Here is a 55,120-nt window from a genome sequence, read left to right as displayed (position 1 = left end):
CGCACCGGTGCGAGGACCTGGGCGCGACCAAGGCGTGCACGGGCGCAGGCACCACGTGCGGCTCCTGCGTGCCGACGGTCAAGGGAATCATCGAGGACTACTTCACGGCCGTCGGCAAGGCGGTCGACACGAGCCTCTGCGAGCACTTCGCCCTGACCCGCCAGGAGCTCTTCGACGTGGTGGCCGTGCACGGCTACCGCTCCTTCACCGAGGTCGTCGAGGGCCACGGCACGGGTCGCGGCTGCGACATCTGCCGCCCGACGATCGCCTCGATCCTCGCCAGCCAGCTGGGCGGGCACGTGCTCGAGGGCGAGACCGGCGCGCTGCAGGACACCAACGACGCCTACCTGGCCAACATCCAGAAGAACGGCACCTACTCGGTCGTCCCCCGCATCCCCGGCGGCGAGATCACGCCGGAGAAGCTGATCGTGATCGGCGAGGTGGCGCGCGACTTCGGGCTCTACACGAAGATCACCGGCGGCCAGCGGATCGACCTCTTCGGCGCCCGGATGGAGGAGCTCCCGGCCATCTGGACGCGCCTGGTCGACGCCGGCTTCGAGTCGGGCCACGCCTACGGCAAGTCGCTGCGCACCGTGAAGTCGTGCGTCGGGTCGACGTGGTGCCGCTACGGCGTGCAGGACTCGGTGCAGCTCGCCATCGACCTCGAGCTCCGCTACCGCGGCCTCCGCAGCCCCCACAAGCTGAAGGGCGGGGTCTCCGGCTGCGCCCGCGAGTGCGCCGAGGCCCGCAGCAAGGACTTCGGCGTCATCGCCACCGAGAAGGGCTGGAACCTGTACGTCGCGGGCAACGGCGGCGCCACGCCCCGCCACGCCGAGCTGCTCGTGGGCGACGTCGACACCGCCACGCTGGTGCGCTACCTCGACCGGTTCCTCATGTACTACATCCGCACCGCCGACCGCCTCCAGCGCACGGCGCCCTGGGTGGAGTCACTCGACGGCGGGCTCGAGCGCGTGCGCGAGGTCGTCGTCGACGACGCCCTCGGCCTCGGCAGCGAGCTCGAGGCCGCGATGGCCCGCCACGTCGACTCCTACTTCGACGAGTGGAAGGCCACGCTGGACGACCCGGCCAAGCTCGCCCGCTTCGTCTCCTTCGTCAACGCCCCCGACGTGCCCGACCCGGCCATCACCTTCACCACCGAGCGCGGCCAGGTGCGCCCGGCGGAGCCGGATGCTCCCGTGGACCTCGGCGCGTCCATCCCGGTAGGAGCCCCGCGATGAGCTGGACCCCCGTCTGCACCGTCGACGACCTGCCCCGCGAGCGGGGCGTCGCCGCGCTCGTCGAGGGCCGTGCGGTCGCGCTGTTCCGCACGTACGACGACGCGTGGTTCGCCCTCGACAACCGGTGCCCGTTCGCGAACGCCTCCGTGCTGGCCCGTGGCATCGTGGGCACGCGCGGCGACGTACCCTTCGTCGCCTCGCCCATGCTCAAGCAGCCGTTCGGCCTGCGGGACGGCGTGTGCCTCGACGACCCGACGGTGCGGGTCCAGGCGTACGCCGTGCGCGTGACCGACGGCGTCGTGCACATCGGTCCGGCTCTCACGGACCAGCCCACGGACCAGGAGGCCCCATGACGTCCGGCCCGCTCTCCGGCTTCACCATCGGCGTGACCGCGGCCCGGAAGGTCGAGGAGCAGGTCGCGCTGCTGGAGCGGCGCGGGGCGGCCACCGTCTGGGCGCCCGCGCTCGCGCTCGACCCGCGCCGGGTCGACGACGCGACGCTGCGGGCGGTCACCGAGGAGGTGCTGGCGCGCCCGGTCGACCTCTTCCTGGCGACGACGGGCATCGGCATGAAGGCCTGGTTCGACGCCGCCGAGTCGTGGGGGCTGCTGGACGACCTCGTCGCGCACCTGGGCCGCGCGGAGATCCTCGCCCGCGGACCGAAGTCGGTGGGGGCGCTGCGCCGCCGGGGGCTCCGCGAGCTGTGGTCGCCCGAGTCGGAGCGCTTCGACGACGTGCTCGCCCACCTCCGCGGACGCGACCTGACGGACGCCCACATCGTGGTGCAGGAGCACGGCCAGTCGCTGTCGATGGTGGCCCACGCGCTGCGGCGCCTCGGCGCGGTCGTGACGTCGGTGGCGGTCTACCGCGTCGAAGCCGCCGAGGACCCGACGCCGATGTTCGGCCTCATCGACCACATCGCCGACCGCAGCGTCGACGCCGTCACCTTCACCTCCGCGCCCGCCGTGGCCGCCCTCATGGAGGCCGCGGCCTCCGTCGGGCGCCGCGACGAGGTGGTCGCCGCCTTCCAGGCCGACGTGCTCGCCGCCAGCGTCGGGCCGGTCACCACCGCCGCCTTCGAGCTGTGGGGCGTGCCGACCGTCGAGCCCGACCGGGCGCGCCTCGCCGCGATGGTCAAGCTGCTCGAGACCGAGCTGCCGCTGCGCTCCGCGGGCATCGCGATCGAGGCCGGCGGCCACACGCTGCGCCTCGTCGGCGACACCGTGCTCGTCGACGGCGTCGAGGCACCGCTCACGCCCGCGCCGCTGGCCGTGCTCCAGGCGCTGGCCGAGAACCCGGGGGCGGTCGTCCCGCGCCGTACCCTGCTCGCCGCGCTGCCCCGCGGCGCGGGGTCCGGGCACGCCAGCTCCGACCACGCCGTCGACATGGCCGTGGCGCGGTTGCGGGCCGCCGTCGGCACCAAGGTCGTGCAGACCGTCGTCAAGCGTGGCTACCGCCTCGCGGTGGAGTCCTGAGGAGATGCCCGTGCCGCCCCACCTCCTGCCCCACCTGCTCCCCCGGCTGGTCACCGTCGCCCACGGCACCCGCGACGGCTCCGGCAGCCCCGTCGCCCGGGCCCTGACGCAGGCGGCCGGTGAGCTGGTGGGCGTGCCGGCGACCGCGTCGTACGTCGAGCTCGCCGACCCGCTCCTCACCGACGTGCTGGCCGCGGCCGACCGCCCGGTGGTCGTCGTGCCGCTGCTGCTCTCCGCCGGCCTGCACGTGGACTCCGACGTGCCCGAGGCGGTCGCGGCCGCGCCGGTGCCGGCAGCCCTGACGGCCGCGCTCGGCCCCTCGCCGCTCCTGGCCGACGCGATGTGCGCCCGCTTGCGGGACGCCGGGGCACGCCCGGGGCAGCCGGTGACGATGGTGGCCGCCGGCTCCCGCCGCCCCGGCTCGCTCGACGACCTCGCCACCACCGCGCGGATGCTCGGCCTGCTGTGGGGCGGCCCGGTGCGGATCGCCACCCTGTCGGGCCTCGGCGAGCGTCCGGCCGACGTCGTGCGTGCGGGGGACGCGGTCGCGCCATACCTCCTGGCCCCCGGCTTCTTCGCCCGCCGCTGCGCGGAGGAGGCACGCGCCGCGGGCGCCACCGTGGTCGCCGACGTGCTGGGCGACCACCCCTGCGTCGTCGAGCTCGTCGCGCACCGCGCCCAGGTCGGCCTCGCGCTCGCCCGCCGGGCGGCCCTGGCGGCCTGACCTAGGCTCGACCCATGACGGGGTGGGTCGTGCTGCTGGTCCTGGTCGCTCTCGCTGCGGCGGCGGGGGTGGTCCTCGTGCGGCGCCGGCGGGCGGAGCAGCTCGCCGCCGCGGACGCGCTGCGCCGGGTGACCGCGGTCGCCGAGGAGGACGTGACCCGGTTCGGCGAGGAGCTGCAGGAGCTCCACGTCGAGACGCTCGTGACCGACCTCGACGTCCCGATGCGCCAGGACTACCAGCGCGCGCTGGACGCCTACGAGGCGGCGAAGGACCTGCTCCGCGACGTGGAGCAGCCCGCCGACGTCAAGGGCGTCACCCGGTCCCTGGAGGACGGCCGCCACGCCATGGCGTGCGTGCTCGCCCGCCAGGAGGGCGAGCCGCTGCCGGAGCGCCTGTCCCCCTGCTTCTTCAACCCGGCCCACGGACCCTCGACCACGGAGGCGGCGTGGGCCCCGCCGGGCGGCGTCGAGCGGGACGTCCCCGTCTGCCGCGCCGACGCCGACCGGCTCGCCGCCGGCGCGGAGCCCGACACGCGCATGGTGCGGCGTGACGGCGCGATGGTGCCCTGGTACGACGGCGGTGCGGCCTACCGCCCCTACGTGAGCGGCTACTACGGCCAGGCCGCCGCCAACGGTCTCTTCCCCGCGGTCTTCCTCGGCGCGGTGCTGGCCGGGCCAGCGCTGGGGACGTCCGGCTTCGACGGGACCGGCCTCGGCGGAGGCGACGGGGGCGGTTTCGACGGCGGAGGCTTCGACGGCGGAGGGTTCGACGGCGGAGGCGGTCTCGACGGGGGCGGAGGGTTCGACGGGGGCTTCTGAGCGCCGTACCGAACGAGCGCTCACGCTGGCCCGATCGGGTGAACTGGCAGGTCAGAAGTGGTCCAGGTCACTCCTACGACGCTCCGTCGTTGGTTTGACCCGCGCTTAGACCGATCCAATGGTGAACCCGCCGAGGCCCGTCTAGCCTCGCCTCAACCCGGGCTCGCACGAGCCCGGCATCGCCGTCGACGACGCCGCGCGATCACCGCACCCCGACCACACCGTCGACACGCTCGACGGCCGGCGGGGCCCGCCGAGCGGGCCCGCGTCGGAAGCGCGAGAGGTAACCATGACCGCCACCGCCCCCGCCCCCGAGTCCACGGACTCCACCCCGCCCACGACCCATGCCGGCATCCTCGCCTGGGTCGAGGAGGTCGCCGAGCTCACGCAGCCCGCGCGCATCCACTGGGTGACCGGCTCCGACGAGGAGTGGACGGAGCTGACCGACGCGCTCGTCGAGACGGGCACCTTCACCCGCCTCAACCCCGAGCTCAAGCCGAACTCGTTCTACGGCGCCTCCGACCCGATCGACGTGGCGCGTGTCGAGGACCGCACCTACATCTGCTCCGTCGACGAGCGCGACGCCGGCCCCACCAACAACTGGATGGCGCCGGACGAGATGAAGCAGCTCATGCGGGGGCTCTACGCGGGCTGCATGCGCGGGCGCACGATGTACGTCATCCCGTTCGTCATGGGCCACCTCGAGGCCGAGCAGCCGATGTTCGGCGTCGAGATCACCGACTCCGCCTACGTCACGGTCTCCATGCGCGTCATGGCGCGCCTCGGCACCAACGTGCTGCGCCGCATCGAGGAGCTCGACGCGGCCGGCCAGGACGTCAAGTGGGTGCCCGCGCTGCACTCCGTCGGCCACCCCCTCGCCGAGGGCGAGGCGGACGTCGCCTGGCCGTGCAACGAGACCAAGTACATCGTGCAGTTCCCCGAGGAGCGTGCGATCTGGTCGTTCGGCTCGGGCTACGGCGGCAACGCCCTGCTCGGCAAGAAGTGCTACGCGCTGCGCATCGCGAGCGTCATGGCCCGCGACGAGGGCTGGCTCGCCGAGCACATGCTCATCCTCAAGCTGACGAGCCCGCAGGGCGTCGTGAAGTACGTCGCGGCCGCGTTCCCCAGCGCCTGCGGCAAGACCAACCTCGCCATGCTCAAGCCCACCATCCCGGGCTGGAAGGTCGAGACGCTCGGCGACGACATCGCCTGGATGCGCATCGGCCCCGACGGTCGCCTGTGGGCCGTCAACCCGGAGTACGGCTTCTTCGGCGTCGCCCCGGGCACCAACGAGCACACCAACCCGCACGCCATGGCGACGATCAACAAGGGCAACTCGCTCTTCACGAACGTCGCGCTCACCGAGGACGGCGACGTCTGGTGGGAGGGCCTCGAGAACCCGCCGGCGCGCGCGACCGACTGGAAGGGCAACCCCTGGACGCCCGAGAGCGACGAGCTCTCCAGCCACCCGAACTCGCGCTACTGCACGCCCATCAAGCAGTGCGACATCCTCGCGGCGGAGTACGACGACCCGCGTGGCGTGCCGATCGACGCGATCCTGTTCGGCGGTCGCCGCAAGACGACCATCCCCCTCGTGTTCGAGGCCCGCGACTGGACCCACGGCACGTTCCTCGGCGCGACCCTGTCCAGCGAGACGACGGCCGCCGCGATCGGCGCGGTCGGCGTCGTGCGTCGCGACCCGATGGCGATGCTGCCGTTCATCGGCTACAACGCGGGCGACTACTTCAGCCACTGGATCAACATCGGCAAGGACAACGACGCCGCCAAGCTGCCGAAGATCTTCTACGTCAACTGGTTCCGCCGCGACGACGAGGGCGGCTTCCTGTGGCCCGGGTTCGGCGAGAACAGCCGCGTGCTCAAGTGGATCGTCGAGCGCATCGACGGCCAGGCCGCCGCGGTCGAGACCCCGATCGGCCACGTGCCGGCCGAGGGCTCGTTCGACATCGACGGCCTCGACCTGACGCCCGAGACCCTCGCCGCCGCCCTCGCGGTCGACGTCGAGGAGTGGAAGGCCGAGGTCCCGCAGATCACCGAGTGGTTCGAGAAGTTCGGCGACGACCTGCCGTCCGTGCTCTGGACCGAGCTCGACGGTCTCAAGGCGCGCCTCGGCCTCTGACCCACGCACGCGTCCCCGCGACGCCCCAGGACGCCCCCGGCCGACGGCCGGGGGCGTCGTGCGTTCCGTGGGATCATCGGGACCGAGGGCCCCCGAGCAGCGGGACCCGGGGCGGAGGTCGTGGATGGTCGAGGTGGGGCCGGAGCAGCGTGCGCTCTTCGAGGAGGCAGGCATCCCGCTCTACGAGGAGGTCCTCGCGGGGGGCGGCCTGGCCGACGACGACCCGCGGATCGCGCGCGGAGGGGCGCTGCACGCGCCGTACGCGCTCCTCGTCGAGCTCGGCCTGCTCGGGCTCGACCCCCGCACCAAGCGGTGGGTGGCGGTCGACCCCACCGCGGCCACCTCGCAGGTCGTCACGCCGCTCGGGCAGCGAGGCGCGGAGCTGCTCGCCGAGTCCTCGGCGTGGGCGCGCACCTTCGGTGCGCTCTCGCAGGCGTGGCGCCGGGCACCGCAGCCGGCCGCCGGTCCCATCACCGAGATCCGCGGCGACGCCATCGACCCGTTCATCGCCGCCGTCGTGGCGGACGCCGAGTCCGAGCTGCTCACCGCGCAGCCCCAGGTCGGCCGCAACTCCGGCTCGCTGGCGAAGGCGGCGGAGCGGGACGTGCAGGCGCTGGAGCGCGGCGTGCGGATGCGCACGCTCTACCAGCACGCGGCGCGGCGCAGCTCGATCACGCACAAGTACGTCGCGACGGTCACCGAGCGGGGCGCCGAGGTGCGCACCCTCGACGAGTTCTTCAACCGGATGATCGTGGTCGACCGGATGGTCGCCATCATCCCGGGCCGGGAGGGGCACTCGGTGGCGATCGCGATCCGCGAGCCGTCCCTCGTGGCGTACCTGGTCGACGTCTTCGAGCGGCACTGGGAGCGCGGCCGCGCCTTCTCCAACAACGAGAGCTCGATGCTGCGGGACATCGCGGCGGAGCAGCGCGCGATGACGATCCGGATGCTCATCGAGGGGCACGCCGACCCGGTCAGCGCGAAGCGGCTCGGCGTCAGCCCCCGCACCTACGCGGGGTACGTCGCGGACCTGAAGGAGGAGTTCGAGGCGCAGACGCGTTTCCAGCTCGGCTACACGATGGGGCAGCGCGGCGTCTCCGGCCACGAGCGGCCCGAGTCGTCCTGAGCCGTCCTGAATCGTTTCTGATCCAGGAAAGAACAAGGGCGGTGGCGCCGAGCGCCACCGCCCTCACACCTGAGGCGAGCCGGGGGGCAGGGACCGCACTGTGGGGGTTGGGTTGGTCCTCACCTCAGGAGTTCGTGGGGAGCTCGGGTCAGTCCTGACCCCAGCTCGTGTCGACCGGCTCGTCCTGCACGGGAGCGGTCTGGACGACGGCGATGCGCTTCTTCTGGCCCCAGCTGGTGTCGGCGTGGGCGGAACCGGCGGCGGCACCCACCAGCCCGATGCTGATCGCGGCAGCAGCGACCGCGAGTCCGGCGCGGCGGACGAACTTCATGGTGGCTCCCTCGTTGCGCTGACGGTGACGGACCCCCTCTGGCCCGCTCGTCCCATAGTGCGGCATACGGGGGCCTCCCGTCAGGCGAAGCCCGGGTCATGTCTGTGCAATGCGAGATCTTGCAGGAAGTTGCAGACCGGGGAACGACTGAGCCCCACGGGCGGACCCGTGGGGCTCAGGCACTGCGGAGGCGGAGGGATTTGAACCCTCGATGGGGTTGTAGCCCCAAACCCGCTTAGCAGGCGGGCGCCATAGACCGGACTAGGCGACGCCTCCTCGACAGCCGTCACAGGCTACACAGAGCAGCCGGGCCGCGCCCAATCAGGTGGTGCCCGGAGGTGGCGCCCGGAGGTGGCGCTCAGAGGCGGCGCAGCCCCCGGCCCCGCATCAGCCGCTCGTGGACGACCTCGACGAACCGCTCCTTGTCGCCCGCGAGGAACGTGACGGGGATGGTCGTGGACCCCCCGTCCTTGAGGCGCAGCACCACGCAGGGCTCGTCCGCGACGTACGTCGTCACCGCGTCCTCGACGTCCACCCACCGGGCGCGGGTCGCGCCGGCACCCCGCACGAAGCGCACCCGGTAGCCGTCCTCGGTGAGGCGCACGACGTAGGCGCGCGTCAGGAGGACGAGGCCCGCCGCGCCGAGCGCGAACAGCAGCATCGCGACGACGAGCAGGGGCAGCCCCGGGGAGACGTCGAGGAGCCACGCCCCCGCGAAGAGCACCACGGCGACCACGCCGAGGACGACGACGGCGGTGCCGAGGAGCCGGGCGGCGACGGCGGGGGCGAGGCGGATGTCCTGCTGCACCGGACCATTGTCCCCCACGCCCCCTGGTGACACGTGTCACACTCTCCCCGGGACCTTCCGTCCCGCCGGACCCGAACGTCGCCCGAGGAGATGAACGTGCGCAGCCCCCACCCCGCCCTCCACGCGCTGCACGTCGCCCTCGACGCCCTGCCGCCCCCGCACAGCCGCCAGGGCCCGGCCCTGGGCAACTGGCGCTGGACCGTGCGCCAGCGGCTCGCCGGCGTGCGCAGCCTGCTGCTCAACGAGACCGACACCTACGGCCCGGCCTGGCGCGCACCCGAGGGGGCCGGCCTGCTCGACGCACGCAACACGCTCCTCGAGCGGGTGCGGGTCTACGACACGCTCGTGCTGCAGAGCCCCGAGCCCGACGTCGTGCGGCGCGACCTCATGCGGTTGCTCATCGACGTGGACAACCACACCGTCCGCGTGCGCGACGCCCTCGCGGCGTCGCCCCCGGCCTGAGCGGTCCCCGGCACCCCTACACTCGGGACCCGACGCGCGGCTCCGGCCGCGCGTGGGGAGGGATGCCGGAGTGGCCGATCGGAACCGCCTTGAAAGCGGTCGTGGGGAGACCCACCGCGGGTTCGAATCCCGCTCCCTCTGCTGACGGCGCCGGGATCAGGCGGGGTCGAGCACCACGAGCACGTCACCCTCCTGGATGACGTCGCCCGGCGCGACCTTGATCTCGCGCACGCGGCCCGCCTTCTCGGGGTGGACCGGGATCTCCATCTTCATGGACTCCAGCAGCAGCACCGTGCTCTGCGGGGTGACGTCGTCACCGACCGCGCAGCCGACCTCGACCACCGACGCCACCATCTCGGCGACGACCTCCACGACCTGCTTGCGAGCCATGGGCACGACGCTAGCCGTTACCGCGGGGTAGCGCGGGGTCGACCCGGGCGGCCGGGCGCCCTCAGAGCAGCGGGCGCGTGCGGGACGGTTCGGGGCGCACGGCGCTGCGCTCCTCGTTGCGCCGCGCGCGCGAGCCGCGGGAGCCCGTCAGGGCGAGGTCGGCGCGGATCACGACGTAGGCGATGACGAAGCCGATGGCGAGCGAGTAGACGACCCCGAGCAGCGCCTGGAGCAGGGTCGCGGAGGGGTTCATGACGCCGTTCGCGACGGGCGCCGTCGCGGCCACGCCGAAGATGCAGAGCCACCAGCCCTGGCGGCGGCGGGCCCGCATGTAGGTGCCCCAGGCCAGCGCGGGCACGCCCAGTGCCGCCTGGATCGGGCGCGGCACGCCCCCGACGGTCTCGAGCATCCAGCTCGCCGAGTCGAGCACGGACCCGACGACCGACGTGGCGCCGTAGCGGCGCAGGGCCTCGGCGTACGCCAGGATCACCGCCAGCACGAGCGAGCCCACGACCACGGCGATGACGCCGCGGCGGCCGAGGCCGTGGAGGCCGGCGCCGAGGCGGTAGACCAGGCCCAGCACGACGACGAACGAGAGGGCGAGCACGGTGTACTCGAACCGCACCAGCGAGATCGTCGGGGCGTAGCCGACGGCGGCGACCGCGGCTCCGCCGGCGAGCACCACCGCGATGACGACCTCGCGCACCGCGATGAGGAACTGCCGGGCCGGCACCGTGGCCATCACGCCGAGCACGGCCCCGACCGTGCAGGTCATCACCGCCGCCCCCGTGCGCAGCTCCTGGGTGTCGAGGAGGAGCACGACGGCCCCCGCGACCGCGGCCAGCGCGGCGAAGACGATCGGGCGGCCGCCGGTGCGCGCGGCCAGCGCCCACGTGTAGGCGCTCGTCACCGCGACGGCACCGATGCCCTCGGTGACGTCGGGCAGCACGCCGGTCCCCCCGAGCACCAGCAGCGCCAGGCCACCGACGACCAGCACCCACCAGGCACCGAGGCGGCGTTCACGGGAGACGGTGGGGGTCGGCACGGCGGGCAAGGCTACAGCCGCCGGTTGGCGAGCGACGGATTCGTGCGGCGGGCCTCGTCCAGCACGGACCGCCGGACCTCCCCCACCAGCACCTCCGGGTCGACTCCCGCCTCGGCCAGCACGCTCCCGAGGGGGTCGAGCAGCACGGAGTGGCCGCTGTAGCGCGGAGCGGGCTGGCCGGTCGCCGCGACGTACGCCGTGTTCTCGATCGCGCGGGCCGCCGCGAGCGTGCTCCAGTGCCGCACCTTCCCCTCGCCGGCCACCCAGGCCGCGGGGCAGACGAGGACCTCGGCGCCGTGGTCGACCACGAGCGTGCGGGCGAGCTCGGGGAAGCGCAGGTCGTAGCAGGTCAGCAGACCCAGCCGGAACCCCGCGACGTCGACGGCCACGGGCGTCGTCGGGCCGGCGAGCAGCCGGTCGGACTCCCGGTAGCCGAACGAGTCGTAGAGGTGGATCTTGCGGTACGACGCGCGCACGCCCCCGCCGTCGACCACCACCAGCGTGTTGAACGGGCGGTCGGGGTCGTCCGAGCGCTCGAACATGCCGGCGACGACCGTGGTGCCCGCGGCGGCGGCAGCCGTGACGGCAGCCGTGACGAACGGCCCCTCCAGGGTCTCGGCGTGGGCGGAGACGTCCGACCCGGCCTTGCCGAAGTCGCGGGCGAACACCTCCGGGAGCACGACGAGGTCGACGTCGGGACCGACCTCGGCCACCCGGGCGGCGAGCCGGTCGCGGTTCACCGCCGGGTCGAGGTCGGAGGCCTCCTGCACGAGCGCGACACGCATGGCACCCAGGGTAGGCGGCCTACGCTCGGCCCCATGCGTGCTGTCATCGCCCCCGAGCCGGGAGGGCCCGAGGCCCTCGTCCTGACCGAGCGGCCCGACCCGGAGCCGGGTCCGGGCGAGGTGCTCGTCGAGGTCGCCGCCACCGCCGTCAACCGCGCCGACCTGCTGCAGCGGCGCGGGTTCTACCCGCCGCCGCCCGGCGCGAGCGACGTGCTCGGGCTCGAGTGCAGCGGCACCGTCGCGGCGCTCGGCGAGGGCGTGGCCGAGGCGGGCCGCTGGGCCGTCGGCGACGAGGTCTGCGCCCTCCTCGCGGGCGGCGGCTACGCCACCCACGTCGTCGTCCCGGCCGGGCAGCTCATGCCCCTGCCGCCGGGGGTCGACCTCGTCACCGCGGCCGCGCTGCCCGAGGTCGCCTGCACGGTGTGGTCGAACGTGGTGACCGTCGGCGGTCTCGCCTCCGGCGACACGTTCCTCGTGCACGGCGGTGCCGGCGGCATCGGCACCTTCGCCATCCAGCTCGCCAGCGCCCTCGGGGCGCGGGTCTTCACGACGGCCGGGTCGGCCGAGAAGCGGGCGTTCTGCGAGGAGCTCGGCGCGGAGCGGGCGATCGACTACCGCGAGGAGGACTTCGTCGCGGTGCTCCGGGAGGCCGGTGGCGCGGACGTCGTGCTCGACAACATGGGCGCGAAGTACCTGGCCCGCAACGTCGACGCCCTCGCCACCGAGGGCCGGCTCGTCGTCATCGGCATGCAGGGCGGCGCGAAGGGCGAGCTCGACCTGGGCCGCCTCCTCACCAAGCGCGCCTCCGTGCACGCGACCTCGCTCCGCGCGCGGCCGGTGGAGGAGAAGACCGCCATCTGCGCCGCGGTCGCCGACCACGTGTGGCCCCTCGTGGGCTCCGGGGCCGTGCGCCCGATCGTGCACGCGACGCTGCCGCTCGACCGGGCGGCGGAGGCACACGGCCTGCTCGAGGAGTCGTCCCACTCCGGCAAGGTCCTCCTGACGCCTCAGTAGGCTCGGGGGCATGAGCGACGAGGCGCAGGACGGGAAGCAGCAGGACCAGGTCGTCATCATCGGTCCCGACGGCCAGCCCGTGGGGACCGTGCCGGCCAGCGCCCTGGCGGGTCGCGTGGCGACCTCCGACGGCGGGGACGGCGGGGACGGCGCCGACGGCGCCGACGGCGCCACCCACCCGCGCGACCTCGTCGAGCAGCCCGCGAAGGTCATGCGCATCGGCAGCATGATCCGCCAGCTGCTCGAGGAGGTGAAGGCCGCACCGCTCGACGAAGCGAGCCGCAACCGCCTCAAGGAGGTGCACCAGTCGTCGATCAAGGAGCTCGAGGCCGGGCTCGCCCCGGAGCTCGTCGAGGAGCTCCGGCGTCTCTCGCTGCCGTTCGCGGAGGGAACCCCCAGCGACGCCGAGCTCCGCATCGCCCAGGCACAGCTCGTGGGCTGGCTCGAGGGTCTGTTCCAGGGGATCCAGACGGCGATCTACGCCCAGCAGATGGCGGCCCGCGCCCAGCTCGAGCAGATGCGGCGCGCGCTGCCCGGTGGTCAGGGGGCACCGGGCGTTCCCGCGGCTCCCGGCCCGGCGCGCAGCGACGACGGCGAGGCGCCGCGATCGGGCGGCATGTACCTCTGACCCCGAGGGCCAGCGTCAGCGGCGGCGGCCGGTGATGCGGGCCAGCAGCGCGGTGCCCGCGAGCCCGAAGACGCCGATGGCGGCCAGGAGCAGCCCCGGCAGGGCGAGCCCCGCGGCGCTCGGACCCGTGTCGCCGTCGGAGACGTCCGACCAGGTGACCTCCGCGGGGGCGGCCTCGTCCGGCTGCTCCTCCTGGGCGATGACCTCCTCGACCGCGGTCAGCTGACCGGTCGCGAGGAAGCTGCAGGTCTCCGCGCCCAGCACGCCGGTCTCGGCGTCCGTGGCGGCGCCGAGCAGCACGACGTACCGCACCCCGGCCTCCGGCGGCATCCCCTTGCCCGTGGCGTCCGCGCCGACCGCGACCTGCACCTCGCGGGGGGCGAGGTCGCCGGCGAGCACACGCTCGACGTCGAGCCGCACGTCGAGCGGCACGGAGTCGGCCACTCCGGACGTCCCGGGGGTGGTGGGGCCGCCCTCGGTCGTCGCCGCGGCCACGTCGGTGACCGTGCCGACCACGACGGAGTCCGCGGCGGCGACCTGGTCCTCGAGCGTGCCGTCGCAAGCGCTGGCGGGCGCCGCGGCGTACGTCGGGGTGGCGGTGACGCCGACGGCCGCGGGCGCGAGCAACAGACCGCCCGTCACGGCGACGACGGCCCGGGCGACGCGGCGGCGTCGGGCGGGTCGATCGTTCATCGGGGTCCTCCTGGGCTCTGATCGGCGGCGCCGGCCCATCCTGCCAGACCGAACAGCGCGGCCAAGGTCGCCGCGACCCCGTCCTCGTCGTGGCGACCGGCCACCGCGTCGGCCGCGGCCACGACGTCGGGGTGGGCGTCGGCCATCGCCCAGGAGCGTCCGACCCAGCTCAGCATCGGCACGTCGTTGGGCATGTCGCCGAAGGCGACGACGTCGGCGGCGTCCACTCCGAGCTCGGCGCACAGGGTCGCCAGGGTGGTCGCCTTCGTGACGCCGCGGGCGCTGATCTCCACGAGTGCCCCGGTCGAGGACCACGTCACGGTGGCGAGGTCGCCCACGACGGTGTCGAGGGTCCGCCAGTAGTCCTCGGGGTCGGCCTCGTCGTGCCGGGCGAGGAGCTTGACGCAGGCGGGGGCGTCGTCCGCGACGAGCGCGTCGAGCGGGGCGACCACGGGCTCGGGACCGCGGTGCGGCCGTCCCCCGCCGGGGCGCGGCAGCCAGTCCGGCTCGTGGGCGAAGCCCGTCAGGGTCTCGAGGGCGAACATGGAGCCCGGCACGGCGGAGCGGACCCGGGCGGCGACGTCGAGGAGGACCGGCGGCGTCAGGGGGAACGCGTCGCGGACCTCCCGGTTCGCCACGTCGAAGATGATGCCGCCGTTCGAGCAGATCGCGAGGCCGTGGCCGCCGACGTCCGTCCAGAGCTCGTCCATCCAGCGCACGGGGCGGCCCGTGACGAACACGACCGGCACGTCGTGCTCCTCCTCGAGCGCCACCAGCACCGCGCGGGTGCGGTCGCTGACCCGACCGTCGGCGCCGAGCAACGTGCCGTCGAGGTCGGTCGCGACGAGGCGGGGGCGGGACGTCACCGGTGGGACCTCAGCCGAACCAGCGGTCGATCTCGACCGCCGCGCCGTCGTCGTCGACGGTGCCGGTCACGGCATCGGCCGCGTCGCGCACGACCTGGACCGCCTGGCCCATGGCCACGCCGCGGCCCGCCCACGCCAGCATCTCGACGTCGTTGCGTCCGTCGCCGATCGCGAGCACGTCGGCGGCCTCGAGCCCGAGGTCGGCGCAGACGTGGGCGAGGCCCGAGGCCTTCGAGACCCCGACCGGCGTGAGGTCGAGCCACGCCGTCCAGCCCACCACGTAGTCGGTGCCCTGCAGGCCGAGCCGTCCGGCCATCTCGACGAAGTCGTCCGCGGTCGCGTCCGGGTCCCGCACGATCACGCGGCTGACCGGCTGCGCGACCATCTGCTCGAGGTCGGTGACCACCAGCTCGCCGTCGAGCTCGCCGTCGGGGAACGGTCGGCTCACGTGGTAGCCCCGCCCCCCGCGGTCCTCGACCGCGATGAGCGCCGTCGGGTGCTGCTCCAGCACGGAGCGCACCGCGTCGCGCGCGTCGAAGGTCTCCTCGTGCACCACCTCGAGCGGGGCGTACCGGCTGAGCACGGCGCCGTTCGACGCCACGATCCACAGGCGGTCGTCGCCGCTCGGCGTCTGCTGGCCGCGCAGCGTCAGCAGGTCCGCCACCGGCGTCATGGCGTGGACGGACCGGCCGCTCGACAGCACGACGTGGGCGCCGGCGTCCATCGCACGGCCGATGGCGGCGACGACCGCCGGGCTGACCTCCTCGTGGGGCGTGCCCGAGCCGTCGACCCAGCGCAGCAGGGTGCCGTCGATGTCGAGCGCGACGAGGCGGGGGCGCCAGCCCGGCCCCCCCACGACCTCAGCCACCGACGACCTCCAGGACCTCGCGCCCGCCCAGGTAGGGCCGGAGCGCGGCGGGCACGCGGACCGAGCCGTCCGGGAGCTGGTGGGTCTCGAGGATCGCCACGATGGTGCGCGTCATGGCGCACAGCGTGCCGTTGAGGGTGGCGATCGGCTTCGTCCCGTCCGCGAACCGTCCGCGCGTCTCCAGGCGGCGCGTCTGGAAGTCGGTGCAGTTCGACGTCGAGGTCAGCTCGCGGTACTTGCCCTGCGTCGGGATCCACGCCTCGCAGTCGAACTTGCGCTGGGCGCTGAGGCCGAGGTCGCCCGCGGCCACGTCGATGACCCGGTACGCCAGCTCGAGCTTGTCGAGGAACGCCTTCTCCCAGCCGAGCAGGCGCTGGTGCTCGGCCTCGGCGTCCTCGAGCGTCGTGTAGACGAACATCTCGACCTTGTCGAACCAGTGCACCCGGATGATGCCCCGGGTGTCGCGGCCGTGCGAGCCGGCCTCCTTGCGGTAGCAGGGGCTGAACGCGGCGTACCGCAGCGGCAGCGACCCCGCGTCGAGGATCTCGTCCGCGTGGTACGCCGCCATGGGCACCTCGGAGGTGCCGACGAGGTACATGTCCTGGCCCTCGATGCGGTAGACGTCGTCGGCCGCCTGGCCGAGGAACCCCGTGCCCGCCATCGCCTCCGGCTTCACGAGCGCGGGCGGGATGACCTCGGTGAAGCCCGACTCGTGCGCCTGGTCCATCGCCATGTTGACGAGGGCCCGCTCCAGCTGGGCGCCGACCCCGGTGAGGAAGTAGAACCGGCTGCCCGAGACCTTCGCGCCCCGCTCGATGTCGATCGCCCCGAGCAGCCGACCGAGCTCGACGTGGTCGCGCGGCTCGAAGCCCTCGGAGGCGAAGTCCCGCGGCGTACCGACCTCCTCGAGCACGACGAAGTCGTCCTCGCCGCCCGCGGGCGTGGCCTCGGCGGCGGGGTTGGGGATGGCGAGGAGCGCGTCGTTCCAGGCGACCTCCGCGGCCTTCTGCTGCTCCTCGGCCGCCTTCACCTCGGCGGCCAGCGCCTTGGTGCGCGCCAGCAGCTCCTGCTTCTCCTCCGGCGCGGCCTGCGGGATCAGCTTGCCGACCTGCTTCTGCTCCGCCCGCTTCGCCTCGAAGACCGCGATGGCGTCGCGGCGGGTGCGGTCGGCCGTCAGCGCGACGTCGACGACCTCGTCGGAGAGCCCCCGCTTGGCCTGGGCGGCGCGGATGCGGTCGGGGTCGTCACGGAGCAGGCGGGGGTCGATCATGGGCCGAGGTTATCGGTCAGGCTCAGAGCAGCTCGGTGCGGCGGTCCGCCTTGAGGCCCTCGACGATCTTCTTCACGTCCTGCGCGCGGGCCCGCGTCGTCACGAGGAGCGCGTCGCCGGTGTCGACCACCACCACGTCGTCGAGGCCCACCACCGCGATCTCCCGCCGGCCGTCGGCCACGACGATGCCCGAGGCGTCGATCGTGCGCACCCGTGCAGGGTCGCCCAGCACGGCGAGGCCGGTGCCCGGTGCCCCGTCCCCCGTGTCGGCGCCGAGCAGCCCGGCGAGGGCGTCGAAGTCGCCGACGTCGTCCCAGTCGAAGGTGCCGGGGACGGTCGCGACGACGCCCAGCTCGGCCGCGGGCTCCGCGACGGCGTGGTCGATGGCGATCTTCTCGAGGTCCGGCCAGAGCGCGTCGAGCCGCGTCGGGTCGGCGGCGATCTCCCGCAGGCCGGCGGCCAGCACGGGGTGGTTCGCGGCGAGCAGGTCGAGCAGCACGCGCGCGCGCACGACGAACATGCCGCCGTTCCAGCGGTACTGCCCCGTCGCCAGGTACGCCGCGGCGCGCTCCGCGTCGGGCTTCTCGACGAACTCCTCGACGATGCGGGCGGTGCCGCCGCCCGCGGGGTCCACGAGGTCGCCGGAGCGGATGTAGCCGAACGCCGTGGACGGGTGGGTGGGCTCGATGCCGATGGTGACGACGACCTCGCGGTCGGCGGCCAGCGCGACGGCCTCGGCGACGCAGGCCGTGAAGCCGTCGACGTCGTGGATCACCTGGTCGGCGGCGAACGAGCCGAGCACCGCCTCCGGGTCGCGGGCCTCGAGCACCGCGGCGGCGAGGCCGATCGCGGCCATCGAGTCGCGCGGCGTCGGCTCGGCGAGGAGCTGGTCGGCGGGCAGGTCGGGCAGCTGGGAGACGACGGCGTCCCGGTGGGCCGTCCCGGTGACGACGAGCACGCGGTCACCCGCCAGGGGCTGCACGCGGTCCCAGGTCTGCTGCAGGAGCGAACGGCCCGAGCGGGTGAGGTCGTGGAGGAACTTGGGACGACCCGCCCGCGACACCGGCCACAGCCGCGTGCCGGCGCCGCCCGCGGGGATGACCGCCCAGAACCGCTCGTTGCCCGTCATGGGGGGAGAATCTCACGGCGCCCGGGGCGTCGCCGGGGAAGGCCGGTGCCCGCGGTGTGACGTGCATACTCTCCCGGGTGCCCTGCCGGGCCCTGCGCGCCCGGCCCCACCCCCGTCGTACGCCGCTGCACCGCCGCGGAAGGAGACCGCATGCTCGACCGTTCCCGCACGCTGCTGCTCGGCTGGGCGGCCGTCTGCCTGGTGCTGCTCGCCGGGCTGGGGGCGGCCGTCACGGGCGGGTGGGGACCCCTGGCCGAGCTCGACCAGCGCGGGGAGGGCGTGCAGTCCTGGCGCACCGACGTCGACTGGCTGCGCCACCTGCTGGCCGGCGTGGAGGTGGTCTTCGGCACCGTCGGCGTGACGATCATGACCGTCGTGCTGGCGCTCGCGCTGGTGCGCACGCAGCGCCGGGCCGCGATCTACGTCGTCATCGTCATGGTGGCGACGGCCGTCGCGACGACCGCGATCAAGCTCGTCGTGGGTCGCCCGCGACCGGAGTGGCAGGACGTCGTCGGCACCCTGACCAGCAAGTCCTTCCCCTCGGGCCACGTGTCGTCGGTGACCGCCCTCGCGGGCGTCAGTCTCGTGCTGTCGGTCATGGTCGTGCGCCGCAAGACCGTACGGCGCGTGGTCGTCGCCCTCGGCGTGCTGCTCGTCGTCGTGGTCGCGCTCGACCGCGTGCTGCTCGGGCGCCACTACCCCACGGACACCGTCGGCGGGGCGCTGCTGGGCGTCGCGATGGTGCTCGCCGGCCTCGCCCTCTTCTCCCCCCTGCCGCGGAGCATCGCGGTGAAGACGGAGCCGCTGCCGGAGGTCTACTCCTCGGAGCGACGCCTCGCCGTCGTGCTCAACCCCATCAAGGTCGAGGACGTCGAGGTGTTCCGCACGGTCGTGACCCGTCTCGCGACGGAGGCGGGCTGGTCGGAGCCGGACTGGTACCTCACCACCATCGAGGACCCCGGCACCGGCATGGCCCACGCCGCCGCGACCGCCGGCGCCGACCTGGTGCTCGTCTGCGGCGGCGACGGCACCGTCCGGGAGGTCTGCGCGGAGCTCGCCGGCACGGGCGTGCCCGTCGGGATCATCCCGGCCGGCACCGGCAACCTGCTGGCCCGCAACCTCGACATCCCGCTCTACCTGCGCTCCGCCATCGACGTCGGCCTCAACGGCCAGGACCGGGCCATCGACCTCGTCCACGTCGGCGGCGACGGCATCGAGGACACGCACTTCATGGTCATGGCCGGCATGGGCTTCGACGCCGCGATCATGGAGGGCGTCAACGAGGACATCAAGAAGAAGGTCGGCTGGCTGGCCTACGTGCTCTCGGGCATGACGTCGCTGATGTTCCCCGCCGTCAAGGTCGACATCACCGTCGACGGCGGCGAGACCACGACCCACCGCGCCCGCACGGTCGTCGTCGGCAACGTCGGCTACCTCCAGGCCGGCATGCCGCTGCTGCCCGACGCGACCATCGACGACGGGATGCTCGACGTCGTGCTGCTGCACCCGCGCCGCTTCTGGTCGTGGATCCCGCTCGCGGTGCGCGTGCTCTTCAAGCGCCAGCGCACCGACGAGACCATCAACCGCTTCCGGGGCCGCTCCATCGTCGTCCGCGCCCACACCGACACCCCGCGCCAGCTCGACGGCGACTCGATCGGCTCGGGCCGCGAGCTGCGCATGGAGTGCATCCACGGGCGCCTGCTCGTGCGCGTCCCGCGCTGACGCGGCGCGCGATCGCGGGATCGCGGGATCGCCCCCGGGTGAGGAAAGTGCGCGGGGCGCCGCCACCCGGGAAAGAAAACGCGGACGGGCTGCGGGGGCGGCCCGGCGGGGACGAAGAAAACGCGGACGGACTGCACCCTCGTACGGCGTGTCGCGGGCCAGGAGTTCGCACTCTCCTCGACCCGGATCGGGCCGTGGCGCACTTTCCTCCACCCCGCCTGATCACGGCCCGGTCACGGTCCGCGTTTTCCTTCCGCAGGGCCCGGCACCACCCCGGGAGCGAGGCCTCGCCGGCTCACTCCCGCCGCGGCGGGCCCAGCCCCTCGACCTCGCGCTCGCGCACGAGCTCGTCGGCGATGTCCACGAGCTTCCGGTTCTGCTCCTGCGAGAGGCGCCGGAGCACCTCGAACGCGACGGTCTCCTCGAGCTCGAAGCGCTCCATCACGATGCCCATCGCGGCCCCGATGCGGGTGCGGCGCGTCATGGCGTCGGCCATGCGCTCGACGTCGTGGGCGGCCGCGAGAGCGACGGCACCGTGGGCGGCGATGACCTGGGCGCTCTCCCGCTCCTCGTGCCCGAAGCCTCCGACCGCGTCCGAGTAGAGCGTCAGCACCCCGACCTCGTCGCGCTGCGTGGAGAGCCGCACGCTGACCAGGGAGCGGAGACCGAGGTCGCGAGTGGCCTCGTGCGACCAGTCCGGCCAGCGGCCGTCCGCGGCCAGGTCGTAGGAGTGCACCAGCACCTCGCCGCGGAGCGCGTCGAGGGCGGGCCCCTCGTCGAGGGCCTGCTGGCGCTCGTCGGCCCGACCCACGCGGGGGTCGGTGGCGGCGACGCTGCGCAGGGAGCCGCCCGGGCCGAGCACAGCGAGGCTGGCGTCGGTGCAGGAGGGGAGGAGCTCGCGGGCAGCGGTGACCACCTGGTCCCGGGTGGCCCTCACCCCTCGCAGGTCGTGCAGCTCGCGAGCGAGCTCCGCCATTCGTCGACCGAGGTCCGACACACGCACGTCGAGCAACCTTCATCCGCAGCCCGGGCACACTCCGCCCTCGGCTGCCTGCTCAACCGCAGGGCATAAGTTGCCAGGTCAGGGGGCCCGCGAGCAAATGACGCGCTCAACCGTCGGTGAGACGACCGCCCTCCACGACCTCGCCCGCGATGTCGTGGAGCTTGCGGTTCTGCTCCTGCGAGAGGCGACGCAGCACCTCGAAGGCCACCGGCTGCGTGAGGCCGTGCCGTTCCATCACGATCCCGATCGCGGCCCCGATCCGGGTGCGGCGCTCCATCGCGGCGTGCATGTCGTCGATGTCGGACGACGCCGCGATCGCGACGGCGGTGTGCGCGGCGAGGGTGAGGGCCGTCTCCCGCTCGTCGTGGTCGAAGCCCCCGACCTCGGTCGAGTAGAGGTTGAGGGCGCCGATGTCGTCGCGCCGCGTCCACAGCCGTACGGCGAGCATCGAGCGCGCGCCGAGGTCGGGCACCACCTGCTCCACCCACCGGGGCCAGCGGGAGTCGGCCGCGAGGTCGGGCGAGTGCACGACGGCGTCGTCGCGGATGGCCTGCACGCACGGCCCCTCGCCCAGCTCGTACTGGAGCCGGTCGCCCTTGAGGACCGCGTCGTCGGTGGCGGCGACGGTCTCGAGCGTGCCGTCCCGGTGGAGCAGCGTCAGCCCGGCGCCCGCGCAGGACGGCATCGTCTCCACGGCCGCCCGCACGGCGTGCTCGGCCGTGTCGACGGTGCCGCGCGTCCCGTCGAGGTCACGCGCCAGCTCGGCCATCCGGTGGCTGAGATCGTTCATGGTGCCGAGGGTGGCAGCGACTCCCCGACCCCGCAAGCGGTCAGGGCCGCGCGGCGCCGATGGCCTCCGCCTCCTCCGGCGAGAGCTGCTGCTCGCTGGTCCACCCGCTGACGGTCTTGGCGTAGGTGCGGGCCTCGCTGCGCCCGTGGATCGAGGTCACGACGGCGCCCGAGCCGGTGTCGTCGAGCAGGGCGAGGCTCCACGACAGGTGTCCGCCCATGTCGCCGTGGGCGTCGTACCGCACCACCGCGAGGTGCCGCAGCGACCCGGTGGCCTCGGCGCGCAGCGCGGCGACCTCCTGGCGCAGGCCGAGCACGTCGGCCGGCACGTCGGCGTCGGGGGTGGGACGCGCCGTACGCCGCAGCGCGGCCACCGCCACCCCGAGGCTGGCAGCGGCGAGGGCGAGGGCGAGCACGACGACGATCCACACGGGAGGGGACCCTAGTCGGTGGCGGGCCGCGGCCGTGGGAGCGTCAGTTGAGCAGCAGGTCGACGTCGCCGGTCGGGTCGCCGCCGTCGTAGACCTCCACCTCGACGGTGTAGGTGCCCGGCTGGAGCTGGACGTCGAGCCACTCGTCGTCGTAGGTGTAGCCCGCATCGGCCCGGTCGACGATGTCGCCGTCCGCGTCCAGCACGGTGAGCGCGATGTCGCCCTCCTCGTCGTAGGTGATCGCGTCGAGCAGCACCCAGCCGGCACCTGTCACCTCGAGCTCGACCCTTGCCACCCCGTCGACCAGCGCGGTCTCGAGCAGGCCGTCCTCGGCTCCGGCCAGGGTCGCCTCGGCCCGGGGCAGGTCGTAGGACTCCTCGCCGCGCGGGGCGCCGAAGTCCTCGAAGGACTCCACCTCCAGCACGACCCCCGGGCCGGCGGCGACGACGAGGCTCATGCAGGACTGCTCGTCGCTCCAGCAGTACCCCGTCGTGCCGGGGCCGGTCGTCCCGACCTCACCCTCCTCGCCGCCCGCGCCGCCGTCGAAGGAGGCCACCCCGTAGGTGCCGTACTGCAGCTCGACCGCGTCCCCGGGCACCACGGTCGGCACCGCGCCCACGTTGACGGTCACCGCGACCTCCGCGCTCCGCCGCTCGGCGAGCTGCACGTGCACGAGCTGGTCGCCGGACTCGGTCACGGTCGTCGCGACGACGGCGGGCTCCCCCTCACCGCCCTCGTCCCAGAGGCCGTGGTGGACGGACGTCTCGTAGTCCGGGAGGTCCGGCTCCGCCGCCTGGTAGACGTCGAGCCCGTCGACCTCGACACCCGCCTCCACCGCCACCGACAGCACGTCGCCGGCGTCCGCGGGCACCTCGAGCACCACCGAGCCGGCCTCGTCGGTCGTCACCGTCGTGGTGCCGGTGCCGACGGGGGTGCGCTCGCCGTACGTCGCGGGGCCCATGAGCTGCGTCAGCCAGGCCTCGGGCAGCTCGGCCGCCACGGTGGCGAGGTTGTCGTAGAGCGTCGCCAGCGGATCGACCTGGTAGCCGCCCTCGACCTCGACGAGGGTCAGCACGAGACCGTCGATCGTCGTCGCGTCCACGAAGTCGGCCGGCAGGCACTCCTCGTCGCCCTCGACCGTCAGGCAGGAGCCGTCGAGCACGAGGTCCACGTCGTCGGAGTGCGTGCCCTCGACGGCCGTGCCCTCCGCGGCGAGCCGGTCGACCCGCACCCGCACGAGGCCGTTCGCGTCGCTGACCTGCGTCGTCGCGAGGTCGGTCACCGCGAGGTCGAGCGCCAGCCCGTCCTCGTCCGCGAGGTCCTGCAGGGCCGACGCGAACGGGTAGAGCCCACCGACCAGGTCGACGGGAAGCGCGTCGAGCACGTCGGTGACCTGCCCGTCGCCGAAGCTCTCGACGAGCAGCCGGATCGCATCGTCCGGGGTCGCCCCCACGGCGCGGTCGCCGCTCTCCGCCGCGTCCAGCGCGTCGGCGAGCGCCCCGAAGTCGGGGACGGGCGCGTCGGTGACGCGGGCGACCACGTCGGCGACCGTGCCGACGATGCTGACGTGCCAGCGGCTGTCGTGGCGCACGACGAGGAAGGTGGTGTCGACGTCGGGGCCGTCACCCAGGTCGTCGTCCCCCGACCAGGCGAAGGGCACCGCCGCATAGCTCCACAGCGCCGCCAGCGGCACCTCGATGCGGTCCAGGACCTCGGGCTCCTCCTGTGCCTCCGCCTCTTCCTCGGGCGAGTAGGCGTACCAGCCGTAGCCGTCGTCGATGCCGTCGAACGACCGCGACGGGCCCTCCGACACGATCACGGAGCCCGACCCCGAGGCGTCGGACTCGACCTCGATCGACGCGAACGCCCCCAGCCCGACGAGCGCACCCAGCGGCCCGAAGGTCTCGCCGAGGTCGATCGGCTCGCCGTCCTCGCGCTCGATGACGAACGTGCCGCCCTCGACGGTCACCCGGGCGACGCCGTCGGCGAGCTGCTCGGACGACAGCTCGAGGTCCTCGATGCTCGCCACGAGGCCGTCGCCCGCGAGCGCGGTGCCGTCGAGCTCGAGGCTGGCCAGCCGCTGCTCGACGGCCTCCTGGAGCGCGTCGGCGCCCCGGGCCTCGCCGGGGCTGAGCGCTGCGAGCGAGGCGACCCCGTCCTCGGCGGCCGCGCCCTCGAGGAAGTCCTCGACCGCCTGCTCGGGCGACGAGGCGCCCGACGCGACGCCGGCGAGCACGCGCACGGCGGCGACGCCGAGCAGCACCACCGCGAGGGCGACGAGGGCCAGGACGAGCCAGGTACGGCGTCCCCCACGGCCCGCCGGGTCGGTCGACCCCGCGGGCCGTGGCGGCAGCGGCGGCAGGACGGAGGCGTGGCTCATCGGGGGTTCTCCTCAGGGGTCGGCGACCGGACGTCGGCGCCGAGGGCGGCGAGGGCGGCGAGCGCCCCCAGGGCGGCGAGCAGCGCTCCGGGACCGGGTCGGGCGCCGCTCAGGTCGGTGGGGTCGAGGTCCGCCACGCGCACGAGCAGCAGACCGGTCACGGTGACGGCGCCGAGCCCGAGGAGGGCGCGCACGCGGCGTACCGCACGGCCCGTCAGGGCGGCACCGGCCAGCAGCACCGCACCCAGCACCGGGAGCGCGACGAGGGCGACGACCTCCGCGGTCGAGACCGACGACAGGGAGCCGGCGCGGACCAGGCCGAGCACGTCGACGGGGGCGGTCGTGGACAACGCGCCCCGCGACGTCCAGGTCAGCAGCGACTGCACCAGCAACGCGGTGCCCGCCACCGCCCAGAGGGCAGGCGGGACCGCGGTCGTCAGCGGACGACGTCCCCCCATGTGCCCTCCCCCGGCGACCCGCCCGGCGGGCGTCGAGGAAGGGTACGGCGCAGCGACCCCGGGCCGCGGGGAAATGGCTGGGTCCGGGCGTACCGGTCCAGTCCCCCCGGAATGCACGACCGGAGCACTACGGTGGCCGCATGACGGCGACGACGACGGCCGGGTGGGGTGCCGACAGCGAGGTGGGGCGCCTGCGCACGGTGGTGCTGCACCGGCCCGGCGCCGAGCTGCGCCGGCTCACCCCCCGCAACAACGACCGGCTGCTCTTCGACGGGATCCCGTGGGTGGGACGTGCGCAGGAGGAGCACGACGCCTTCGCCCAGGCCCTGCGCGACCGGGACGTCGAGGTGCTCTACCTGACCGACCTGCTGACGGAGACGTTCGCGTCGAGCGACGCGCGCCGGGACGCGATCGCCGACGTGCTCCGCAGCCGCCACCTCGGGGACACGCTGCGCGACTACCTGGCCGACGCGCTGGCCGACGCCTCCCCCGCCGAGCTCACCGAGGCGCTCACCGCCGGCATCCGCAACGACGAGGTACGCGGCGGGCACGGCCTCGTGACGTCGCTGCTGGCCCCCGACGACTTCCTCGTCGATCCCCTGCCCAACCTGCTCTTCACCCGCGACTCCAGCGTGTGGGTGCGCGACCGCGTGGCCGTCACGAGCCTCGCGATGCCGGCGCGCAGCCGGGAGACCCAGCTGACGGAGCTGATCTACGCGCTCCACCCGCGCTTCGCGGGCGCCGAGCGGATCCACGGCTGGCAGAACGAGTACGTCGAGGGTGGGGACGTCCTGCTCCTCGCCCCCGGCGTCATCGCCGTCGGGGTCGGTGAGCGGTCGACGCCCGCCGGGGTCGAGCGCCTCGCGCGCCAGGCGTTCCACGGCGGGCTGGCCCACACCGTGCTGGCGGTGCCCATAGCGCAGGAGCGCGCCACCATGCACCTCGACACCGTCTGCACGATGGTCGACGTCGACAAGGTGGTGATGTACCCCAACGTCGCCGACACGCTCCGCGCCCACGCGGTCACGCTGGCGGAGCCCGTCGGCGACCGGAGCGAGTCCGAGCTGGTGCTCCGCGTGGCGCCGGCCGCGCCGTTCCTCGAGGCCGCCGCGGCCGCGATGGGGATCGAGCGGCTCCACCGGATCGACACCGGGCTCGACCCGGTGACCGCGGAGCGGGAGCAGTGGGACGACGGCAACAACACCCTCGCCCTCGCACCGCGGGTGGCGGTCGCCTACGAGCGCAACGACGAGACCAACGCCCGGCTGGAGGAGGCCGGCATCGAGGTGGTTCGGATTGCCGGGTCCGAGCTGGGCTCGGGCCGCGGCGGGCCGCGGTGCATGAGCTGCCCGGTGCTGCGGGACCCCCTCGCCTGACACCGGACTGCTGCGCGCGCGTGACCCCGCACGCCCCGGCACGTTGGGCGGGTGGGGCCGACCCTGGACACCCCGCGGGCCATTCCGCGAGGATCGCGCCACATCGATCCTGATCATCACGAACCGGCACCGAGAGCCGCTGCCGGTGAGTCCCGAGAGGTAGCGCATGCCCATCTTCGACGCACTGACCCCCGCCGAGATCGCCACGGTGAAGAAGGCCGGGACGGAGCTGCCGCTGCCCGCCGGCTGGTCGCCGATCAGCGAGCGGACCGGCGCCGACAAGGCCTACATCATCCTCGAGGGCGAGGTGTCCGTCCGCCGCGGGGGCGAGGAGATCGCGACCCTCGGGCCGGGCGACATCATGGGCGAGATGGCGATCGTCAACCACACCCTCCGGTCCGCCACGGTCGTCGCGACCACGCGGCTCAAGGTGGTGCACCTGACCCCGCAGGCCATCGACGAGCTGAGCACGACGGTGCCGGCCTTCGGCGAGGCGATCCGCGCCGCCGCCGCCGAGCGGCTCGGTGGCAACGGCTGACGCGAGCCGCCAGGTCGAGGCGGCGCTGCTGGGCGGCGAGCCCCACCTGACGCGGCGCCAGGTCGCGGAGCGGGTCGGCGTGCCCCTCGCCCTGGCCGAGGAGCTGTGGCACCGCCTCGGCTTCCCGCACCACGACGACGACGACGTCGCGTTCACCGAGGCGGACGTCGAGGCGCTGTCGCTGGCCCGCGACCTGGTGATGCTCGGCATCCTCGACGCCGAGTCGCAGGCCGCCCTGGTGCGCACGTGGGGTCGCAGCTTCGCCCGCCTGGCCGAGTGGCAGACCGACCTGCTCGCCCGGCGCGCGCTCGACTCCGACGAGCCCGACCTGCGCGTCGCGGAGCTGACGGCGGAGGTGCTGCCGCGCCTCGAGGTGCTGCAGAGCTACATCTGGCGGCGCCACCTCGTGAGCGCCGCCAACCGGATGCTCACCCCGACGGCCCTGCCCGGCCAGGCGCTCACCGTCGGCTTCGTCGACATCGTCGGCTACACCACGCAGAGCCGGAACCTCTCCGAGGCCGAGCTCGTCGCCTGGGTCGAGGGCTTCGAGGACACGGCCACCACCGTCGTCACCGACCACGCCGCCCGCGTCATCAAGACCATCGGCGACGAGATCCTCTACGTCACCGACGACCCGGTCGCGGCCGTCGAGGTGGCGCTCATCCTCACCGAGCGCGGCGCCGACCCGGACGACCCGTTCCCGCCGGTACGGGCCGGTCTCGCCCACGGCGAGGTCGTCGTGCGCCTCGGTGACGTCTACGGGAGCACCGTGAACGTCGCCGCTCGACTCACCTCGCTCGCCCGCCCGGGGACGGTCGTGGTCGACGAGGGCCTGCAGCACGTCCTCGTGGGGATCGCGACGCCTCCGGAGGACGACGAGCCCGACGATCCCCCGGAGGAGGACGAGCCCGACGAGGCCCCCGCGCCCGACGGGGGCGGCCTCGCGCCGTACGACGAGGTGCGGCGCCGGGCGGAGGGGCTCGCCGACGACGCCTACCAGCGCGCACGCGAGGCGTTGTCGCTGCTGACCGGCGAGGAGAGCCCCGAGCACCTGCCCTACCGGTTCCGGAAGATCCGTCGCACCGGGGTGAAAGGTTTCCCGGGACTGCGCGGGCGGGTACTGCGCCGGGCGGAGCCGCAGGGCTAGGCTCCGACCGGCCCGTCGGGGGAGCACCCGCGGGGTGACCAGGGAGGCGCTGCGTGGCTCGTCTGACCGCGAACAAGAAGGTGCTGCTGGCGGACGTCGCCGGCACCACCGTGAGGGCGATGTCCGGCTCGATGGTGGCCTACCAGGGCCAGGTCGAGTTCAAGAGCGCCGGCATGGGCGGCGGGGGCGGCTTCCGGGCCGCGATCCGCCAGCGCGTCGCCGGCGAGTCGATCTCGCTCATGGAGTGCACGGGCAACGGCCGGGTCCACCTGGCCTACCAGGCGCAGGACGTCACCGTCATCAACGTGCAGAACGACACCGTCACGGTGGAGTCGGAGCACATCCTGGCGGTCGCGGGCGAGCTGAAGCTCGACGTGCAGTTCGCCGGGCTGCGCGGCATGACGACCGGCCAGGGCCTCGCCACCACCAAGGTGATGGGCTCGGGCCAGCTGGGGATCGTCTCCGACGGTCCGCTGATCGGCCTCGAGGTGGTGCCCGGACAGCCGCTGGTGGTCGACCCCGACGCGTACGTCGCGGGTCTCGGCAACCTGCAGATGTCGCTCGTCTCGGGCGTGAGCTGGCGCTCGCTCGTCGGCGACGGAGGTGGCGAGCCGTTCTCGCTGCGGTTCGAGGGGCACGGCCGGGTGTACATCCAGCCGGCCGAGCGGTGAGGGGGCTCGACGTGACGTACGAGGTCGTCAACTCCAAGGTGGTCCGCGTGCAGGTCTCGCAGGCCAATCCCGTGCTCGCCCGCCGCGGCGCGATGCTCGGCTACTCCGGCCAGGTCGCCTTCCGACCCGTCTCCGGCGCCGCACAGGGCATCGGCGGCATGGTGGGCACGATGATGGCGGGCGAGAGCAACAAGATGATGGTCGCCGAGGGCCAGGGCTCCGTGCTCTACGGCTTCCGGGGGCTCTACGTGACGGTGATCGACCTGACCGGCGACTCGCTCGTGGTCGAGGCCGACCGGCTGCTGGCCCACGACGCGAACCTCCAGACCGGCGTCGAGATGGTGGGGCAGGGCGGTGGCCGCTCCGCCGTGCGGGGCGCGATGACCGGCCAGGGGCTGTTCACCACCCGGGTGTCGGGCAACGGCACCGTCTCCGTGCTCTCGCACGGCGGCACGTTCCCCATCCAGCTCAACGGCGAGACCGTGGGCGTCGACCCGCAGGCGTACGTCGCGCACACCGGCGCGCTGCAGGTCGACCTCAAGGCGTCCGTCGGCATGCGCGACCTCATCGGCCGAGGCTCGGGCGAGGCGTTCCAGCTGCACGTCTCCGGCCACGGCACCGTCTACGTCCAGGCCTCGGAGGAGAAGTTCTGATGATCGACGGCATCGAGACCCCGACCTGGGACGCGAGCAGCCTCCCGGCCGACGACAACGTCAACCCCTATGCGTTCTCCATCGCGCTGGCCGGCGAGTGGTTCGTGTCGAAGGGCGCGATGATCGCGTACTACGGCAACGTCGAGTTCGCCGGGGTGAGCCAGTACGCCTCCCGCGCCTCCTGGGTCGCCGCCCGCTTCTCCTCGCCGCTCTACGCGAGCGAGTGGGTCGTCGCCGCCGGCCAGGGCAAGGTGATCGTGGCCGACCGGGGCTACGACGTGAACTCCTACGACCTCGACGAGGGCAACCTCACGATCAAGCAGACGAACCTGCTGGGCTTCCAGACGTCGCTGGAGCTGAAGCAGTCGATCGTGCCCGGCTTCGTCACGCTCATCGGCACCGGCAAGTTCCTCGCGTCCTCCAACGGGCCGGTCATCTTCGTGGAGCCGCCGTTCCGCGCCGACCCCGACGCGCTGCTCGGCTGGGCCGACTGCCCGTCGCCGAGCCAGCACTACGACCACCACTGGATGGCCCAGTCGTTCATGGCCGGCATCCAGGGCATGTTCGGCCGCGAGTCCGGCGAGGAGCGCCAGTACGACTTCACCGGCGCCGGCACCGTGCTCATGCAGAGCTCGGAGCAGCTCCGCGTGGACGGCGCCCTGATGAAGCTCGTGGAGAGCCAGACGAACCTCCTCGACGCCCAGTCCGCGGGGGCACTGGGGCACCGCCTGGTGCAGCGCTCGCAGCAGCAGTAGGCGGTCCCGCGACGTACGGGGTGTGAACACCGGCCGTGGCGGGCACTCCGGCGACCACCGGTTCGTTACAACTGGACGAACCACGACGCACCACTGACGACCGCGGCGACCGCCGGGGTCACGACCGAAGGGAAGCTTTCATGGGAGTCTCGCTCAGCAAGGGCGGCAACGTCTCGCTGTCGAAGGAGGCCCCTGGCCTCACCGCGATCGACATCGGCCTCGGCTGGGACGTCAACACGTTCTCGGGCGGCGACTTCGACCTCGACGCGTCCGCGATCCTGCTCGGCGCCAGCGGCAAGGTCGTCTCCGACCAGCACTTCGTCTTCTTCAACAACCTCAAGTCCCCGGACGGCTCGATCGAGCACGCCGGCGACAACACCACCGGTGAGGGCGACGGCGACGACGAGGTCATCAAGGCCAACCTCGCCTCCGTGCCCGCCGAGATCGAGCGCATCGTCGTCGCGGTCTCGATCTACGACGCCGAGACCCGCAGCCAGAACTTCGGTGCGGTCCGCAACGCGTTCATCCGCGTCGTGAACCAGGCCAACGGCTCGGAGATCGCGCGCTACGACCTGTCGGAGGACGCCTCCGTCGAGACCGCGATGGTCTTCGGCGAGGTCTACCGCAGCGGCGGCGACTGGAAGTTCAAGGCCGTCGGCCAGGGCTACGCCTCGGGCCTGCGCGGCATCGCCTCGGACTTCGGCGTGAACGTCTGACCCGTCCGGGTCGCAGAAACGGCGACGGCCGGCACCCTGCAGGGTGCCGGCCGTCGCTCACGTTGAGGGTCCGGCCGCTGCTGACGGGGGATACAGCAACGACCGGACGAGAGGAATCTACTGACCCGACCGGCTGGTGGCAACTCCCCACGACCAGTCGATCTCGCGTGTCGCGTGCCACCTGACCTGCGCGTTCGCTGGAATCTGACTCAGCGGAAGAGTGTCAGGCCCGTCGGGGGATCAGCGGATGGTGACCTGGCGGCCGGCCAGCGCCGACCGCACGGACCGCTGCTCCGTCGTCAGCGGCTCGGTGGTGGCCAGCGCGGCGTCGAGCCGCTCCCGGAACGCCGCCGCACCCTCCTCGAGCACCTCGGCGCCGGTGCCGGCGGGCAGGTCCCACACGGGCGTGAGCAGGCCGTGGGCCCGGAACATGCCGACGAGCCTCGAGCCCTCCGCGACCTGGTCCTCCCCGGCCGCGTGCAGCCGGGCGAGGGCGTCGAGGAGCTCGTCCTCGGGCTCGGGCATCACCCAGCGCAGGTGCTCCTTGGTGTGCACGTCCGCCCAGTACGCCGCGGGCACGCCGGTGAGCTTGCGGCTCGGCGTCATCTGGGCGTCCGCCTGCTCGGCCGCGGACGCGACCGCGCCGGTCTCGTCGCCGATGAGGTCGGCCCAGTAGCCGAAGGAGTCGTGCACCGTGACGTCGAGCGGCTCGTCCACGACGAGGTCCTGCAGGCGCGGACCCTCGCCCGGGTCGCTCGTCAGGCCCACGGTGCCCGTCTCGCCCTGCTCGGCGTAGTCGAGTGCCTGCACGAGCACCGCGCCCAGGTCGCGGGCGGGGTCGCCGAAGCCGTGGAGCACCTGGAGCGCGAGCACGACGCGGCCGTCACCGTCGACGTACGCCGGGGCGGCGCCGGGCAGCAGCGTCGCCAGCACGACCTCGCGGTCGCCCTCCTTGAGCTTCAGCGGCGCGGTCGCGGCGGGGACGAGCTCGCGCAGCGCGATGAGGTCGCCCTCGGCGACGAGGCCCTCGAAGGGCCGCTTCACGAAGACCGGGGGCGGGCCGTCGGGCGAGCCGTGGCACGCCTTGTAGCGCCGGCCGGAGCCGCACGGGCAGGGCTGCCGGGGCCCGACCTCGCCGGGGGTCTGCTGCTGGTCACGTGCCTTGGTGCGGGAGCGCTTCGCCATGCGCGCCAGCGTAGAGGGCGGGCTCAGGGGTCGTCCGCGGGGAGGGCGTCGACGAGGCCGCGCATCACGCGGGGGCGGTCGGTGATCACGGCCGTCACCCCGAGGCTGCGGCACAGCGCGAGCTGCTCGGGGGTGTTGACGGTCCAGACGTTGATCTCGTGCGGCGACTCGGCGAGCCGCCAGGCGAGGCCCGGGTGGTCGGTGAGCTCGCCGATGCCGGGTCCCACCAGCCAGTCGCGGCCGACCATGCGGCGCAGCGCGGGCCACATCTCCGCGCGCTCGAAGAGCTGCACGACGCGGACCTCGGGGGCCAGGCGCTGCACGCGCTGCAGCGCCGTGTGGGCGAAGCTCATGATCCGCACCGGCGAGTCCGCGCCGTCCCAGCCGAACTCGCTGAGCAGCTGCACCAGCCGGCGCTCGACGAGGCCGCCGTACCGGGTCGGGTGCTTCGTCTCGATGAGCAGCTCGATCCGGCGGGGCGCCTCGGCGGCGACCTCCATGAGGCGCCGCAGCGTCAGCACGCCGTGCATCGACTCGTCGACGACCGGCGCCTCGTCGTCGAGCTCCGCCCAGGGACGCTTCCAGGACGCGATGTCGACCTGGTGGAGGTCGGCCAGGTCCATCGTGGAGATGAGGCCCCGCCGCTGGGCGGCGACCCGACGGAGGTCGCGGTCGTGGACGCAGACGAGGTGCCCGTCGGCGGTCAGCCGCACGTCGCACTCGAGCCCGTCGGCCCCCGCCTCGATCGCGGCGAGGAAGGCGCCGAGCGTGTGCTCGGCGTTCTCCTCGCTGTCCCCCCGGTGCGCGACGACCTGCGGCCTCATGCGGGACATCCTGCCTGGTGGGGGCGCCGAGTTGTCACGTACGCCGCGGCGGGGGCGTCGGGCTGGGTTGTGCGGGGCGGTGGTGGCGCCGAGTTGTCACGTACGGCGCGGTGGGGGCGAGGGGTGCTATCCCCGCCGCGGCGGCTCTACGCTCGCAGCCGGCGTGCTGGCGTCACCGAGCGAGGGAGAGCGACATGGGCCGGACCTCGATGACGTCGTTCGACGAGATCGCGAGGGACGTGGCCCTCGCCGGTGTCCGCGACTGGGGAGTCCTGGACGGCCGTGGGTGGATCTTCCGTACAGGCGATCCGGCCCTGCTGCTCACGCCGGACGAGAGCGATCTCGACGTCGACGCGCTGCGCATCGTGCGGACGAACGGCTGGAGCCTGCTGCCCTCCGACTCGCCGGAGCCCTTCGTGCTCGACGATCTCCAGACCCTCGCCTGCGAGGAGATCTGGGGCCCCTTCCCCGAGGTCGACGGCATCGTCCTCCGTCTCGCGACCGACGATGACGGCCGCCTGGTGTGGACGACACCCGACGGCGACCCCGTGTGCGAGGTCGGCGCGCTCAGCTCGGCGTACGTGCCCCGCCCCTCCCGGTAGCCCCGCCGCAATCGGTCATCCACAGATCACCATCGAGAGGTGGTGATCGTATGTCTGTTCGACTAGGGTCGGTGACATGGATCGGGGGACCCACACCACGGCGACTGCGTTGATCGAGGCGGTCCGCGAGCGCACGGCTGCTGCTCGTGTCGCGGAGGCGGCTGCGTTCGTGGCGGTGGGTGACTGGGCTGCGGCGCACACCTCGGACGAGGTGGTGGGTGATCCGATCACGTCGTTGGGCGAGTGGGATTCCGAGGCTTTGGCTGGGGATCAATTCCTCGAGCTGGGTGGGCCGGGGGCGCCGGTGGTGGCGGAGTTCTGCATCGGGGAGGTCGCCGCTGCGCGGGGTTGCTCGTTCGATGCCGCCCGTCGGCTGGTGGGCGATGCGGTGGAGCTGCGCTGGCGGCTGCCGCGGGTGCATGCGCGGGTGGCGGCGGGTGAGGTCGACGTCTGGCGGGGCCGGCGGATCGCGCAGACCACACGGTCGTTGACGTTCGAGGGGGCCGGGTTCGTCGACCGGCACATTGCGTACGTCGCGGGCAGGGCCACCGGTCCCGAGGTCGACCGGCTGGTGGCGGAGGCGGCAGCGCGGTTCGACCCCGAGACCACCGAGGCCGAACGCCACGCAGCCGATGGCGACCGATACCTGTCGATCGACCTGGGCGAGGTCGGTTATGCGGACCCGTTGACCGGGACCCTGCGCGGCACGGTGAACGTCCACGGCTCCCTGGATCTGGCGGATGCGCTCGACCTGGAGCGGAGCATCGCGCACGTCGCCCGGCAGCTCGGCGAGCTGGGGTGCGACCCGAACCTGGATATCCGCCGGTCGATGGCCCTGGGTGAGATCGCGCGGCGCTGCGACGGGGTGACGACGTTGGAGTACGACGTCGAGCAGCCGCCAACGCGGGCGCGGCGCGAGGTGGTGCTGTTCGTGCACCTCGACCAAGCGGCGATCACCGGCACCCTCAACGGGATCGGTCCCGGGATCGATGCCTGCACCGGGATGACGGGCATCGACCTCGCGAGGCTCGACACCCCGGGACTACCGAGAGGTGCGGTGACCGTCGAGCAGGTCCAGTCCTGGTGCGGCTCGCCCGACACCCGAGTGACGGTCAAGCCGATCATCGACCTCAACCACCACGACGCCGTGAACGGCTACAACCCGCCCAACCGCACCGCCGACCACGTCCGAGCCCGCTGGCCCCGGTGCGTCTTCCCCTACTGCACCCGCTCATCACGCACCGCCGACCTCGACCACTGCGCCAGATACGACGAGAACGGCCCACCCGGCCAGACCTCCACCCGCAACCTGTTCCCGCTCTGCCGACGCCACCACCGCATGAAGACCCACCCGGAACGAAGAACCGGAAAACGGTGGACCTACCGCCCCACCAACCCGACACGGAACGAACCACCCAACGCCGTCATCTGGACCAGCCCGATGGGCCTGCGCTACCTCGTCGACCGCGACGGCACCCGCCCCTGGCCCGAGGACCCGGGACCCGGCTGACAGAAGACATCAACCATCACGCCGCCCGCCCACACCCCGTGGCCGGGCGGCGAAGCACGCCCACACGCGGGCGCCCGGCGCTAGGCTCGCCGCATGCCTGAGCTCCCCGAGGTGGAGGCGCTGGCGCTCGACCTGGGCGGCCGGCTGGACGGCCGTGCGATCGCGAAGGTCCACGTCGCCGCGTTCAGCGCCCTGAAGACGTTCGACCCGCCGCTGTCGGCGCTCGAGGGCGCGTTCGTCGACGGCGTGACCCGCCACGGCAAGTTCCTCGACATCGATGCCGGCGGTCTGCACCTGGTGCTGCACCTCGCCCGCGCGGGCTGGGTGCGGTGGCGCGACGAGGTGCCGACGGTCCCGCCGAAGCCGAGCAGCAAGTCGACCCTCGCCGTACGGGTCGTGCTCGACGACGACTCCGGGCTCGATGTCACGGAGGCGGGCACGCGGAAGAGCCTGGCGATGTACGTCGTCCACGATCCCGCCGACGTCCCCGGCATCGCGCGGCTCGGGCCGGACCCGCTGACGCCCGACTTCACGCGCGACGTGCTGGCGGGGATCCTCCAGACCGCAGGACGCGCCCAGATCAAGGGCGTGCTGCGCGACCAGTCGATCATCGCGGGCATCGGCAACGCGTACTCCGACGAGCTGCTCCACGCCGCGAGGCTGTCGCCGTTCAAGCCGGCCAACAGCCTCACCGACGAGCAGGTCGACACCCTCCACGCGGCGCTCGGCGAGGTGGTGGGGGCCGCCGTGCGGCGCTCGCGGGGCCTCGCCGCCAGCGAGCTGAAGGGCGAGAAGAAGACCAACCTCGCCGTCCACGGCAAGACCGGCGAGGCGTGCCCCGTGTGTGGCGACGTCGTGCGGGAGGTGTCGTTCGCCGACTCGAGCCTGCAGTACTGCGCCACCTGCCAGACCGGCGGCAAGCCGCTCGCGGACCGGCGGATGTCGAAGCTGCTCAAGTGAGGCGCTGCCGGGTCCACGTGCTGGGCGCCAGCGGCTCGGGCACGACGACGCTGGGGCGCGCTCTCGCCGACCACTGGTCGGTGCCCCATGCCGACGCCGACGACTACTTCTGGGTGCCGACGGTCCCGCCGTACGTCACGAAGCGCCCGGTCCCCGACCGGCTCCGCCTGATGTCCGAGATGTTCGTGGCGCGCGGCGCCTGGGTGCTCTCGGGGTCGATGGTCGGCTGGGGCGAGGAGGTCGTCGACGTGTGCGACGCCATCGTGTACCTCGCCCTCGACCCGACCGAGCGGCTGCGGCGTCTCGAGCGGCGCGAGGAGCGGCGCCGGGGCAGCGAGACGTACGACGCGGAGGCGTCGGCCGCGTTCCTGGAGTGGGCGCGGGGGTACGACGACCCGGCCTTCGAGGGTCGCAGCCGTGTGCGCCACGACGCCTGGCTGGCCGAGCGTCGGCAGCCCGTGCTGCGCCTCGACAGCGCCCGGGAGCCCGCGGCGCTCGTGCGGGAGGTCCTCCGGTGGGAACCGGAGCGCCGGTAGCGTCTCCCCCATGGTCTCCATCCCCACCGTCGCGATCGACGGCGTCCCCGACCCGCTGCCCGAGGGCCTCGCCGTGCTCGACGTGCGCGAGCCGTTCGAGTGGGAGGCCGGGCACATCGCCGGCGCCGTCCACATCCCGCTCAGCGAGCTCCCCGCGCGGCTCGACGAGGTGCCGACGGAGCAGACGCTCGTCGTGTGCAAGGCGGGCGGCCGGTCGGGCCAGGCGGTGGCGTGGCTGTCGCAGCAGGGCCGCGACGTCGTCAACCTCGACGGCGGGATGCTCGACTGGGCCGGCGCCGGCCGCCCGATGGAGAGCAGCTCGGGCCAGCCCCCGCACGTGGCCTGAGGATCACCCCTCGGTGGGCTGCTCCGTGGGTCCACCCGACGGCTCGATGGTCTGCGGCGGGTTCGTCACCTGCGGGCACCCCTCGAGGTAGCGGGACCACGCCTCCAGCTGCGCGATCTGCTCGGGCGCGTAGTCGGGCTGCTCCAGCTCGGCCGCCACGGCGTCGGGGGGCACGGCTGCGGCGTACTCCTGCAGCAGCGCCAGTCCCGCCGCCGCGTCCTCGGGCAGGTCGGCGGGGCGCTCGACCTCGCCCATGCTCTGCGCCCAGAGGCGGAGGTCCTCGCCGGACTCCATGAACGCGACGAGCCCGGCGGCGGTGCAGAAGTCCTCGAGCACCTGGTCGGGACCGAGGGTCGTGTCGAGGGCCGTCGGCGCGCTCGACGGCGCGCCGGACGACTCGTCGGCGGCGTCGCCGTCCCCGTCGCTGCAGCCCGCGACCAGCAGGAGCACGGTGACCGCCGTGGCGGCGAGGGCGGAGCGGGTACGGCGCACCCGGCTCACGCTACCCGGCGTCAGAGGCAGAGCGCGGTCTCGTAGTCGGCGTAGGCGTCGAAGTCGGCACGGTCCGACGGGCTGAGGTCGTCGTAGGGGTTGTTGCCCTGGAAGTCCGCCGTCGGCTCGCCGTCGACCTCCCGCAGCACGTCGAGGTAGAGGAGGAACCCGGCACGCTCGTCGGGTTCGGCGTCCGCCGGAGTGCCCACCTCGGCGAGGTCGTCGGCGATGCTGCTCGTGTCGAAGGTCGTCACGATGCCGTCGATCTGGTCGCCGAGGTCGTCGTCCGCCGCGACGACGGCCTCGCAGAAGTCGTCCTCGGGGGCGTCCGTGGGCGGCTCGTCGGAGGGGGCCTCGGTCGAGCTGGTCGCGGAGGTGGAGGGGCCGTCGTCGGGATCGGCCGTCGTGTCGTCACCTCGGCCGAGCGCCAGCACCAACCCGATCGCGACCAGTCCCGCCACGATCACCGAGGTCAGCACGACCGCGAGCAGGGTGCGACCACCGACAGCACCGCGCTGGTCGTGGATCGTCCGTGCTCGCATGCGTCCTCGTTCCCGTCGGTCGCGCCTCAGAAGCTCGCGCACGTGTCCGTGTAGTAGTCGCCGAACGCGTCCTCGCCGTCGAGCTCGGCCTCGTCCTGCTCCTCGAACTCGTCGACCGTGAGGCCGTCGGCGGCCTCCATCGCCTCGATGATCGCCTCGAACCCCGTGCGCGCGTCGTCGGGGATGTCGGACGGCGTGCCCGTGGCCCGCAGCACCTCGATGGCCACCCCGAAGTCGACGGTCGCGTCGCCGTCCTGGGACGACTGGTCGACCACGTCCTCGCCGGCGACCTGCATGGCGGCGCAGAAGTCGGACTCGCTCGCGTCGGTCGGCACCTCGAACGTCGGACGCGTCACCGACGCCCCCGGGCTCCCCGTCTCGCTCGGACGGTCGTCGCGGTCGCGGTCCTCGTCACCGCGGTCGTCCCGGTCGTCGTCGCCACCGAGCGTGAGGACCAGGATCACCACCACCAGGGCGACCACAGCGACGAGCGCCGCCACCAGGGCGACGACCAGACCGGTCCGCTTCGGGCCCGGCGTGGGCTGACCCGGCTGACCGCCCGGGAAACCTCCCACCGCCTGCGCCGGGTACGCCGGGGGCGGCGGCGTCTGGTCGACCCACCTCGAGCCGTCCCACCAGCGCTGCGTGCCGGAACCGTCGTCGTACCAACCAGGAGGAGTGCTCACCGGCCACATTGTGTACGACGCGGACCGAGCCGAAACATCACGAGGCGCCGGCGGCGTGAGCCACCGGCGCCTCGTGGGGAGCGCTACCGAGAACGTCAGGCGGGGCTGCAGGTCTCGGCGTAGTAGTCGCCGAACTCGTCGTCGCCGTCGAGGTCGTCGTTCTCGTCGCTGACCTCGTCGACGGTCTTGCCGTCGAGGTCCTTCATCGCGTCGATGATCGACTCGAAGCCCTCCCGGGCGTCGTCGGGGATGTTCTCCGGCGTGCCGGTGCTCTCGAGCTCGTCGATCGCGTCGCCGAAGTCGACCTCGTCGCTGCCGTCCTTCTCGGACTGCTCGAGGATCGACTCGCCCGCGGCCTGCATGGCGTCGCAGAACTCGGACTCGCTGGCGTCGGTCGGAGCACCGCCACCACAGGCGGTCAGGGTGGCGCCGGCCAGCACCAGGGCGGCGGCGGAAAGAACGCGCTTCATGGGGATCTCCTCGGGTTCGGGGATGTCACGGGGTCACACGGGTTGCTCCGCCGCTTCGCGGCGCGACGGCGGACCGTCAGAACATGCCCTCTTCGCCACACGTGTCGCTCGTGTAGTCACCGAAGGCGTCGACCTTGTCGTTGTCGTCCTCGCTGATCTTGTCGTCGTCGAGGTCGTTGAGGTCGTCCTCGCTGAGGCCGTCGCCGGCGTCGCGCAGCTCCTTCACGGCGATCTCGAAGCCCTCGCGCGCGTCGTCGCTGATGCCCTCGGGCGTGCCGACCTCGGCGAGCGCGTCGCCGTACTCCTTGGCGTTGAACTCCTGGTTCTCCTCGTCGAAGTACTCCAGCACCGACGTGCCGCCGGCGACGCCGCAGAAGTCGTCCTTGCTGGCGTCGGTCGGGGCGTCCACGCCACCGCCGCAGGCGGTGAGGGAGGCGCCGGCGAGCACCAGCGCAGCGACGGACAGAACACGCTTCATGAAGGCTCCTAGGTCTCGGGTTGCCACCCGCCTCCGCACGTCGGCGGCGGTGGCGCGAGCCGCACCATCCCCGGGCCGCCGACGACCAAACCCGACCGGCTCAGGAATTTCTCAGTGGTCGAAGGGCGCCGGCAGCGGCAGCGCCAGCGCGCGCTCCAGCCGCGCCAGGTACTCCGCCCGGTCGACCTCGACGACCCCGAGGCTGGCGAGGTGCGGCGTCTGCCACTGCACGTCGAGCAGGCGTGGCGTGGGGAGCTCGTCCGCGTCGGCGGCGAGCAGCTCGACGAGGCCGACGAGCGCCACCTTCGAGGCGTCGCGGACCCGGTGGAACATCGACTCGCCGGCGAAGAGTCCGCCGATGGCCACGCCGTACAGGCCCCCCACGAGCTCGCCGTCCTGCCACGCCTCCACCGAGTGCGCCCAGCCGAGGTCGTGCAGGCAGCCGTAGGCCTCCGCGACCCGGTCGTCGATCCAGGCCCCGCTGCGGGCCGGGTCCGCGCAGCCGGCGACGACGTCGGCGAACGCGGTGTCGACGCGGATCTCGAAGTCGCGCCGCGCCCGGCGCAGCGAGCGACTGATCCGCACCCCGTCGAGCGGCAGCACGCCGCGACGCAGGGGCGAGAACCACAGCAGGTGGTCGTCGTCGGGCATCGGGAACTGGCCGCTGCGGTACGCCGCGAGGAGGGTCCCCGGCTCCAGGTCGGCACCCGCTCCGACCACGTCGTCGTCATGCGTGCGCAGGCGCGGGTCGTCGAAGTCCCAGTACGTGGGAGGAGGTTCGACGGGCACGCCACCAACGTACGCGGGGCCGCATGACCGGGTGCTCCCTACGATCTTGCGCATGGGGCTGAAGCAGACACTGGGCCGAGCGGCCGCGACCAACGTGCCGACCGTGGCACCGAAGCTGACGTCCGGGTTCGTGAGGAAGGCGCTGCACCACGCCATCCACGGAGCCGGGCCACTCAAGCCGGCGGCCGAGGCGGCCGCCGCCTACCTCGCCGACCACGACGGCGACGTCGAGGCCGCGATCAGGGCGGCGCAGCTGCGCCACGCCCAGTACGCCGGCGCGCAGGGCCTGCTCACCAACATCGGCGGCATCGTGACGGTGGCCGTGACCATCCCCGCGAACATCTCGGGGCTGACGATGATCCAGGCCCGTCTCATCGCGATCACGGCGCACCTGCGGGGCTACGACCTGCAGGACCCTCGGGTCCAGAACGCCGTGCTGGCCTGCATGATGGGCCCCGGCGAGGTCAAGCGGATGCTCAAGAAGAAGACCATCCCCGCGCCCCCGATGGCGATCGCGACCGCGCCGCAGCACGACCCGGAGCTCGACGTGCGGCTCTCGAACGAGGTCGCCGTCGACCTCATCACCCGGGTCATGGGCAAGCGGTTCGCCGTCACCGTCAGCCGCCGGGTCCCCGTGCTGGGTGGCGTGGTCGGCATGACCGCGGACGGGTGGGCGACCTGGCAGCTCGGCCGGTACGCCGCGAGCGAGCTCCTCGCCCGCCCGAAGAAGAGCTCCTGACCCGACCCCACCCGGTGGTGGGGGGGGGGGGGGGGGGGGGGGGCCGCCCCCCCGCCCCCCCCCCCCCCCCCCCGCCCCGGGGGGGGGGGGGGGGGCCCCCCCCCCCCCCCCCCCCCCCCCCCCCCCCCACGACCGGGGGGTCAGTTGAGGTAGACCGAGATGTAGTCGTCAGGGTCGGCGCTGGGGAGCACGTCCGTCACGTCCGCCGCGAGCAGGACGGTGTAGGTGCCCGGCACCGCCTCGAACGAGCAGGACTCGTCGCCGAACACCGCGGTGTCGTCGGCGGAGCACACCGTGTTGCCCTCCGCGTCGTACACCGCCATCCGGATGTCGAAGTCGGGGTAGAGGTTGACCGCGTCGACCTCCATCGAGCCGCCGGTCGTCACCTGGAAGTCGAGGCTCGCGAGGGCCGGCTCGCCCCCTGCGGTCGGGTCCGCCAGCGTGGTCGGCGAGTTGAAGGTCATCCCGTTGGGGAACCGGCCCTCAGCCAGGTCGCCCGTCGGCTCGGTGGGCCCGTCGGTCGGGCCCTCGGTCGGGTCGTCCGAGCCCTCGGCCTCGGGCTCCGGGAACACCAGACCCTGCTCGGTCGCGACCACCAGCGTCTCGTTGTAGAGGTAGCAGCCGTCGCCGTTGCCGCAGAAGTACGCGTCGACGTCCGTCGTGTAGATGCCCTCCGGCACCTCGTAGCTCGCGCCGTCCAGATCGAAGAACGCCGCGCCGATCGGGGCGTCGTCCGCGACCGGGACCTCGTCACCGGGGCTGAGGGAGTCCGCGTCCTCCACCTGCACCCACAGCTCGACGGTGTCGGCGTCGCCGGCGTAGTCCAGCGTGATGGTCTGGGTGCCGTCCTCGGCCGCGCCCCAGACCGCGAAGGGGTCGTCGCCCTCCCACGTCTCGAGCATCGCGAAGTCGTTCGCGTCGACGTCCGGCTCCGACAGGTCGCCGTTGCCCGACGCCGCCAGCAGCACGAGGTCGTCGGCGTCCACGTCCTCCAGCTCGATCTCGACCTGGCCGTCGGTCACGTCGAACTCGTTCGTCGTGCCGAGCTCGATGCCCGTCGAGGTGCCGCGGTCACGATCGCGGTCGTCGTCGCGGTCGTCGTCGTCGTTGCCGTTGAGGACGAAGACGAGCACGAGGGCCGCCACGATCGCCAGCACGACCACCACGGCGCCGACGACGATCCAGATGCCTTTGCCCTTCTTGCCGCCCGCGCCGCCCGGTCCCCCCGGGCCCCCGGGACCGCCGGGGCCGAACCCCCCGCCGTACCCGCCCGGAGCCTGCGGGTAGCCCTGGCTGTAGCCCTGCTGGCCGTACCCCTGCCCGTAGCCCTGGTCCTGCCCGTAGCCCTGGCCCTGGTCGTACCCCTGGCCCTGGTCGTAGCCCTGCCCGTAGGGCTGGTTCCCGTACGACTGGTTGCCGTACGGCTGGTTCCCGTAGGACTGATCGCCGTAGCCGCCGCCCTGCGGCGGGTAGGGGCCGGCCACGGAGGTGGGGGCGTCGTCGGACGTGCTCCCGCCGTACGGCGCGTTCGAGCCCGCGTCGACGGGGGTGCCGCAGCGGTCGCAGAAGGCGGAGCCCGGTGTGATCTCGCCGCCGCAGGCGGTGCAGGTGGACATGAGCAGCTCCTCGGTCAAGGTCGTGTCAGGGGGCCGTGGCCGCGGGGGCGGGTCCGGCCTGGCGGCGTCGTCTACCCCGACGGTGGTCCGTCTAACCCGCCGGTCCGTACCGCGGGAGGTGAACGACCACTAACCTGGGCCCGTGACCACGCCGACCCGCCGCGAGCAGATCCTCGCCACCGCGGCGGCCCTCTTCGCGCGCCGCGGCTTCCACGGCGTCGCCGTCACCGACATCGGCGCCGCCTGCGGGATCTCCGGGCCGGCGCTCTACAAGCACTTCGCGTCGAAGGACGCGCTGCTCGCCGAGCTGCTCGTCGGGATCAGCGAGGAGCTGTTGCGCGTCGGCCTCGAGCGGGTCGAGGCCGCCGACTCCCCGCGGGCCGCCCTCGACGCGCTCGTCGACTGGCACCTCTCCTTCGCGCTCGACCACCGCGACCTCATCGTGGTGCAGGACCGCGACTGGAGCTCGCTCCCCGACGAGGCGCGGGAGCAGGTGCGCAGCCTCCAACGCGCGTACGTCGACGTGTGGGCCGACCGGCTCCGCGAGCTCGACCCGGACCTCGACCTCGAGGCGGCCCGCGCCACGGCCCACGCCGCGTTCGGGCTGCTCAACTCCACGCCGCACAGCGCGCTGCTGCCGGACGCCGCCATGCGGGAGCTGCTGCACGGCATGGCGCTGCGGGGGTTCGGGGTCGCCTGAGCGACCGGATCCGGGAAACCGCTTGCGGGCACGCCTGCCCGGCAGCACCATCAGCCCGTGCCCGACCTCCACCAGTGGGGAGCCTTCCTCCTCGCCTCGCTGCTGTTCATCCAGCTGCCCGGACCCAGCCTGCTCTTCACCATCGGCCGAGCGCTCACCGTCGGTCGCCGCGACGCGCTGCTGTCCGTCGTCGGCAACGGCGCGGGGGTCTTCGTGCAGGTGGTGCTCGTCGCCGTCGGGCTCGGCGCGGTCGTCGCGGCGAGCGCCACGGCCTACACGGTGGTGAAGCTCGTGGGCGCCGCCTACGTCGTCTACCTCGGCATCCAGGCCGTCCGCCACCGTGCCGACGCCCGGCGTGCTCTCGAGGACGCGACCACCGGCGCGGGGGCCGCACCCGTCGGATCCCCGCTCTCCGCGCTGCGGATCGGTGCGCTCGTGGGGGTCACCAACCCGAAGACGCTCGTCTTCTTCGTCGCGTTCCTGCCGCAGTTCACCAACCCGTCGGCCGGCGGGACGGGGCTCCAGGTGGCCGCCCTCGGGCTCGCGTTCGCCGCGATGGCGGTCGTGTCCGACTCCGTCTGGGCCCTGGCCGCCTCCCGGGCCCGTGCCTGGTTCGCCCGCCGGCCCACGCGGCTCGACCGTCTCGGGGCGACGGGCGGCGTGATGATGGTCGGGCTCGGCGCGTCGATCCTGGTGGCGGACCGCTAGGAAGCCGGTCGACCCGGCCCCCTCACCAGCCGCTCCCTCACCAGCGCTCCGGCACCTCGCCGCGGTCGAGGGCGGCGAGCACCCGGGCGGCGCGCAGCGCGGCGTCGACCGCCACGTCGAGCTCGTCGGGCTGGCCGGGCTGGCCGGGCTGGCCGGGCTGGTCCGATGTCAGGGCCACCAGGCCCTGCGCGCGCACGGCCGCGCCGCGGGCGTGCAGCCGGGCGACCAGCTCGTCGCGCGGGAGGCCCCGGAGCGCGAGCAGCACGAGCGGGTCCTCCGCGACCAGCCAACCGAGCTGGACGAGCACCGCGAGCGCGTGGGCACAGGGATCGAGCGTGTGGGGACACGTGCAGGTGGTGGCGAGCTCCCCGCCGTACGGCAGCAGCTCGGCCCCCACCTCCTCCGCCTCCTCGACGAGCTGGTGGGGCAGGTCTCCCGCCAGGAGCGCGGCGATCCGACCCGACACGGCCGCGACCACCTCGACGAGCCCGTCGAGGGCGTCGTCGTCGCACCGGGGCACCTCCACGGTCACCGTCCACGCGTCGTCGTCGTCGCGGACGGCGGCCAGCGCCGAGCCCGGCCCGATGCCGATGGCGCCCACCATCCCGGCGCGGGCGAGACGGGACCCGTCACGGAGGTCGCGCTCGGCGAACGCCGCCTCCTCGACCGCACGCGCCCAGGCCTTCGCCCACCAGGGGCGCGGACCGCTGGAGCGGCGGGGCGCCAGCCGCGGGTGGGTGACCCGGACCTCCGGCCCCGGTGCCACGTCAGACCGTCCCGGGGTCGCGCCGCAGGGTGACGAGGTCGCGCAGCTCGGCGTCGTCGAGCTCGGTGAGCGCGGCCTCCCCGCGACCGAGCACCGCGTCGGCCAGCCCACGCTTGCGCCGCAGCAGCTCGGCGATGCGCTCCTCGATCGTGCCGCGCGTGACGAAGCGGTGCACCTGGACGGGCCGGGTCTGGCCGATCCGGTAGGCACGGTCGGTCGCCTGCTCCTCCACCGCCGGGTTCCACCAGCGGTCGACGTGGACCACGTGGTCGGCGCGGGTGAGGTTCAGCCCGGTGCCGCCGGCCTTGAGCGAGAGCAGGAACACCGGCGGGCCGCCCGCCTCCGGACCGGCCTGGAAGGCGGCCACCATGCGCTCGCGCTCCGCGACCGGCGTCTGGCCGTGGAGGAGCTGCAGCCCGACCCCGGCCGCCGCGAGGTGACGCTCGACGAGGCGCGCCATCGCGACGTACTGCGTGAAGACGAGCACCGAGGAGCCCTCGGCGACGACGGTGCGCACGAGCTCGTCGAGCAGGTCGAGCTTCTCGGAGCGGCCCGCGATCCGCCCCTGGCTCTGCTTGAGGAAGTGGGCGGGGTGGTTGCAGATCTGCTTGAGCCCGGTGAGCATCGCCAGCACCAGCCCGCGACGGGCGTCCTCGTCGGAGCGCTCGATGCGCTCCATGCAGTCGCGCACGTAGGTCTCGTAGAGCACCACCTGCTCCCGCGTCAGGTCGAGCACGTGGTCGGTCTCGGTCTTGGGCGGCAGCTCCGGGGCGATGCCCGGGTCGGACTTGCGACGGCGGAGCAGGAAGGGGCCGATGAGGTCGGCGAACTGCCGCGCCTTCGCCGGGTCGGCGCCCGACTCGATGGGTGCCGCCCACACCTTGCGGAACGCGTTGCGGCTGCCCAGCAGGCCGGGCGTCGCCCAGTCGAGGATCGCCCAGAGCTCCGTGAGGTTGTTCTCCACCGGCGTGCCTGTCAGCGCGACCCGCGCGTCGGTCTCGAGGCGGCGGAGAGCACGGGCGGTGCCGGAGGCGGGGTTCTTGACGTGCTGCGCCTCGTCGGCCACGACCAGTCCCCACCGCACCCCGGCCAGGGCACGGGCCTCGCCGGTGAGGTCGCTGCGCATCGTGCCGTACGTCGTCAGCACGAAGCCGGGATCCCCGTCGGCGCCGGTCCCGGCGCTCGGCCCCACGTCGAGGGTCTCGTCCGCCGTGGCGCCCAGCGAACGGGCCGCGCCGTGGAACCGGCGCACGGGCACCCCGGGCGCGAACCGCCGGATCTCCGCCTCCCAGTTGCCCAGGAGCGAGGCCGGGCAGACCACGAGGGTCGGACGGAGCGGCTGCTCGGGGTCGACCGCCGCTCGCTCGGCCCGGTGGAGGTGGAGCGCGATGAGCGTCAGGGTCTTGCCGAGACCCATGTCGTCGGCGAGGCAGGCGCCCAGCCCGAGCCCGGTCAGCTCGGCCAGCCAGGTGAGCCCGTGCCGCTGGTAGTCCCGCAGCGTCGCCTCCAGCCCCGCGGGCGGCGGCACCGGCTCGCGGCTCGCGGCGCCGGTGATGCGTTCGCGGACCTTGAGCAGCGAGGCCCCGACGACGACCTCCGCCGGCGCGTCGTCGAGGTCCACCACCCCGGTGAGGGCGGCGGCCAGCGCCTGCGTGGGCCGTACGGCGCGCACCAGCCGCTTCCGGGCCCGCCGCGCGACCTCGGGGTCGACCACCGTCCACGAGCCGCGCAGCTTGACGATCGGCGCCGCGGCGCGCGCCAGGTCGTCCATCTCCTCGTGGGTCAGCGGCTCGCCGTGGAGCGCCACCTGCCAGGAGAACGCGAACATCGCCTCGGGCCCGAAGAGACCGTCGTGGAGGAGGTCCTCCCGCTTGCCGGCCCTGGCGGCGTCACGGGGGACGCCCGTGTGGTCGAGCACCGCGCGGGTCGTGAGGTCGTGGCCCAGGCTGCGCGGCCACAGCACGTCGACGCCGCGGTCGCGCAGGGCGCCGACGCCGTCCTCCAGGAGGCTCGCGATCTCGTCGGAGTCGAGCGTGATCTCGTCGGGGACCGCGAGGGTCAGGAACCGGTCGAGCACCGGCCACGCGCCCGCCGCGTCGCGCAACGCGATCGTGGCGTGCGTGCGGGCGCGAGAGCCGAAGCCGTGCTCGTCGGGAGCATCGCTCCACAGGAGGGCCGCGTCGCACAGGTGGAGCGGGTTGCGCTCGTCGTGGACCTGCAGCACGAGGCGCACCGCGCCCGCGACCAGCTCCTCCTCGTCGGCCTCGACGCGGAGCGACAGGGTGACCAGCTGCGGGAGGCTCTCCTCGGCCCGCGCGCGCTGCGCCGCCTGGATCCGCTCGCGGAGGCGGTCGGTGAAGGCCGCGCGGGCCGGCCCGGGGACGGCGTCGGTGCGGGGCGGGTGGGGGCGGCCGACACCGGGCCGGCTGCCCCGGTCCCCGCGGCTCCCCTGGCTGCCTCGTGCGAGGCTCGCGCCCGCGCTCGGCGGGGTGCGCGGCATGGTGTCGACCACGGCGTCGAGCGCGGCGCGGCCGATGGCGAAGGCCGCCGCGGCGTCGACGTCGTCGTGGGCCCGGGCCCGGGCCAGCTGGGTCAGGCGGTCGTGGTCGTCGGGCTCCAGCACCGCGCGCCAGCAGTCGACGCTCTCGTCGGGCTCGAACCGCCCGGCGGCCACCATGCGCACCGCGAGCAGCGCCGCCCCCGCGAGCAGGCCGACGCTCGGGTGCGCCGACGCGTCGGACTGCGCGCGCGTCAGCACCGGCAGGGCCGCCCGGATCGGCAGCTCGACCTCGCGCCCACCGCCCGTGAACGCCACGGCGCTCTCGCGCGGCACGGCGCCGGGCCGCAAGGTCGCGGGACCGACGAGGGGGACGAAGCTCAACAGGACCTCAGGGGTGGGACGGGGCGATCGACAGCCCGACGAACCTAGCGCGGCCCGCCGACGGTCCTGGTCGGCCCGATCACGGACCGCCCCAGAAAGGTGACGATACGACGCGATCCGTGCGCGACGGGCCGCACCAGCCGCACAGTTCGGCCCTCCGCGGCGCCGGACCGATCGGCCTGCTGCCCGCTCGGGCCCCCGTCGTACCCTGCGCTCATGACCCTTCTCGACACCCCCATCGCCCGCCTCGACGGCACCCCCGCGACCCTCGGCGAGATCACCGGCGGCAAGCCTGCCCTCCTGGTCAACGTGGCGAGCAAGTGCGGGCTGACGCCGCAGTACGAGGCCCTCGAGCAGCTCGCCGAGACCTACGCCGACCAGCTCACCGTCGTGGGCCTGCCCTGCAACCAGTTCGGCGGCCAGGAGCCCGGCTCCAGCGAGGAGATCGCCGAGTTCTGCTCCGCGACCTACGGCGTCTCGTTCCCGATGACCGAGAAGATCGAGGTCAACGGGGAGGGCCGGCACGCGGTGTACGACGCGCTCGTCGGCCAGCCGTACGCCGACGAGGGCGGCTTCAAGAAGAACCCGGAGCCCGGTGACGTGCAGTGGAACTTCGAGAAGTTCCTCGTGGACGCCGACGGTCAGGTCGTGGCCCGGTTCGCGCCGACGACGACGCCGGACGACCCCGCACTCGTCGCCGCCGTGCAGGGCCTCGTCGCCTGACGTCCGGACACGCGCCACGGCTCACCTGGTCTAGACCTCTCCCTCCTCTTCAGATTTAACTCAAGACTTCTGCAAGGCTCGCGCGTTGACGCTGACGGGGTGCCGGCTCCGCAGCGCTGCGGAGCCGTCTGGGGAGCAGAGGGCACCGCCACGTCACGCGCTCGGGCACTGCCTGCGCGCCGTTCGTCGCGAGGGGTCAGGGGAGACGCACGTGTCCACACCGCCGGAGGCACCGACACCCATCGAGCTGCACCAGCGCCAGGCGGAGGCCCGGTTGCGCCAGCACCTGCAGGTGCTGACCGGGCACGTCGAGGCGGAGCCGCACGAGGCCCGGCCCTCGGCTGCTCCCCTCTGGCTCGACCACCTGCCCGGCATCCCCTGGCGCCGTACCGGCCAGGACCTCGTCGCGGTGATCGACCCGGTGTGGATCGCGCCGCGCAGCGCGTCGGCGCGGATGCACGCCAGCCAGTCCGTGCTCGAGGAGGTGACGCCGCACCTCGTCCCCCACCTCCAGCCGGGCGAACGCGTCGAGGCCACCCACGACGGCCTCCTCGTCTTCCGTCTCCACCACACGGGCCACGGCGCACGCCCGGTGCGCCTGCAGGAGATGGCCTACTTCACGCTCGAGGCGCTGGGGCGTCTCGGCGGGTCGGTCCACAACGTCGAGCTCGGGGTCGGCTGGGCCCCGATCACGCCCCGCATCGATGAGGCCCGCGCCATCCGCATGGCCACCGACGGCGCCCGTCACTCGGTCGCCCAGCGCGACTTCCAGCCCGTCGGGCGGCACGCGGACGAGCGGGAGGCGGTGATCTCGCGCCGTACGTTCACGGCCCAGGTCCTCATCGCCACCGTCGGGGCGTTCGTGCTGCCGCTGGTGCTGCTCTTCGCGACGTACGCCCTCGGGCTCGACATCTCCGGGGTCCTCTACTGGGCCGTGGTCGGCGCGCTGGCCCTCACCGCGACGGCGATCTGGGCGGAGTGCTTCGCCTCGCTCGACCCGACCCCGCCGCCGCCCCTGCCGGACGGCGAGGCCGGCGAGGCCCCGCCGGCCTCGGCGATCATCGCGGCCTACCTGCCCAACGAGGCCGACACCATCCTCGAGACGCTCGACGCCTTCCTGGCGCAGCAGTACTCGGGCGGCCTCCAGGTCGTGCTCGCCTACAACAGCCCCGAGGACCTGCCCGTCGAGGCCGACCTCGCGCGGCTCGCCGAGCAGCACCCCGGGCTCGTCGTGCTCAAGGTGCCCGACAGCACCTCGAAGGCGCAGAACGTCAACGCCGCCCTGCGCGTCACCACCGGCGACTTCATCGGCATCTTCGACGCCGACCACCACCCCATGCCGGGCGCCTTCGAGCGCGCGTGGCACTGGATCGCCGACGGCGCCGACGTCGTGCAGGGCCACTGCGTCATCCGCGACGCCGACACCCCGCTGGCGCGGCTCGTGGTGGTGGAGTTCGAGCAGCTGTACGCCGTGGCGCACCCCGGGCGCACCCTGCTGCACGGCTTCGGCATCTTCGGCGGATCCAACGGCTACTGGCGGCGCGACACCCTCCTGCAGCTGCGGCTGCGGGGCTCCTACCTGACGGAGGACATCGAGGCGTCGATGCGGCTGCTGCTCGCCGGCGGCCGCATCGTCAACGACCCGGGCCTCGTCAGCCGGGAGCTCGCCCCGCCGAGCCCCACGGCCTGGTGGCGCCAGCGGCTGCGGTGGGCGCAGGGCTGGTTCCAGGTGTCGCTGCGGCACCTGTGGCCGCTGCTCCTCACCTCCGGGCTCGACGCACGCCGCAAGCTGGGCGTGCTGTTCCTCCTCGCCTGGCGCGAGCTCTACCCGTGGATCGTGCAGCTGGTCTGGCCGCTCATGCTGTTCCTCGCCTGGCGCGACCAGGGCGTCGACCTCAGCTCGCCGATCTTCTTCTTCCTCAGCCTCTACATCGTCAGCTCCGGGGCCGTGCAGACCCTCGTGGCCTGGCGCGTCGCCGTACCGGAGGTGCGGAAGCACACCCGCTGGTTCGCGGCGTACGCCGTCGCGAACGTCGTGTTCTACACCGGCGCCAAGAACCTGGTGAACCGCGTGGCCCACCTCAAGCAGCTGCGGGGCGAGCGCGAGTGGGTCGTCACGGCCCGCACCGCCGCCACCGACGGCACGGTCGCGTCGGCCCACCCGCGCGACACCTCGCGGAAGGCCGTGGCATGAGCGAGCAGCCCACGAACGGCGCCCCCTCCCGCGCCGCGCTGACCGGGGTCACCGGCACCTTCGAGAAGGCGTCGGCGTCCGCCGGCATCGGCAAGACCCGCGGCACCAGCGGCGGCGGCCGCGCCATGTACCCCCTGGGCTGGCTGCGCGGCGTCGCCGCGCTGCTCGTCGTGATCGTGCACGCCTACATGTGGAACCGCACCGGGCCGTTCGGCACGTGGCCCTACGACGGCGTCGGCCACCAGCTCATGTACGGCGTCGACCTCTTCGTCGACATGTTCTTCGTGCTGTCCGGGTTCGTCATGTGGCTGCCGCTGGCGGCCGCCGCGCTGAGCGGCAAGCCCGGCCGTGGCGGGGCGCTCACCCTGGCGAAGCGCCTCGCGCGCGTGCTGCCGCTCTACTGGGTGCTGACGATCATCGTGTGGGCCTGGAGCAACCCGAACCTCCCCGGCCACTGGGAGGACCTCGTCCTCCACCTGACCTTCACCCACGTCTACTCCGACCAGTACATCTTCTGGACCAACGGCCCCGCCTGGACGCTCGCCGTCGAGTTCCACTTCTACGTGCTCATCGCCCTCGTGACGCCGCTGATGCACCGGGCCGTCGTCAAGGCGCGGTCGAAGGACGAGCGGGTCGCGCTCGCCCTCGGCGTCCCGCTCGTGCTGACCGTCACCGGGCTCGTCTACATCGCGTGGCTGACGCAGATCGCGCGGCCCGCGACGACGGACTGGTCGATGATCTTCTCGCCGATCGGCAAGGCCACCGACTTCGGCATCGGCATGCTGCTGGCCGTCTTCACCGTCGCGGGCGTGAAGCTGAGCCGACCCGCCCGCGCCGCCTGCGCGATCGTCGGCGCGGGGTCGGCGCTGGCCCTGGCGCTCGCGCGCCCCATCGACACGCTCCAGCAGGAGTGGTGGCACCCCGGCTACGCGATCGCCGTCGCCGTGTTCATGGCCTCGATCGTGCTCCACGCCGGACCGTGGCCCCGCATCCTGTCGTGGGGTCCGCTCGCGTGGATCGGCGGGCTCGGCTACGGCATCTACCTCATCCACGAGCCGGTCATGCGGTGGGTCGGCAGCATGGGACTGCTCCCCGAGAAGGCCCCCGGGCACGTCTTCTGGATCACGTCGATCTGCGTCGCCGTGCCGACGATCGCCTTGGCGTGGGTGAGCGCGAACACCGTCGAGCTCATCGGCGAGAAACTGCTCGCGACGGTGGACCGCAACGGTCGGCCGCGCAACTACTACCCGCACCTGCCCGACGAGGCGCCGCGCCCGCCACGGCGCGGAGCGGCCGACGCGCCGGTCCCCTCGCCACGCCCCCGACGGCTGCCGGCGCTCGCGCGGTCGGTCCTCGAGCGGTCGGCCCTGGCGCGGTCGGGCAGCTGACCCGGGGCCGGCACCCGTCTCAGCTGCCGGCGGCCAGCACCAGCGGGCGGACGGTCTCGACCCCGGCCTCGGCCAGGGCGTGCGCGGCGAGCGTGAGGCACCAGCCGCTGCCGATGCGGTCGTCGACCAGCAGCACCTCGCGCGGCGGCGGCCCGTCGTGCTGCGACAGGTCGAGCGCGAAACGACGGCCGACGGCCGCGACCCGCCGGGCGGAGTTGGCCGCGCCCGCCGCGGGCGGGACGGACGGATCGACGACCGACCAGGTGCCGACGATCGGCACCTGCAGGTAGCGGGACAGCCCGGAGGCCAGGTCGCGCACGAGCGTCGGCCGGCTCGTGGAGTCGACGACGACGATCGCGTCGACCGACGGTCGCCACTCCTGCAGCACCTCGACGACCGCGCGCACCAGCGGCGTCGGCACCGGCCCGTCGACCGGACCGTCGGGGCCCTCGCGGAACAGGTCGCGCAGGGCCTGGCCGTGGCCGAGGTCGGTGAGCCGCGCGACGGCGCGGCCCTCCGCGGCGGGCCGCTTCAGCTTGCCCTTCAGCGCGATCCCCAGCCGGTCGAGGCCGGTCGGCCACATCTTGCGCGGCTCCACCACGACACCGGGCCGGTCGAGACGGGCCCGTGCCTCGGCGACGGCCCCCTCGTCGACGCTGGTCGAGACGCGCAGGCCGCCGCAGTTGTCGCAGCGGCCGCAGTCGCCCGCGGGCCCGTCGGCGACCGGGTCGTCGAGCTGCTCGCGGAGGAAGCGCATGCGGCACACGTCGGTCTCCAGGTAGGCCAGCATCGCCTCCTGCTCCCGCTGTCGGGCCTCGGCGACGCGGGCGTAGCGCTCCGCGTCGTACTCCCACGGCCGGCCCGTCGACTCCCAGCCGCCCTTGACACGGCGCACCGCGCCGTCGACGTCGAGCACCTTGAGCATCGTCTCGAGCCGGTTGCGACCCAGCTCGACCTCCGTCTCGAGCGTGGCGGTCGACAGGGGTCGACCGGCGACGTCGAGCACCTCGAGCGTCTGGCGCACCAGCCGCTCGGGCGGGAAGGCGAGCGAGCCGAAGTAGGCCCAGATGTCGCGGTCCTCCCGACCGGGGAGCAGGACGACGTCGGCGCGGTCGGCACCGCGCCCGGCGCGGCCGACCTGCTGGTAGTAGCTGACCGGCGACGACGGCGCGCCGAGGTTGACGACGAACCCGAGCGTCGCGTCGAAGCCCATCCCGAGCGCACTGGTGGCGACGAGCGCCTTGATCTCCCCGGCGACGAGGGCCGCCTCCAGGGAGGCACGCTCGGTCGGCTCGGTCTGGCCCGAGTAGGCCGCCACCGCGTAGCCGTGGTCACGCAGGTGCTGCGCCACCTCCTGCGTCTGGGCGACGGTCAGGCAGTAGACGATCCCCGAGCCGTCGAGCTCCCGCAGGTGCTCCGCCAGCCACGCGAGCCGCTGCTCGCTCGTGCGGAGCCGCACGACGCCGAGGTGGAGCGACTCCCGGTCGAGCGACCCGCGCCGCACCAGCACCTCCTCGCCCGCCACCTCCAGCTGCTCGGCGACGTCGGTCGTCACGCGCTGGTTGGCGGTCGCGGTCGTCGCCAGCACCGGTACGCCGCGCGGCAGCTCCGCGAGCAGCGTGCGGATCCGGCGGTAGTCGGGCCGGAAGTCGTGGCCCCAGTCGGAGATGCAGTGCGCCTCGTCGACCACCAGCAGGCCGGTGGTCGCCGACAGCCGCGGCAGCACCTCGTCACGGAACGACGGGTTGTTGAGGCGCTCCGGCGAGACCAGCAGCACGTCGACCTCGCCCGCGGCCACCGCCGCGTGCGCCTCGTCCCACTGCTCGAGGTTGGTCGAGTTGATGGTGACGGCGCGGATGCCCGCCCGCGACGCCGCCTCGATCTGGTTGCGCATGAGCGCGAGCAGCGGCGACACGATCACCGTCGGGCCCGCCCCCCGGGCGCGCAGCAGCGCGGTCGCCACGAAGTAGACCGCCGACTTGCCCCAGCCCGTGCGCTGCACGACGAGCGCGCGCCGCTTGTCGAGCGCCAGCGCCTCGATCGCGGCCCACTGGTCGTCGTGGAGCCGCGCGTCGTCCCGGCCCACGATCGCGCGCAGGTGCTGCTCGGCCTCGGCGCGCACGGCGGTGCGGTCGGTGCGGTCGTCTCCCATGCATCCTTCCTAGCAGCGGGGGGCGACAAGTCGCGACGCGCGGGCAGCAGGGCTGTGGAGGAGGTCAGCCTGCGCGCACGCGCTGGACCACCGTGTAGCGCGTCGCACTGACCGCCGCGCCGCGGGCGGGCACCACCCGCACCTCGTAGGTGTTGCCCGGCTTGAGGGCCTGCACCCGGGTCGTCCGCCCCATCACCGGCGCGCCCTGGTGGACCACCCACGGACCACCGGTGGTGACGTTGCGGTACGAGACCTGAGCGCCGTAGACCCCTGCGGGGGCGCTCCACGACACGGCGAATCCGCGCGGCGCGGCGCTGACCCGCACGTCGGCGAGAGCACGCGGGGGACCCGCGGCGGGGAACGTGGCCGGGTTCACCGGGTTCGGGCGGGCCGCGAAGCCCAGCCGCTGCAGGCTGAGGTGGACCTCGTGGGCCAGCTTGATCTCGCCGACCTGGTTGGGGTGGTAGCGGTCCCAGGTGTCCTTGCCGTGCTGGTAGACCGGCGGTACGGCGGCGATGTCGACCCGCGCGCCCCGGCGGTCGAGCCGGGAGGCGACCTGGGTCAGGAGCCGGTTGAGGTCGTTGACGCCGGCGACCCAGGTCGGTGTCTGGTGACTCAGGACGATCGCGACCCCCGGTGCCGCGGCGCGCGCCTCGTTGATGATGCGCTCGACGTGGGGCACGACGGCCGTCGGAGCCGAGCCCTTGAGGAGGTCGTTGAGCCCCACCGACAGGACGATGACGTGGGGGTCGGTCGTGCGCACGAGCTCGGCCAGGTCGTACCGGAGGGACGACGCCCGCATGCCGAGGACCGCCGCGTGGTCGCGGTCGAACCGCGGGTCCGCGTAGTCCTCCACCTCGGTCTTGAGCTGCTGGTCGTACACGGCCGTGCGGTTGCCGACGAAGTCGTAGGCGCGCGTGCGGCCGGCGGCGTCGATGCTCTTGGACTGCACGGCCGCGAGGCTGCGCTGGAGCCGGAAGCGCCACGTGTAGTCGCCCGCCACGCCCTGCGTGACGGAGTCCCCGATCGTCAGCACGCGGACCTCGACCGTGCGTCCCGGTCGCGACTTCGAGGGGTCGGCGTGCGCGGGGAGGGCGGAGGTGAGGACGAGACCCAGCACGAGCGGGACGACGAGGGACAGCAGACGCAGATGACGCATCGGACCAACTTAGATGGTCACCTTATTGAATGTCTTGACTTTGATTGAAAAGGTGCGCACTTCGCTCGAGCGTCGGCAGGTCAGCCGATGCGGCCGAACGACACCGTCTGGTTCAGCGACTTCCACGTCGGCTTGCTGACCGCGATCCCGAGCGTGAGGGTCTTGCCGCGGGTGCTGGCCGGCGGCGTCCAGGAACGCGACGTGGCGCCGGGGACCTTCTGGCCGTTGA

The 55,120-nt window shown here is 73.6% G+C and carries 57 protein-coding genes and 2 tRNA genes (1 of these 59 cut by a window edge); 30 read left to right on the top strand and 29 right to left on the bottom strand.

Annotation, left to right across the window (positions count from 1 at the left end):
* The 7 genes from nirB to G3T38_RS18345 form a co-directional block, all read left to right on the top strand.
* Positions 1-1,238 carry the final stretch of a nitrite reductase large subunit NirB gene (nirB, locus tag G3T38_RS18375; protein ID WP_163773994.1) on the top strand. 1,366 nt of this gene lie to the left of the window's left edge, so 1,238 of the gene's 2,604 nt are visible here — the last part of the coding sequence; its start codon lies off the left edge, out of view; it ends in the stop codon at positions 1,236-1,238.
* Positions 1,235-1,591, top strand: a complete 357-nt coding sequence (gene nirD / locus G3T38_RS18370; protein WP_163773992.1) for a nitrite reductase small subunit NirD — start codon at positions 1,235-1,237, stop codon at positions 1,589-1,591. Before nirB ends, nirD begins: the two co-directional genes overlap by 4 nt.
* Entirely contained in the window at positions 1,588-2,712 is a 1,125-nt protein-coding gene (locus G3T38_RS18365; protein WP_163773990.1) for a uroporphyrinogen-III synthase, read from the top strand. Before nirD ends, G3T38_RS18365 begins: the two co-directional genes overlap by 4 nt.
* A gap of 10 nt (positions 2,713-2,722) precedes the next feature.
* Positions 2,723-3,436 carry a CbiX/SirB N-terminal domain-containing protein gene (locus G3T38_RS18360; RefSeq protein WP_163773988.1) on the top strand — a complete coding sequence of 238 codons (714 nt, stop codon included), beginning with the start codon at positions 2,723-2,725 and terminating at the stop codon, positions 3,434-3,436.
* Positions 3,437-3,450: 14 nt separating this feature from the next.
* Entirely contained in the window at positions 3,451-4,254 is an 804-nt protein-coding gene (locus G3T38_RS18355) for a hypothetical protein (RefSeq protein WP_163773986.1), read from the top strand.
* A gap of 289 nt (positions 4,255-4,543) precedes the next feature.
* The gene (locus tag G3T38_RS18350; RefSeq protein ID WP_163773984.1) at positions 4,544-6,391 is read left to right on the top strand and encodes a phosphoenolpyruvate carboxykinase (GTP); all 1,848 of its coding nucleotides are present in this window, start codon (positions 4,544-4,546) and stop codon (positions 6,389-6,391) included.
* Positions 6,392-6,515: 124 nt separating this feature from the next.
* Positions 6,516-7,517, top strand: a complete 1,002-nt coding sequence (locus G3T38_RS18345; protein ID WP_163773982.1) for a phospholipase D-like domain-containing protein — start codon at positions 6,516-6,518, stop codon at positions 7,515-7,517.
* Positions 7,518-7,665: 148 nt separating this feature from the next.
* On the opposite strand, the gene G3T38_RS18340 is transcribed toward G3T38_RS18345, so the two are convergent.
* The 3 genes from G3T38_RS18340 to G3T38_RS18330 form a co-directional block, all read right to left on the bottom strand.
* The gene (locus tag G3T38_RS18340) at positions 7,666-7,848 is read right to left on the bottom strand and encodes a hypothetical protein (RefSeq protein WP_163773980.1); all 183 of its coding nucleotides are present in this window, start codon (positions 7,846-7,848) and stop codon (positions 7,666-7,668) included.
* Positions 7,849-8,033: 185 nt separating this feature from the next.
* Positions 8,034-8,124: transfer RNA gene (locus G3T38_RS18335), tRNA-Ser, on the bottom strand.
* 82 nt (positions 8,125-8,206) lie between these two features.
* Positions 8,207-8,656, bottom strand: a complete 450-nt coding sequence (locus G3T38_RS18330) for a hypothetical protein (protein WP_194247591.1) — start codon at positions 8,654-8,656, stop codon at positions 8,207-8,209.
* Between the two features lie 96 nt (positions 8,657-8,752).
* Between G3T38_RS18330 and G3T38_RS18325 the strand changes: the two genes are divergently transcribed.
* Positions 8,753-9,118, top strand: a complete 366-nt coding sequence (locus tag G3T38_RS18325) for a hypothetical protein (protein ID WP_163773978.1) — start codon at positions 8,753-8,755, stop codon at positions 9,116-9,118.
* Between the two features lie 56 nt (positions 9,119-9,174).
* Positions 9,175-9,259: transfer RNA gene (locus G3T38_RS18320), tRNA-Ser, on the top strand.
* A 15-nt stretch (positions 9,260-9,274) separates the two neighbouring features.
* On the opposite strand, the gene G3T38_RS18315 is transcribed toward G3T38_RS18320, so the two are convergent.
* The 3 genes from G3T38_RS18315 to G3T38_RS18305 form a co-directional block, all read right to left on the bottom strand.
* Positions 9,275-9,508, bottom strand: coding sequence for a biotin/lipoyl-binding carrier protein (locus G3T38_RS18315; protein WP_163773976.1), 234 nt, complete (start codon positions 9,506-9,508; stop codon positions 9,275-9,277).
* Positions 9,509-9,569: 61 nt separating this feature from the next.
* Positions 9,570-10,553, bottom strand: a complete 984-nt coding sequence (locus tag G3T38_RS18310) for a hypothetical protein (RefSeq protein ID WP_338037758.1) — start codon at positions 10,551-10,553, stop codon at positions 9,570-9,572.
* Positions 10,554-10,564: 11 nt separating this feature from the next.
* Entirely contained in the window at positions 10,565-11,338 is a 774-nt protein-coding gene (locus tag G3T38_RS18305; protein ID WP_163773974.1) for a carbon-nitrogen hydrolase family protein, read from the bottom strand.
* Positions 11,339-11,371: 33 nt separating this feature from the next.
* Here G3T38_RS18305 and G3T38_RS18300 point away from each other — a divergent pair, with 33 nt between their 5' ends.
* Positions 11,372-12,352, top strand: coding sequence for an NAD(P)H-quinone oxidoreductase (locus G3T38_RS18300; protein ID WP_163773972.1), 981 nt, complete (start codon positions 11,372-11,374; stop codon positions 12,350-12,352).
* Positions 12,353-12,362: 10 nt separating this feature from the next.
* Positions 12,363-12,980, top strand: a complete 618-nt coding sequence (locus tag G3T38_RS18295) for a bacterial proteasome activator family protein (RefSeq protein WP_163773970.1) — start codon at positions 12,363-12,365, stop codon at positions 12,978-12,980.
* Positions 12,981-12,995: 15 nt separating this feature from the next.
* Here the strand turns inward: G3T38_RS18295 and G3T38_RS18290 are convergent, their stop codons facing one another.
* The 5 genes from G3T38_RS18290 to G3T38_RS18270 are packed head-to-tail and all read right to left on the bottom strand — an operon-like array spanning position 12,996 to position 17,806.
* On the bottom strand, positions 12,996-13,673 hold the full coding sequence (locus tag G3T38_RS18290; RefSeq protein ID WP_163773968.1) for a hypothetical protein: 678 nt from the start codon (positions 13,671-13,673) through the stop codon (positions 12,996-12,998).
* Positions 13,670-14,539, bottom strand: a complete 870-nt coding sequence (locus G3T38_RS18285) for an HAD-IIB family hydrolase (RefSeq protein ID WP_163773966.1) — start codon at positions 14,537-14,539, stop codon at positions 13,670-13,672. Before G3T38_RS18285 ends, G3T38_RS18290 begins: the two co-directional genes overlap by 4 nt.
* A 10-nt stretch (positions 14,540-14,549) precedes the next feature.
* Positions 14,550-15,407: an HAD family hydrolase gene (locus G3T38_RS18280; RefSeq protein WP_338037757.1), complete on the bottom strand. Its 858-nt coding sequence runs from the start codon at positions 15,405-15,407 to the stop codon at positions 14,550-14,552.
* Entirely contained in the window at positions 15,400-16,677 is a 1,278-nt protein-coding gene (gene serS / locus G3T38_RS18275) for a serine--tRNA ligase (protein WP_163773964.1), read from the bottom strand. The genes G3T38_RS18280 and serS overlap by 8 nt, the downstream gene beginning before the upstream one ends.
* Before the next feature lie 22 nt (positions 16,678-16,699).
* Positions 16,700-17,806, bottom strand: coding sequence for a mannose-1-phosphate guanylyltransferase (locus tag G3T38_RS18270; protein ID WP_163773962.1), 1,107 nt, complete (start codon positions 17,804-17,806; stop codon positions 16,700-16,702).
* 150 nt (positions 17,807-17,956) lie between these two features.
* Between G3T38_RS18270 and G3T38_RS18265 the strand changes: the two genes are divergently transcribed.
* A complete protein-coding gene (locus G3T38_RS18265; protein WP_163773961.1) occupies positions 17,957-19,528 on the top strand; it encodes a bifunctional phosphatase PAP2/diacylglycerol kinase family protein in 1,572 nt (523 codons plus the stop codon).
* A 295-nt stretch (positions 19,529-19,823) separates the two neighbouring features.
* Here G3T38_RS18265 and G3T38_RS18260 read toward each other — a convergent pair whose 3' ends face one another.
* The 5 genes from G3T38_RS18260 to G3T38_RS18245 form a co-directional block, all read right to left on the bottom strand.
* A complete protein-coding gene (locus tag G3T38_RS18260) occupies positions 19,824-20,531 on the bottom strand; it encodes an ANTAR domain-containing protein (RefSeq protein ID WP_163773959.1) in 708 nt (235 codons plus the stop codon).
* A 106-nt stretch (positions 20,532-20,637) separates the two neighbouring features.
* A complete protein-coding gene (locus G3T38_RS18255; RefSeq protein WP_163773956.1) occupies positions 20,638-21,321 on the bottom strand; it encodes a GAF and ANTAR domain-containing protein in 684 nt (227 codons plus the stop codon).
* 40 nt (positions 21,322-21,361) lie between these two features.
* Positions 21,362-21,751, bottom strand: a complete 390-nt coding sequence (locus G3T38_RS21930; RefSeq protein WP_338037756.1) for a DUF4446 family protein — start codon at positions 21,749-21,751, stop codon at positions 21,362-21,364.
* Between the two features lie 43 nt (positions 21,752-21,794).
* On the bottom strand, positions 21,795-24,131 hold the full coding sequence (locus tag G3T38_RS21925; RefSeq protein WP_241729049.1) for a hypothetical protein: 2,337 nt from the start codon (positions 24,129-24,131) through the stop codon (positions 21,795-21,797).
* The gene (locus G3T38_RS18245; RefSeq protein ID WP_163773952.1) at positions 24,128-24,589 is read right to left on the bottom strand and encodes a hypothetical protein; all 462 of its coding nucleotides are present in this window, start codon (positions 24,587-24,589) and stop codon (positions 24,128-24,130) included. Before G3T38_RS18245 ends, G3T38_RS21925 begins: the two co-directional genes overlap by 4 nt.
* A 140-nt stretch (positions 24,590-24,729) precedes the next feature.
* Here G3T38_RS18245 and G3T38_RS18240 point away from each other — a divergent pair, with 140 nt between their 5' ends.
* From G3T38_RS18240 to G3T38_RS18210, 7 genes are all read left to right on the top strand, one after another.
* Positions 24,730-25,965, top strand: coding sequence for an arginine deiminase (locus G3T38_RS18240; protein ID WP_163773950.1), 1,236 nt, complete (start codon positions 24,730-24,732; stop codon positions 25,963-25,965).
* Positions 25,966-26,131: 166 nt separating this feature from the next.
* The gene (locus G3T38_RS18235; protein ID WP_163773948.1) at positions 26,132-26,503 is read left to right on the top strand and encodes a cyclic nucleotide-binding domain-containing protein; all 372 of its coding nucleotides are present in this window, start codon (positions 26,132-26,134) and stop codon (positions 26,501-26,503) included.
* On the top strand, positions 26,490-27,650 hold the full coding sequence (locus G3T38_RS18230) for an adenylate/guanylate cyclase domain-containing protein (protein WP_163773946.1): 1,161 nt from the start codon (positions 26,490-26,492) through the stop codon (positions 27,648-27,650). Before G3T38_RS18235 ends, G3T38_RS18230 begins: the two co-directional genes overlap by 14 nt.
* Before the next feature lie 53 nt (positions 27,651-27,703).
* Complete coding sequence (locus G3T38_RS18225; RefSeq protein ID WP_163773944.1) at positions 27,704-28,321, top strand: AIM24 family protein; 618 nt, start codon at positions 27,704-27,706, stop codon at positions 28,319-28,321.
* An 11-nt stretch (positions 28,322-28,332) separates the two neighbouring features.
* Positions 28,333-28,974: an AIM24 family protein gene (locus tag G3T38_RS18220; protein WP_163773942.1), complete on the top strand. Its 642-nt coding sequence runs from the start codon at positions 28,333-28,335 to the stop codon at positions 28,972-28,974.
* Complete coding sequence (locus G3T38_RS18215) at positions 28,974-29,729, top strand: AIM24 family protein (protein ID WP_163773940.1); 756 nt, start codon at positions 28,974-28,976, stop codon at positions 29,727-29,729. The genes G3T38_RS18220 and G3T38_RS18215 overlap by 1 nt, the downstream gene beginning before the upstream one ends.
* A gap of 140 nt (positions 29,730-29,869) precedes the next feature.
* The gene (locus tag G3T38_RS18210; RefSeq protein ID WP_163773938.1) at positions 29,870-30,445 is read left to right on the top strand and encodes a TerD family protein; all 576 of its coding nucleotides are present in this window, start codon (positions 29,870-29,872) and stop codon (positions 30,443-30,445) included.
* 240 nt (positions 30,446-30,685) lie between these two features.
* Here the strand turns inward: G3T38_RS18210 and G3T38_RS18205 are convergent, their stop codons facing one another.
* Positions 30,686-31,630, bottom strand: coding sequence for a DUF5926 family protein (locus tag G3T38_RS18205; RefSeq protein ID WP_163773936.1), 945 nt, complete (start codon positions 31,628-31,630; stop codon positions 30,686-30,688).
* Between the two features lie 23 nt (positions 31,631-31,653).
* Positions 31,654-32,454 (bottom strand): glycerophosphodiester phosphodiesterase, encoded by an 801-nt coding sequence (locus G3T38_RS18200; RefSeq protein ID WP_206675924.1) that lies wholly within the window; start codon positions 32,452-32,454, stop codon positions 31,654-31,656.
* 194 nt (positions 32,455-32,648) lie between these two features.
* On the opposite strand from G3T38_RS18200, the gene G3T38_RS18195 reads away from it, so the two are divergent.
* The 5 genes from G3T38_RS18195 (at position 32,649) to G3T38_RS18175 (ending at position 36,408) form a co-directional block, all read left to right on the top strand.
* Positions 32,649-33,056, top strand: coding sequence for a hypothetical protein (locus tag G3T38_RS18195; protein WP_163773932.1), 408 nt, complete (start codon positions 32,649-32,651; stop codon positions 33,054-33,056).
* 76 nt (positions 33,057-33,132) lie between these two features.
* Positions 33,133-34,566 carry an HNH endonuclease signature motif containing protein gene (locus G3T38_RS18190; RefSeq protein ID WP_163773930.1) on the top strand — a complete coding sequence of 478 codons (1,434 nt, stop codon included), beginning with the start codon at positions 33,133-33,135 and terminating at the stop codon, positions 34,564-34,566.
* A gap of 93 nt (positions 34,567-34,659) precedes the next feature.
* Positions 34,660-35,526: an Fpg/Nei family DNA glycosylase gene (locus tag G3T38_RS18185; protein WP_163773928.1), complete on the top strand. Its 867-nt coding sequence runs from the start codon at positions 34,660-34,662 to the stop codon at positions 35,524-35,526.
* Complete coding sequence (locus G3T38_RS18180) at positions 35,523-36,062, top strand: P-loop NTPase family protein (protein WP_163773926.1); 540 nt, start codon at positions 35,523-35,525, stop codon at positions 36,060-36,062. The genes G3T38_RS18185 and G3T38_RS18180 overlap by 4 nt, the downstream gene beginning before the upstream one ends.
* A gap of 10 nt (positions 36,063-36,072) precedes the next feature.
* A complete protein-coding gene (locus G3T38_RS18175) occupies positions 36,073-36,408 on the top strand; it encodes a rhodanese-like domain-containing protein (RefSeq protein WP_163773924.1) in 336 nt (111 codons plus the stop codon).
* Positions 36,409-36,411: 3 nt separating this feature from the next.
* Here G3T38_RS18175 and G3T38_RS18170 read toward each other — a convergent pair whose 3' ends face one another.
* From G3T38_RS18170 to aat, 6 genes are all read right to left on the bottom strand, one after another.
* Positions 36,412-36,900 carry a hypothetical protein gene (locus G3T38_RS18170; protein ID WP_163773922.1) on the bottom strand — a complete coding sequence of 163 codons (489 nt, stop codon included), beginning with the start codon at positions 36,898-36,900 and terminating at the stop codon, positions 36,412-36,414.
* Positions 36,901-36,920: 20 nt separating this feature from the next.
* The gene (locus G3T38_RS18165; RefSeq protein ID WP_163773920.1) at positions 36,921-37,442 is read right to left on the bottom strand and encodes a hypothetical protein; all 522 of its coding nucleotides are present in this window, start codon (positions 37,440-37,442) and stop codon (positions 36,921-36,923) included.
* Between the two features lie 26 nt (positions 37,443-37,468).
* Entirely contained in the window at positions 37,469-38,128 is a 660-nt protein-coding gene (locus G3T38_RS18160; protein WP_163773918.1) for a DUF2510 domain-containing protein, read from the bottom strand.
* Between the two features lie 95 nt (positions 38,129-38,223).
* Entirely contained in the window at positions 38,224-38,598 is a 375-nt protein-coding gene (locus tag G3T38_RS18155) for a hypothetical protein (protein ID WP_163773916.1), read from the bottom strand.
* Between the two features lie 76 nt (positions 38,599-38,674).
* A complete protein-coding gene (locus G3T38_RS18150; protein ID WP_163773915.1) occupies positions 38,675-39,076 on the bottom strand; it encodes a hypothetical protein in 402 nt (133 codons plus the stop codon).
* A 111-nt stretch (positions 39,077-39,187) separates the two neighbouring features.
* The gene (aat, locus tag G3T38_RS18145; RefSeq protein ID WP_338037755.1) at positions 39,188-39,865 is read right to left on the bottom strand and encodes a leucyl/phenylalanyl-tRNA--protein transferase; all 678 of its coding nucleotides are present in this window, start codon (positions 39,863-39,865) and stop codon (positions 39,188-39,190) included.
* Between the two features lie 52 nt (positions 39,866-39,917).
* Between aat and G3T38_RS18140 the strand changes: the two genes are divergently transcribed.
* Positions 39,918-40,604, top strand: a complete 687-nt coding sequence (locus G3T38_RS18140; RefSeq protein ID WP_163773911.1) for an EcsC family protein — start codon at positions 39,918-39,920, stop codon at positions 40,602-40,604.
* Positions 40,605-40,744: 140 nt separating this feature from the next.
* Here the strand turns inward: G3T38_RS18140 and G3T38_RS21090 are convergent, their stop codons facing one another.
* Complete coding sequence (locus G3T38_RS21090; RefSeq protein ID WP_194247590.1) at positions 40,745-42,220, bottom strand: zinc ribbon domain-containing protein; 1,476 nt, start codon at positions 42,218-42,220, stop codon at positions 40,745-40,747.
* A 142-nt stretch (positions 42,221-42,362) separates the two neighbouring features.
* Here G3T38_RS21090 and G3T38_RS18130 point away from each other — a divergent pair, with 142 nt between their 5' ends.
* Entirely contained in the window at positions 42,363-42,920 is a 558-nt protein-coding gene (locus tag G3T38_RS18130; protein ID WP_163773908.1) for an SACE_7040 family transcriptional regulator, read from the top strand.
* A 57-nt stretch (positions 42,921-42,977) separates the two neighbouring features.
* A complete protein-coding gene (locus tag G3T38_RS18125) occupies positions 42,978-43,628 on the top strand; it encodes a LysE family transporter (protein ID WP_163773906.1) in 651 nt (216 codons plus the stop codon).
* Positions 43,629-43,665: 37 nt separating this feature from the next.
* Here the strand turns inward: G3T38_RS18125 and G3T38_RS18120 are convergent, their stop codons facing one another.
* Together G3T38_RS18120 and G3T38_RS18115 are read right to left on the bottom strand one after the other, a co-directional pair.
* The gene (locus G3T38_RS18120) at positions 43,666-44,394 is read right to left on the bottom strand and encodes an SWIM zinc finger family protein (protein ID WP_163773904.1); all 729 of its coding nucleotides are present in this window, start codon (positions 44,392-44,394) and stop codon (positions 43,666-43,668) included.
* 1 nt (position 44,395) lies between these two features.
* Positions 44,396-47,275 carry a DEAD/DEAH box helicase gene (locus G3T38_RS18115; RefSeq protein ID WP_163773902.1) on the bottom strand — a complete coding sequence of 960 codons (2,880 nt, stop codon included), beginning with the start codon at positions 47,273-47,275 and terminating at the stop codon, positions 44,396-44,398.
* Between the two features lie 216 nt (positions 47,276-47,491).
* Between G3T38_RS18115 and G3T38_RS18110 the strand changes: the two genes are divergently transcribed.
* The 3 genes from G3T38_RS18110 to G3T38_RS18100 all read left to right on the top strand — a co-directional run bounded on the left by G3T38_RS18110 (position 47,492) and on the right by G3T38_RS18100 (position 51,580).
* Complete coding sequence (locus G3T38_RS18110; RefSeq protein WP_163773900.1) at positions 47,492-47,998, top strand: glutathione peroxidase; 507 nt, start codon at positions 47,492-47,494, stop codon at positions 47,996-47,998.
* 211 nt (positions 47,999-48,209) lie between these two features.
* The gene (locus G3T38_RS18105; RefSeq protein ID WP_163773898.1) at positions 48,210-50,192 is read left to right on the top strand and encodes a glycosyltransferase; all 1,983 of its coding nucleotides are present in this window, start codon (positions 48,210-48,212) and stop codon (positions 50,190-50,192) included.
* The gene (locus G3T38_RS18100; protein ID WP_163773896.1) at positions 50,189-51,580 is read left to right on the top strand and encodes an acyltransferase family protein; all 1,392 of its coding nucleotides are present in this window, start codon (positions 50,189-50,191) and stop codon (positions 51,578-51,580) included. The genes G3T38_RS18105 and G3T38_RS18100 overlap by 4 nt, the downstream gene beginning before the upstream one ends.
* Positions 51,581-51,599: 19 nt before the next feature.
* On the opposite strand, the gene G3T38_RS18095 is transcribed toward G3T38_RS18100, so the two are convergent.
* Both G3T38_RS18095 and G3T38_RS18090 read right to left on the bottom strand, forming a co-directional pair.
* Positions 51,600-53,732, bottom strand: coding sequence for a RecQ family ATP-dependent DNA helicase (locus tag G3T38_RS18095; RefSeq protein WP_163773894.1), 2,133 nt, complete (start codon positions 53,730-53,732; stop codon positions 51,600-51,602).
* A gap of 64 nt (positions 53,733-53,796) precedes the next feature.
* A complete protein-coding gene (locus tag G3T38_RS18090; protein ID WP_163773892.1) occupies positions 53,797-54,891 on the bottom strand; it encodes a GDSL-type esterase/lipase family protein in 1,095 nt (364 codons plus the stop codon).
* Positions 54,892-55,120: the final 229 nt, after the last annotated feature.

It is taken from the genome of Nocardioides zeae, assembly GCF_010686755.1.
Taxonomy (GTDB): Bacteria; Actinomycetota; Actinomycetes; order Propionibacteriales; family Nocardioidaceae; genus Nocardioides; species Nocardioides zeae.
The sequence above is the reverse complement of the archived record's forward strand: the minus strand, read 5'-3'. Positions and strand labels throughout refer to the sequence as shown.

What these genes read in the sequence shown, in the direction of transcription:
- nirD (WP_163773992.1), top strand. Translation starts at nt 1,235, where the DNA reads ATGAGCTGGACCCCCGTCTGCACCGTCGACGACCTGCCCCGCGAGCGG.
- G3T38_RS18365 (WP_163773990.1), top strand. Translation starts at nt 1,588, where the DNA reads ATGACGTCCGGCCCGCTCTCCGGCTTCACCATCGGCGTGACCGCGGCC.
- G3T38_RS18355 (WP_163773986.1), top strand. Translation starts at nt 3,451, where the DNA reads ATGACGGGGTGGGTCGTGCTGCTGGTCCTGGTCGCTCTCGCTGCGGCG.
- G3T38_RS18350 (WP_163773984.1), top strand. Translation starts at nt 4,544, where the DNA reads ATGACCGCCACCGCCCCCGCCCCCGAGTCCACGGACTCCACCCCGCCC.
- G3T38_RS18345 (WP_163773982.1), top strand. Translation starts at nt 6,516, where the DNA reads ATGGTCGAGGTGGGGCCGGAGCAGCGTGCGCTCTTCGAGGAGGCAGGC.
- G3T38_RS18340 (WP_163773980.1), bottom strand. Translation starts at nt 7,848, where the DNA reads ATGAAGTTCGTCCGCCGCGCCGGACTCGCGGTCGCTGCTGCCGCGATC.
- G3T38_RS18315 (WP_163773976.1), bottom strand. Translation starts at nt 9,508, where the DNA reads ATGGCTCGCAAGCAGGTCGTGGAGGTCGTCGCCGAGATGGTGGCGTCG.
- G3T38_RS18305 (WP_163773974.1), bottom strand. Translation starts at nt 11,338, where the DNA reads ATGCGTGTCGCGCTCGTGCAGGAGGCCTCCGACCTCGACCCGGCGGTG.
- G3T38_RS18300 (WP_163773972.1), top strand. Translation starts at nt 11,372, where the DNA reads ATGCGTGCTGTCATCGCCCCCGAGCCGGGAGGGCCCGAGGCCCTCGTC.
- G3T38_RS18295 (WP_163773970.1), top strand. Translation starts at nt 12,363, where the DNA reads ATGAGCGACGAGGCGCAGGACGGGAAGCAGCAGGACCAGGTCGTCATC.
- G3T38_RS18290 (WP_163773968.1), bottom strand. Translation starts at nt 13,673, where the DNA reads ATGAACGATCGACCCGCCCGACGCCGCCGCGTCGCCCGGGCCGTCGTC.
- serS (WP_163773964.1), bottom strand. Translation starts at nt 16,677, where the DNA reads ATGATCGACCCCCGCCTGCTCCGTGACGACCCCGACCGCATCCGCGCC.
- G3T38_RS18270 (WP_163773962.1), bottom strand. Translation starts at nt 17,806, where the DNA reads ATGACGGGCAACGAGCGGTTCTGGGCGGTCATCCCCGCGGGCGGCGCC.
- G3T38_RS18265 (WP_163773961.1), top strand. Translation starts at nt 17,957, where the DNA reads ATGCTCGACCGTTCCCGCACGCTGCTGCTCGGCTGGGCGGCCGTCTGC.
- G3T38_RS18255 (WP_163773956.1), bottom strand. Translation starts at nt 21,321, where the DNA reads ATGAACGATCTCAGCCACCGGATGGCCGAGCTGGCGCGTGACCTCGAC.
- G3T38_RS21925 (WP_241729049.1), bottom strand. Translation starts at nt 24,131, where the DNA reads ATGAGCCACGCCTCCGTCCTGCCGCCGCTGCCGCCACGGCCCGCGGGG.
- G3T38_RS18245 (WP_163773952.1), bottom strand. Translation starts at nt 24,589, where the DNA reads ATGGGGGGACGTCGTCCGCTGACGACCGCGGTCCCGCCTGCCCTCTGG.
- G3T38_RS18240 (WP_163773950.1), top strand. Translation starts at nt 24,730, where the DNA reads ATGACGGCGACGACGACGGCCGGGTGGGGTGCCGACAGCGAGGTGGGG.
- G3T38_RS18235 (WP_163773948.1), top strand. Translation starts at nt 26,132, where the DNA reads ATGCCCATCTTCGACGCACTGACCCCCGCCGAGATCGCCACGGTGAAG.
- G3T38_RS18215 (WP_163773940.1), top strand. Translation starts at nt 28,974, where the DNA reads ATGATCGACGGCATCGAGACCCCGACCTGGGACGCGAGCAGCCTCCCG.
- G3T38_RS18210 (WP_163773938.1), top strand. Translation starts at nt 29,870, where the DNA reads ATGGGAGTCTCGCTCAGCAAGGGCGGCAACGTCTCGCTGTCGAAGGAG.
- G3T38_RS18205 (WP_163773936.1), bottom strand. Translation starts at nt 31,630, where the DNA reads ATGGCGAAGCGCTCCCGCACCAAGGCACGTGACCAGCAGCAGACCCCC.
- G3T38_RS18200 (WP_206675924.1), bottom strand. Translation starts at nt 32,454, where the DNA reads ATGAGGCCGCAGGTCGTCGCGCACCGGGGGGACAGCGAGGAGAACGCC.
- G3T38_RS18195 (WP_163773932.1), top strand. Translation starts at nt 32,649, where the DNA reads ATGGGCCGGACCTCGATGACGTCGTTCGACGAGATCGCGAGGGACGTG.
- G3T38_RS18190 (WP_163773930.1), top strand. Translation starts at nt 33,133, where the DNA reads ATGGATCGGGGGACCCACACCACGGCGACTGCGTTGATCGAGGCGGTC.
- G3T38_RS18185 (WP_163773928.1), top strand. Translation starts at nt 34,660, where the DNA reads ATGCCTGAGCTCCCCGAGGTGGAGGCGCTGGCGCTCGACCTGGGCGGC.
- G3T38_RS18175 (WP_163773924.1), top strand. Translation starts at nt 36,073, where the DNA reads ATGGTCTCCATCCCCACCGTCGCGATCGACGGCGTCCCCGACCCGCTG.
- G3T38_RS18165 (WP_163773920.1), bottom strand. Translation starts at nt 37,442, where the DNA reads ATGCGAGCACGGACGATCCACGACCAGCGCGGTGCTGTCGGTGGTCGC.
- G3T38_RS18155 (WP_163773916.1), bottom strand. Translation starts at nt 38,598, where the DNA reads ATGAAGCGCGTTCTTTCCGCCGCCGCCCTGGTGCTGGCCGGCGCCACC.
- G3T38_RS18150 (WP_163773915.1), bottom strand. Translation starts at nt 39,076, where the DNA reads ATGAAGCGTGTTCTGTCCGTCGCTGCGCTGGTGCTCGCCGGCGCCTCC.
- G3T38_RS18140 (WP_163773911.1), top strand. Translation starts at nt 39,918, where the DNA reads ATGGGGCTGAAGCAGACACTGGGCCGAGCGGCCGCGACCAACGTGCCG.
- G3T38_RS21090 (WP_194247590.1), bottom strand. Translation starts at nt 42,220, where the DNA reads ATGTCCACCTGCACCGCCTGCGGCGGCGAGATCACACCGGGCTCCGCC.
- G3T38_RS18110 (WP_163773900.1), top strand. Translation starts at nt 47,492, where the DNA reads ATGACCCTTCTCGACACCCCCATCGCCCGCCTCGACGGCACCCCCGCG.
- G3T38_RS18100 (WP_163773896.1), top strand. Translation starts at nt 50,189, where the DNA reads ATGAGCGAGCAGCCCACGAACGGCGCCCCCTCCCGCGCCGCGCTGACC.
- G3T38_RS18095 (WP_163773894.1), bottom strand. Translation starts at nt 53,732, where the DNA reads ATGGGAGACGACCGCACCGACCGCACCGCCGTGCGCGCCGAGGCCGAG.
- G3T38_RS18090 (WP_163773892.1), bottom strand. Translation starts at nt 54,891, where the DNA reads ATGCGTCATCTGCGTCTGCTGTCCCTCGTCGTCCCGCTCGTGCTGGGT.